General features: G+C 64.4%; 46 protein-coding genes and 4 pseudogenes (1 of these 50 running past the window's edge). 33 read left to right on the top strand and 17 right to left on the bottom strand.

Annotation, left to right across the window (positions count from 1 at the left end):
- The 9 genes from QZ753_RS07755 to QZ753_RS07715 form a co-directional block, all read right to left on the bottom strand.
- Positions 1-710: the 5' portion of an epoxide hydrolase family protein gene (locus tag QZ753_RS07755; protein ID WP_294642506.1), read on the bottom strand. Its footprint begins 415 nt before the window's first position; only the first 710 of its 1,125 coding nucleotides appear in the window; it begins with the start codon at positions 708-710; the stop codon falls past the left edge of the window.
- Positions 711-721: 11 nt separating this feature from the next.
- A complete protein-coding gene (locus tag QZ753_RS07750) occupies positions 722-1,234 on the bottom strand; it encodes a hypothetical protein (protein WP_294642504.1) in 513 nt (170 codons plus the stop codon).
- Positions 1,231-2,325, bottom strand: a complete 1,095-nt coding sequence (locus QZ753_RS07745) for a catalase family protein (protein ID WP_294642502.1) — start codon at positions 2,323-2,325, stop codon at positions 1,231-1,233. The genes QZ753_RS07750 and QZ753_RS07745 overlap by 4 nt, the downstream gene beginning before the upstream one ends.
- 141 nt (positions 2,326-2,466) lie before the next feature.
- Entirely contained in the window at positions 2,467-3,237 is a 771-nt protein-coding gene (locus QZ753_RS07740) for an SDR family NAD(P)-dependent oxidoreductase (protein WP_294642500.1), read from the bottom strand.
- Positions 3,237-3,806 carry a type 1 glutamine amidotransferase domain-containing protein gene (locus QZ753_RS07735; protein ID WP_294642499.1) on the bottom strand — a complete coding sequence of 190 codons (570 nt, stop codon included), beginning with the start codon at positions 3,804-3,806 and terminating at the stop codon, positions 3,237-3,239. The genes QZ753_RS07740 and QZ753_RS07735 overlap by 1 nt, the downstream gene beginning before the upstream one ends.
- 140 nt (positions 3,807-3,946) lie before the next feature.
- Positions 3,947-5,035, bottom strand: a complete 1,089-nt coding sequence (locus QZ753_RS07730) for a catalase family protein (RefSeq protein WP_294642497.1) — start codon at positions 5,033-5,035, stop codon at positions 3,947-3,949.
- Between the two features lie 172 nt (positions 5,036-5,207).
- Positions 5,208-7,583, bottom strand: a complete 2,376-nt coding sequence (locus tag QZ753_RS07725) for a hybrid sensor histidine kinase/response regulator (protein ID WP_294642495.1) — start codon at positions 7,581-7,583, stop codon at positions 5,208-5,210.
- A 195-nt stretch (positions 7,584-7,778) separates the two neighbouring features.
- Entirely contained in the window at positions 7,779-8,171 is a 393-nt protein-coding gene (locus QZ753_RS07720; RefSeq protein WP_294642493.1) for a response regulator, read from the bottom strand.
- On the bottom strand, positions 8,171-9,295 hold the full coding sequence (locus tag QZ753_RS07715; RefSeq protein WP_294642491.1) for a sensor histidine kinase: 1,125 nt from the start codon (positions 9,293-9,295) through the stop codon (positions 8,171-8,173). The genes QZ753_RS07720 and QZ753_RS07715 overlap by 1 nt, the downstream gene beginning before the upstream one ends.
- Positions 9,296-9,572: 277 nt before the next feature.
- Here QZ753_RS07715 and QZ753_RS07710 point away from each other — a divergent pair, with 277 nt between their 5' ends.
- The 14 genes from QZ753_RS07710 to QZ753_RS07645 all read left to right on the top strand — a co-directional run bounded on the left by QZ753_RS07710 (position 9,573) and on the right by QZ753_RS07645 (position 28,550).
- Positions 9,573-10,391, top strand: coding sequence for an alpha/beta hydrolase (locus QZ753_RS07710; RefSeq protein WP_294642488.1), 819 nt, complete (start codon positions 9,573-9,575; stop codon positions 10,389-10,391).
- A gap of 360 nt (positions 10,392-10,751) precedes the next feature.
- Entirely contained in the window at positions 10,752-12,977 is a 2,226-nt protein-coding gene (locus tag QZ753_RS07705) for a PAS domain S-box protein (RefSeq protein ID WP_294642486.1), read from the top strand.
- Between the two features lie 14 nt (positions 12,978-12,991).
- Positions 12,992-13,381: a response regulator gene (locus tag QZ753_RS07700; protein WP_294642484.1), complete on the top strand. Its 390-nt coding sequence runs from the start codon at positions 12,992-12,994 to the stop codon at positions 13,379-13,381.
- Positions 13,382-13,406: 25 nt separating this feature from the next.
- On the top strand, positions 13,407-13,772 hold the full coding sequence (locus QZ753_RS07695; protein WP_294642481.1) for a hypothetical protein: 366 nt from the start codon (positions 13,407-13,409) through the stop codon (positions 13,770-13,772).
- Positions 13,773-13,999: 227 nt separating this feature from the next.
- Positions 14,000-15,031 (top strand): mechanosensitive ion channel family protein, encoded by a 1,032-nt coding sequence (locus QZ753_RS07690; RefSeq protein WP_294642480.1) that lies wholly within the window; start codon positions 14,000-14,002, stop codon positions 15,029-15,031.
- A gap of 52 nt (positions 15,032-15,083) precedes the next feature.
- Positions 15,084-15,329 (top strand): hypothetical protein, encoded by a 246-nt coding sequence (locus QZ753_RS07685; RefSeq protein WP_294642477.1) that lies wholly within the window; start codon positions 15,084-15,086, stop codon positions 15,327-15,329.
- A gap of 146 nt (positions 15,330-15,475) precedes the next feature.
- Positions 15,476-16,846 carry an amidohydrolase family protein gene (locus QZ753_RS07680; RefSeq protein ID WP_294642475.1) on the top strand — a complete coding sequence of 457 codons (1,371 nt, stop codon included), beginning with the start codon at positions 15,476-15,478 and terminating at the stop codon, positions 16,844-16,846.
- Between the two features lie 177 nt (positions 16,847-17,023).
- Positions 17,024-17,701, top strand: a complete 678-nt coding sequence (locus QZ753_RS07675; protein ID WP_294642473.1) for an arylesterase — start codon at positions 17,024-17,026, stop codon at positions 17,699-17,701.
- Between the two features lie 897 nt (positions 17,702-18,598).
- Entirely contained in the window at positions 18,599-19,459 is an 861-nt protein-coding gene (locus tag QZ753_RS07670; protein WP_294642471.1) for a hypothetical protein, read from the top strand.
- Between the two features lie 275 nt (positions 19,460-19,734).
- Entirely contained in the window at positions 19,735-21,657 is a 1,923-nt protein-coding gene (locus QZ753_RS07665; RefSeq protein ID WP_294642469.1) for a TIR domain-containing protein, read from the top strand.
- A complete protein-coding gene (locus QZ753_RS07660; protein ID WP_294642467.1) occupies positions 21,654-23,210 on the top strand; it encodes a hypothetical protein in 1,557 nt (518 codons plus the stop codon). The genes QZ753_RS07665 and QZ753_RS07660 overlap by 4 nt, the downstream gene beginning before the upstream one ends.
- Positions 23,211-23,975: 765 nt before the next feature.
- Positions 23,976-25,046 carry an AAA family ATPase gene (locus tag QZ753_RS07655; RefSeq protein ID WP_294642465.1) on the top strand — a complete coding sequence of 357 codons (1,071 nt, stop codon included), beginning with the start codon at positions 23,976-23,978 and terminating at the stop codon, positions 25,044-25,046.
- Positions 25,047-25,074: 28 nt separating this feature from the next.
- Positions 25,075-27,594 carry a S8 family peptidase gene (locus QZ753_RS07650; protein WP_294642463.1) on the top strand — a complete coding sequence of 840 codons (2,520 nt, stop codon included), beginning with the start codon at positions 25,075-25,077 and terminating at the stop codon, positions 27,592-27,594.
- Positions 27,591-28,550, top strand: a complete 960-nt coding sequence (locus tag QZ753_RS07645; protein ID WP_294642461.1) for a hypothetical protein — start codon at positions 27,591-27,593, stop codon at positions 28,548-28,550. Before QZ753_RS07650 ends, QZ753_RS07645 begins: the two co-directional genes overlap by 4 nt.
- A 449-nt stretch (positions 28,551-28,999) precedes the next feature.
- Here the strand turns inward: QZ753_RS07645 and QZ753_RS07640 are convergent.
- The 3 genes and pseudogenes from QZ753_RS07640 to QZ753_RS07630 form a co-directional block, all read right to left on the bottom strand.
- Positions 29,000-30,574, bottom strand: a pseudogene (locus QZ753_RS07640) (IS66 family transposase).
- A gap of 54 nt (positions 30,575-30,628) precedes the next feature.
- Positions 30,629-30,985, bottom strand: a complete 357-nt coding sequence (gene tnpB / locus QZ753_RS07635) for an IS66 family insertion sequence element accessory protein TnpB (protein WP_294642460.1) — start codon at positions 30,983-30,985, stop codon at positions 30,629-30,631.
- Positions 30,982-31,446, bottom strand: coding sequence for a transposase (locus tag QZ753_RS07630; RefSeq protein ID WP_294642458.1), 465 nt, complete (start codon positions 31,444-31,446; stop codon positions 30,982-30,984). The genes tnpB and QZ753_RS07630 overlap by 4 nt, the downstream gene beginning before the upstream one ends.
- A 482-nt stretch (positions 31,447-31,928) precedes the next feature.
- Here QZ753_RS07630 and QZ753_RS07625 point away from each other — a divergent pair, with 482 nt between their 5' ends.
- From QZ753_RS07625 to QZ753_RS07615, 3 genes are read left to right on the top strand one after another with little or no spacing between them, the layout of a single operon-like run.
- The gene (locus QZ753_RS07625; protein WP_294642456.1) at positions 31,929-32,792 is read left to right on the top strand and encodes a hypothetical protein; all 864 of its coding nucleotides are present in this window, start codon (positions 31,929-31,931) and stop codon (positions 32,790-32,792) included.
- A gap of 22 nt (positions 32,793-32,814) precedes the next feature.
- Complete coding sequence (locus tag QZ753_RS07620) at positions 32,815-33,726, top strand: hypothetical protein (RefSeq protein WP_294642454.1); 912 nt, start codon at positions 32,815-32,817, stop codon at positions 33,724-33,726.
- A gap of 31 nt (positions 33,727-33,757) precedes the next feature.
- Positions 33,758-34,075 (top strand): hypothetical protein, encoded by a 318-nt coding sequence (locus QZ753_RS07615; protein WP_294642452.1) that lies wholly within the window; start codon positions 33,758-33,760, stop codon positions 34,073-34,075.
- Positions 34,076-34,169: 94 nt separating this feature from the next.
- On the opposite strand, the gene QZ753_RS07610 is transcribed toward QZ753_RS07615, so the two are convergent.
- The 3 genes from QZ753_RS07610 to QZ753_RS07600 are packed head-to-tail and all read right to left on the bottom strand — an operon-like array spanning position 34,170 to position 37,506.
- On the bottom strand, positions 34,170-35,060 hold the full coding sequence (locus QZ753_RS07610) for a plasmid partitioning protein RepB C-terminal domain-containing protein (protein ID WP_294642450.1): 891 nt from the start codon (positions 35,058-35,060) through the stop codon (positions 34,170-34,172).
- Positions 35,057-35,947: a plasmid partitioning protein RepB C-terminal domain-containing protein gene (locus QZ753_RS07605; protein ID WP_294642449.1), complete on the bottom strand. Its 891-nt coding sequence runs from the start codon at positions 35,945-35,947 to the stop codon at positions 35,057-35,059. Before QZ753_RS07605 ends, QZ753_RS07610 begins: the two co-directional genes overlap by 4 nt.
- Positions 35,947-37,506, bottom strand: coding sequence for a recombinase family protein (locus tag QZ753_RS07600; RefSeq protein ID WP_294642448.1), 1,560 nt, complete (start codon positions 37,504-37,506; stop codon positions 35,947-35,949). Before QZ753_RS07600 ends, QZ753_RS07605 begins: the two co-directional genes overlap by 1 nt.
- Before the next feature lie 64 nt (positions 37,507-37,570).
- On the opposite strand from QZ753_RS07600, the gene QZ753_RS07595 reads away from it, so the two are divergent.
- The 6 genes from QZ753_RS07595 to QZ753_RS07570 all read left to right on the top strand — a co-directional run bounded on the left by QZ753_RS07595 (position 37,571) and on the right by QZ753_RS07570 (position 44,070).
- Positions 37,571-37,912: a hypothetical protein gene (locus QZ753_RS07595; protein WP_294642447.1), complete on the top strand. Its 342-nt coding sequence runs from the start codon at positions 37,571-37,573 to the stop codon at positions 37,910-37,912.
- Between the two features lie 535 nt (positions 37,913-38,447).
- Positions 38,448-38,738 (top strand): hypothetical protein, encoded by a 291-nt coding sequence (locus tag QZ753_RS07590; RefSeq protein WP_294642445.1) that lies wholly within the window; start codon positions 38,448-38,450, stop codon positions 38,736-38,738.
- 170 nt (positions 38,739-38,908) lie between these two features.
- On the top strand, positions 38,909-41,056 hold the full coding sequence (locus tag QZ753_RS07585; protein ID WP_294642444.1) for an AAA family ATPase: 2,148 nt from the start codon (positions 38,909-38,911) through the stop codon (positions 41,054-41,056).
- A gap of 117 nt (positions 41,057-41,173) precedes the next feature.
- Positions 41,174-41,428: a hypothetical protein gene (locus QZ753_RS07580; protein WP_294642442.1), complete on the top strand. Its 255-nt coding sequence runs from the start codon at positions 41,174-41,176 to the stop codon at positions 41,426-41,428.
- A 212-nt stretch (positions 41,429-41,640) separates the two neighbouring features.
- Positions 41,641-42,582, top strand: a complete 942-nt coding sequence (locus QZ753_RS07575; protein ID WP_294642441.1) for a 3'-5' exonuclease — start codon at positions 41,641-41,643, stop codon at positions 42,580-42,582.
- An 810-nt stretch (positions 42,583-43,392) separates the two neighbouring features.
- Positions 43,393-44,070 carry a hypothetical protein gene (locus QZ753_RS07570; RefSeq protein ID WP_294642439.1) on the top strand — a complete coding sequence of 226 codons (678 nt, stop codon included), beginning with the start codon at positions 43,393-43,395 and terminating at the stop codon, positions 44,068-44,070.
- Between the two features lie 7 nt (positions 44,071-44,077).
- On the opposite strand, the gene QZ753_RS07565 is transcribed toward QZ753_RS07570, so the two are convergent.
- Positions 44,078-44,761: a hypothetical protein gene (locus QZ753_RS07565; protein WP_294642437.1), complete on the bottom strand. Its 684-nt coding sequence runs from the start codon at positions 44,759-44,761 to the stop codon at positions 44,078-44,080.
- Positions 44,762-44,833: 72 nt separating this feature from the next.
- Between QZ753_RS07565 and QZ753_RS07560 the strand changes: the two genes are divergently transcribed.
- The 4 genes and pseudogenes from QZ753_RS07560 to QZ753_RS07545 all read left to right on the top strand — a co-directional run bounded on the left by QZ753_RS07560 (position 44,834) and on the right by QZ753_RS07545 (position 51,391).
- Positions 44,834-46,477, top strand: coding sequence for a Mu transposase C-terminal domain-containing protein (locus tag QZ753_RS07560; protein WP_294642436.1), 1,644 nt, complete (start codon positions 44,834-44,836; stop codon positions 46,475-46,477).
- A gap of 2 nt (positions 46,478-46,479) precedes the next feature.
- A complete protein-coding gene (locus tag QZ753_RS07555) occupies positions 46,480-47,592 on the top strand; it encodes an ATP-binding protein (protein WP_294642435.1) in 1,113 nt (370 codons plus the stop codon).
- Positions 47,589-49,415 (top strand): TniQ family protein, encoded by a 1,827-nt coding sequence (locus tag QZ753_RS07550; protein WP_294642433.1) that lies wholly within the window; start codon positions 47,589-47,591, stop codon positions 49,413-49,415. Before QZ753_RS07555 ends, QZ753_RS07550 begins: the two co-directional genes overlap by 4 nt.
- Before the next feature lie 423 nt (positions 49,416-49,838).
- A pseudogene (locus QZ753_RS07545) lies at positions 49,839-51,391 on the top strand (ISL3 family transposase).
- A 70-nt stretch (positions 51,392-51,461) separates the two neighbouring features.
- Here QZ753_RS07545 and QZ753_RS07540 read toward each other — a convergent pair.
- A pseudogene (locus QZ753_RS07540) lies at positions 51,462-51,602 on the bottom strand (LysR family transcriptional regulator); the annotation flags it as partial.
- A 183-nt stretch (positions 51,603-51,785) separates the two neighbouring features.
- On the opposite strand from QZ753_RS07540, the pseudogene QZ753_RS07535 reads away from it, so the two are divergent.
- The 6 genes and pseudogenes from QZ753_RS07535 to QZ753_RS07510 form a co-directional block, all read left to right on the top strand.
- Positions 51,786-53,039 (top strand): annotated as a pseudogene (locus QZ753_RS07535) (SRPBCC family protein).
- 888 nt (positions 53,040-53,927) lie between these two features.
- Positions 53,928-54,734: a transporter substrate-binding domain-containing protein gene (locus QZ753_RS07530; RefSeq protein ID WP_294642432.1), complete on the top strand. Its 807-nt coding sequence runs from the start codon at positions 53,928-53,930 to the stop codon at positions 54,732-54,734.
- 76 nt (positions 54,735-54,810) lie between these two features.
- Positions 54,811-55,476, top strand: a complete 666-nt coding sequence (locus tag QZ753_RS07525) for an amino acid ABC transporter permease (protein WP_294642430.1) — start codon at positions 54,811-54,813, stop codon at positions 55,474-55,476.
- 12 nt (positions 55,477-55,488) lie between these two features.
- Positions 55,489-56,142, top strand: a complete 654-nt coding sequence (locus tag QZ753_RS07520) for an amino acid ABC transporter permease (protein ID WP_294642428.1) — start codon at positions 55,489-55,491, stop codon at positions 56,140-56,142.
- Positions 56,135-56,857 carry an amino acid ABC transporter ATP-binding protein gene (locus tag QZ753_RS07515; protein ID WP_294642426.1) on the top strand — a complete coding sequence of 241 codons (723 nt, stop codon included), beginning with the start codon at positions 56,135-56,137 and terminating at the stop codon, positions 56,855-56,857. Before QZ753_RS07520 ends, QZ753_RS07515 begins: the two co-directional genes overlap by 8 nt.
- Positions 56,858-56,998: 141 nt before the next feature.
- Positions 56,999-57,671, top strand: a 673-nt coding sequence (locus QZ753_RS07510; protein WP_294642424.1) for a proline racemase family protein, incomplete at its 3' end; no start/stop codon positions are given.

The raw sequence follows: 57,671 nt of genomic DNA, 5'->3' as shown, positions 1-57,671 counted from the left end.
GACAGGCTCTGCGGCTTCGAGCCCTGAAGGTGGCGGTAGCCGCCCTTCTCCCGCTCGATCCCCTCCATCGCCTTCGCCCAGGCCATTTCCTCCGCGCTTTCGGGGGGCGCGGCCGGTGCGGGGAACATCATCGTGAGGTGGATGGCGTGGAGGCTCCCCGGTCGCTCCAGGGCCAGGAGGCCTGTCACCAGCGCGCCCCAGTCGCCGCCATGGGCGTGGTAGCGGGCGTAGCCGAGGACGTTCCGCATCAGCCGATCGAAGAGCAGCGCGGTCTGCCGCTGGTCCACGGTCTTCTCCGGCTTGGCGGAGAAGCCGAAGTTCGGGAGCGAGGGCACCACGACATCGAAGGCGTCCTCCGCCCGGCCGCCGTGGCGGGAGGGGAAGGCCAGCGGCTCGATGACCTTCCAGAACTCGCGGTGCGAGCCCGGCCAGCCGTGCGTCATCAGGAGCGGACGACGCCCCTCGGCTTCGCCGACGACATGGACGAAGTGGAGGTCCACCCCGTCCACCTCGGCCGTGAACTGCGGAAAGCGGTTGAGGCGATCGACGGCGGCACGCCAGTCGTAGCGCTCCGTCCAGGTACGGCAGAAGTCCTGGAGGAAGGCGGCGTCGCAGCCGTAGCGCCAGCCCTCGCCCTTCGGCACGGGCGGGAAACGATAGGCTCGCACGCGTGCCAGCACGTCCTCCACCTCGGCGGCGGACCAATTCATCTGGAAGGGCGTCATCCCTGTAGACCTCGCGCGACCCTGTTGCGGAGCGTCCGGGCGTGGTGCGTGCGGCGGCTCGCCAGCTTCGCCGCGCCCGCAGTGATCAGTCCGAACAGGAGGTGATTCGCTGTGTGCATGGCGATGGTCGCGGCGTTGGACTGCCATTCCGGCTTCTTCACCCCCAGCAGGGGACCCGCGATCCAGTGCATGACGGCGTAGAAGGACAGGCCGAACAGGATGCCCGACCGCAGGACGTCGGTATCCTCGTCGGTGGCAGCGGCGTAGACGGCGCCGGCCGCGGCCGACAGGAGCAGATGCCCGCCCTGGATCACCGCCTGCTCCCCTGTGCCGGGGAGACGGCCGTCCTCAGGTACGTCCAGCCCCAGCCTTGCGGCGCTCGCCCGCTCCAGCGACGCGAGTTCGGAGGGCTGGCCGCTCTTCCTCTCGCCGGACACCAGTATGGCCGTAATGCCGAGGCCTGCGACCACTCCGCCGGCGACGGCGCCGAAGAGGCGTGCGCCACTCATGCGCCGGCCTTCGGTGCGCCCGACGGCTCGTGCATCGGGCAGCCATTGAAGCGCTCGCGGAAATCCGCCGAATGCTGGTAGGGCGCCTTGCGGGCCCGGTTGATGTTGCCGAGCGGCTGATGGGCGGCGAGCCCCGTCCAGATGCTGAACCGCATCTCCTCGTCGACCGCCTGAACCTTGGGCGCTGCCCACGTGTCCTGCGGCGCCGCGGTGATCGTGGCCACCGTCCGGAATGGCGCCTCGTCCTCCTTCCACTCGACGGTCGGATCCTCGACGGGCTGCTTCTCCAGATCCCGGCAGAGCTGAACACGGAGTTCCCAGACGCCCTGGATCGCCTCCATCTCCGACTGCACCGTCTCGCGGATGGCGTTCTCGCGGCCGCTGGCGTCGATCTCGATTCTCGTCAGCGCCGTCAGGCCGGAAGACACGGGGACGACGCTGAACTTGGCGATGTAGTCGCCGTAGCGGAACGGGGTGACGCTGAAATAGGTCTCGCCGAGCGGATCGACGTTGGGCGCGCCGCCCATGGACTGAATCGTCGAGCTCTCGATGCCGACGGCTTCCAACGCCGTGTTGACGGTGCGCAGCACGCTCGACATCACCGTCTTCGTGCCCTCCAGCCGGTCGGTGGTCTTGGCCAGCATCTTGAGGCTGCCGTGGAAGTCCTCGGCGGTCTTGGCCTGGAAGACCGGGCCGTTGACCATGATGAAGTCCTGCGTCGTGCCCTTGGCGCCGGGCAGGCGCTCGCCCTCGACATCCAGCACCTTCAGCGCCAGCCCACGCGGCAGCGAGATCGCGTCGGGCAGGATGTCGCCGGCATTGGTCGACAGGCGCATGTAGACCTTGTGCTCGCCGGGCTTGGCGAAGAGGCCTTGCGCGAGTTCTGGCGGCAGGTTGTCCTCGACCCGCAGCGTCCCCTCGATGATGCCGTGCGCCTTGGCGTGGACGGACCGCACGGCGTGGCCGTAGTCCTTGGCCGTCGTCTCCAGGATCGTGTCGAAGGTCTCGTTCAGCTCGGCGATCGTCTTCTCTTCATCGGGCTGGATCTCCTCGACGGACGGCGAGAAGCGAACGGGGACAGGGAGCGTCATTTCTGGAACCTTTCGAAAAGACCGAAGGCTTAAAGGCCCGGCCTCCAGCGGCGTTCCGACGCAGCGCTAAGATTTACGTGCCCGCCGAGCGGTCCCGACGTTCGGGCAGGAGCGGCGGATGCCGGCCCCTGCCCGCCCGCGTCAGCTCAGCGCCGGCTGGCCGTTCGAGGCCGAGAGGCCGCCATCAACTGGCAGGTTCACGCCGGTGACGTAACGGGCGTCCTCGCTGGCGAGGAAGGCGATCACACCGGAGATGTCGTCGACTTCGGCACCGCGCCCCATGGGGATGCGCTCCTCGAACTTCGCGATCAGCGCCGGCTGGTCCTTCATGCCTGCGGTGAACGGTGTGTAGGTCAGCGACGGGTTCACCGCGTTCACCCGCACGCCGTTCTTGGCCTCGTCCATCGCGAAGGCCCGCGTGAAGTTGGTGACGGCACCCTTGGCCGCGCAGTAGGCGGCGTGGTTCCAGTCGCCACCGAGTCCTGAGGCCGAGGACACGTTGATGACCGCGCCCTTCGTCTTCCGGAGCTCGGCGATGACGGCCCGGCTCATGTGGACGACACCGTAGAGATCCGTCTCGATCACCTTCGTGAAGTCCGTGAACGGCCCCTCGTCGATCCGGCTTAGGTGGTCGACGCCGGCATCGTTGACGAGGACATCGATCCGGCCGAACCGCTCCACCGCGAAGGCGACGAGCGCCTCGCGAGCGGTGCCGTCCGAGACGTCCGTCTCGCGGGGGGCAGCCCGCTCGCCGATCTCGCCGGATACCCGCTTCAGGCCTTCCGCATCCTTGTCGGCGAGCACGACGGACGCACCCTCGGAGGCGAAGCGCTTGGCCGCGGCCTCGCCGATGCCGGACGCGGCGCCCGTCACGACCACGACCTTGCCTTCGAACCTCGACACGGCGGCCATCACGCCCTCCTCGCCTGGGCCGGATGGCGGCCTTCGGCGAACTCCTCGACGATCGTAGCGCAGAAGGCCGGCAGATCGTCCGGGTTGCGGCTCGTGACGAGGCCCTGGTCGGTGACCACCTCCCGGTCGACGAAGGTGCCGCCAGCGTTCTCTATGTCGGTCTTCAGCGTCGGGTAGGCTGTGAGCGTTCGACCCTTGACGACGCCGGCCTCCACCAGAACCCAAGGGCCGTGGCAGATCACGCCGACGGGCTTGGCTTCGGCGAAGAAATCGCGAACGAACGCGACGACCCTGGCATCGGAGCGCAGCGTATCGGCGCCGACGCATCCGCCGGGAACGACGAGCCCGTCGAAGTCGGACGCCGACACTTCGTCGATCGCCTTGTCGACGGCATAGGTCGAGCCGGGGTCGAGGTCGTTGTTGACGGTCTTGGCGTCCGCCTTCTTCAGGCTGATCACGGTAACGGTCGCCCCGGCCGCCTCGACGGCTGCCTTCGGCTTGGCGAACTCGGGGTCCTCGGTGCCGCGCGGCGAGATGAGGATGGCGATCCTACGGTTGGTCAGTGTCATGGACGTCCTTGTGAAACTCGGTCATCGACGCGATGCCGCTGGCGAACGCGCCCGCGGCGTCATTGGGCTTGGCGAACGGGTCCGCGGTGATCGAGTTCCCGGACGACCACCGCGGGAGCTGCGGATCACCGGCTTGGACGTCAGCGCGGGATGTCACCGATGCCGGCCGGATCGACCGCCGGGATGCCGTTCTCGCGGTGACGGAAGTCGGACAGCGCGGCGTAGACCTGCAAGCGTGCTCGCATGACCGATCCGAGCGGGCGATGCTCGGCAAGGCTGTGGGCAGGACGGAACGTCATCTCCTCGTCGAAGAAGCGCTGTCGATCGGCGCTGTAGGCATCCTGTGCCGGAAACCGGATCGTCGCGATCGTCCGGTAAGGGCTTTCCTCCTCCGACCATTCTACCGAGGCATCCTCGATCGGCTGGGTCTGCTCGTCGGTCCAGAGCTGCGCCTTGAGTTCGAAGACGATCTCGTTCGTGCGGAAGAGATCGACGGCGGCATGTCGAAAGCCGTCCTCGTCCGCCTTCGGGTCGAGCCGCCAATCCTTCAGCCCCGCCTGAGCGGCCGAAGCGGGAAAGGCGCCGATCTTGGCGACATAGCCGCCGAAGCGGACGGGAGCTTGGCTGTAATAGGGCTCGGCCAGGGGGTGCGAGAACGGATGGCCGAAGAAGTCGGCCTTGGCACTCTCGGTGCCGAACGCGTGGAGCAGCCGGTTGAAGTTGCGGGCGGCGGACGCGACGGCGCTCTTGGCGACCTCCGGCAGCCCGGCGGACTTGCCGATGACGCTCCCGTCGCGCAGGAACCCTTCCGCCGTGCCGGAGGGAAACGTGGTGCCGCTCGCCAGGACGAAGTCCTGGGTGTCGGTATGGTGCCCGGGCAGCCTTTCGCCCGGCACGTCGAAGACCTTGATCGACATGCCGCGATGCGTCGACACCCGGTCCCCCAGCCGCTCGCCCGGCCCCTGCGCGAAGCGCACGGCGACGGGATGCGTGCCGGGGCTGGCGAAGAGGCCCTGCGCGAGTTCGGGCGGCAGGCTGTCATGGATCTCGAGTGTGCCCGTGACGAGCGCGGTGGATTTGGCATGGCTCGCCCGGACGGCGTGATGCTCGCGCTTCTCGACGGTGCGGCTCTGCTCCGTCATGCCTTGGACGATCCCGTCGATCGTCGTCTGCTCGTCGGCGCTCGGCTGCTCGATGTCCGGCCGGTAGGCTAGCGGCGCTTGTGACATGACTGGTCCCCTCGGCGCCCGGTTTAGAAAGGCGTGGGCGTGGAGCCAAAAGGATCGCGCACGAGGAGAGTTCCGCAGCAGGCCCGACGCATTGTTCAGCCGCCGCGTGGAAATCCACGTGCAAGGGCCCGGCAAACGGACAAAAGACGCCGTTTTACCGGTGTTGGAGCGCCTATTCCGAAACGATCTCCTGGATCCGTTTGGCGAGAACGGCCATGTCGAACGGCTTGGTGACGACCTGCATGCCGGGATCGAGATGGCCATGGTTGAGAACGGCGGTTTCGGCATAGCCCGTGATGAACAGTACCTTCAGGCCTGGCCTCAGTTGCCGAGCCGCGTCCGCAACCTGCCGGCCGTTCATCCCCTTCGGCAATCCGACGTCCGTGACGAGGAGGTCGATGCGAGTATCGGAGCGCAACACCTTCAGCCCCGCCGGGCCGTCGTCCGCCTCGATCGCCCGGTATCCCAGGTCTTCCAGAACATCGACGACGAGCATTCGCACGAGCGGCTCGTCGTCGATCACCAGCACCGTGCCGCCAACCGCCGCCTGCGGTCCGGCATCCTCGGCCGCCGTAAGGTCCACGGCGGCTTCCGCTGTTCCGTGTCTGGGAAGAAGCATCGTCACGGTCGTGCCCCGGCCGACTTCGGAATGAATGCGCACTTGTCCGTTCGACTGCTTGGCGAAGCCGTAGATCATCGACAGGCCAAGCCCCGTCCCCACGCCGATCGGCTTGGTCGTGAAGAACGGCTCGAACACGCGCTCCATGACGTCGGACGACATGCCGACCCCATCGTCGGACACCGACAGCGATACGTAGTCCCCCGGCGGAAGATCGCGTCCGGCGGCCGAGCGCTCGTCCAACGACCGGTTTCCCGTTTCCACAACGATCCGCCCGCCGTCCGGCATCGCATCTCTTGCGTTGATGCACAGGTTGAGGAGCGCGTTCTCCAACTGGTTGGGATCCACGAGCGTCGACCACAGGTCCGGCGTCGCGTGGAATTCGACGGCGATCTCGGGACCGACGGTCCTGCGAACCATGTCCGCCATTCCCGCCACCAGCCTGTCGACATCGGTCGCCTTGGGCTCCAGCGTCTGGCGCCGGGAGAAGGCGAGCAGACGATGCGTCAGGGCCGCCGCCCGCCTGGCCGCGCCCTGCGCGCCCATCATGTAACGATCGAGCTCGCCGAGCCGTCCCTGGTGAATCCGCGTCTGCATCATGTCGAGGCTGCCCGAGATGCCGGCCAGGAGATTGTTAAAGTCGTGCGCGAGACCACCCGTCAACTGCCCGACCGCTTCCATCTTCTGGCTCTGCCGAAGCGCCTCCTCGGTCGCGGCCAGGGCCTCGGCGCGTTCGATATCGAGGGTCACGTCGCGGCCTATGGCGTTGATCACGCCTTCGCCGGGACGGGTCGACCAACTGATCCAGCGATAGGTGCCGTCCTCCCTGCGGTACCTGTTCTGGAAGCGGGCATGACCGGTTCCCTCCGACAGCTCCCTCGCGCCTGTGAGCGTATGGGCGAGGTCGTCGGGATGGATGAAGTCGAAGAGGCTGGCGCCGACCAGCTCGTCCTCGCTCCAGCCAAGCACCTCGGTCCAGGCCGGGTTGACGGCCGTCATGATCCCCTCAAAGGTCGCTCGAAGCATGAGGTCGGACGTCAGTTGCCACAGCGCGTTGCGGTCGGCCGTGCGCTCGCGGACCTGTTCCTCGAGGCTCGCCGCGAACCGCTCGATCTTCTCGGCCTGCCTGCGGCGCTGGTCGATATCGGTGTTGGTGCCGACCCACTGGACGATCGCGCCGTCGTCGCCCCGCACCGGTTCCGCCCGCACGAGAAACCAACGGTAAGTCCCGTCGGCTCGCCGGATGCGGAACTCGATCTCGTAGAGTTGCCCCGTCGCCAGGGAGCGGGACCATGCCTCCCCTGCTGCCGAAAGATCGTCGGGATGCACGATGCGACCCCATTGCGTGGTCCCGTCGAGGCTTCCCCTTTCATCTCCCGTGTAGGCGTAGACCTGCTCGTTGAACCAATACAGGTTGCCGTCGGGGCGCGACGCCCAGACCTGGTTCGGCACGGCCTGGGCAAAGGCGCGGAACTGGGCCTCGCTGTCGCGCAGGGCCTGGTCGCCGCGAACGCGTTCCGTGGTCTCGTTGGTGAAGATGAAGAGACCCGCGACGCGGCCCTGCGAATCGAGTACCCGCGAGTAGGAGAACGTCCACCACGTATCCTGGACCCCGCGATCGGTGTCGAGCTTCCACGGCAGATCGACGAAGCGCCGGCTGCGTCCGGCAAACGCCTCGTCGATGATCGGCTTGGCCTGCTCCCAGCCGTCGGCCCAGACCTTATCGAAGCGTTCGCCCATCGCCCAAGGAAGCCGCGGCCCCAGGAGCGGAAAGTAGGTCTCGTTGAAGAAGAAGCTGAGGTCCGGGCCCCAGGCAAGGATCATCGACTCCGGGGAGTTCAGCATGAGGCTGATCGCCGAGCGCAGTTCCGGCGGCCACCGCTCCGGGGGACCCAGCGGATGGCCCGTCCAGTCGCGTTCGCGGATCATGCGGGACGCCTCCCCGCCCCCGTCGAGAAAGGCGGACGCCGTAGAAGTGACCTCCGCCGCGTGACGGCCTTCGAGGTTGTCGGTGGTCAAGAGGACATCGCCCTCCGAACATGAATGACGGACTGGTAGCGGTCATCCTCGACCAGAACGGCCATGGAAAGTCCCACCTTCTCGCTTTTTTTCGATAGGCGCCCCTCAGACCGCCTGCGCCGCCGTTCCGCTGGACACGACCGAAGCCAGCGCCGCGAGAACGGCGCGCTGGGAGAACGGCTTGCCGACGAAGCCGACCGGCGCCCATTCGAGCGCGAGCGCCTGCATCTTCTCGTCGATGTTGCCGCTGACGAAGAGCGAGGGGATGTTCCACCGCTGCCGCAGCACCTTCGCCGTTTCCACGCCGCTCGTACCACGCGCGAGGTGGACGTCCATGATGGCGATGTCGATGCGCTGCCCATGTTTCTCGCACAGGGCGATGGCCTGGTGCATGTCCACGGCGTTGCCGATGACACGATACCCCGCGTCGGTCAGGATGTCTTCGAGGTCCATGGCAAGGAGCATCTCGTCCTCGACGATCATCACGGTCAGCGGCATCACACCTCCTCCTTCGGAAAGGTGACGGACACGCTGTAGCCGCGCTCGTCGATCTGCCTGTCGATCGTGCCGCCGAGCTGGCCGGCCATGGTATCGATCAGCCGGGTCCCAAGCCCACCCGTGGTCGTCGTGCTCGACATGCCGGTTCCCTCGTCGGATACCGACAATACGATCAGCCCGCCTTCCGAAGCCTTAAGCTTGAGGGTGACCGGACCGGGCCGCCCTGGGGGATACGCGTATTTCAGCACGTTCGTGATCAACTCGTTCACAATCAACGCGATCGGGATCGCGCGCTCGGTCTTCAGTTCGATGTGGTCGCACTCAACCGCGATGCGGTCCTGAAGTTCCGACCCGTCGACGAGGTCGGCGACCAGGCCGTCGAGGTAGCTCGGCATCTCCACGACCAGGGGGCTGGCCGACTTGTAGAGCCTTTCGTGGACGGAGGTGATCGCCTTCACACGCGTGATGGCCTGCTCGAACGCGACCTTCGTGGCCGCGTCCGTGACGCGGCGGCTTTGCAGGTTGAGGGCGCTCACGACGAGCTGCAGGCTGTTCTTGACGCGGTGGTTCACCTCGGCGAGCAGGATGTCCTTCTCGTCCAGAAGGGTTCGCTGGTACGTCACCGCTTCGGCCAGCGTTTCCTCGCGCTGCTTCAGCGTCCGCTCGCTCTCGACGCGGCCCGTCGTCTCCTGGCAGGCGCAGAACATGCCGGCGATCGCGCCGCTGTCGTCGTGGGCGGCGGAATAGGAGAACGTCCAGTAGGTCTGCTCGGGATAGCCGCTCCGGTGCATCACCAGCGGCAGGTCCTCCATCCAGGTCGCACGGCCCGCGAGCGCGCCCTCGACGAGCGGCAGGATGTCGACCCAGATGTCGCTCCAGACCTCGGAGAACGGGCGCCCGAGTGCCGTCGGCTCCTTGGCGCCGAGCATCGGTGCATAGGCGTCGTTGTAGAGGAAGATGAGATCCGGCCCCCAGGCGGCGAACATCGGAAACTTCGAGGACATCATGAGATCGAGGATCGTCCGCAACGCGGGCGGCCAGCCGTCGGGCGCACCGATCGCCGTCCCGCTCCAGTCGTGCGCCACGATCTGCTTGGCCATGCGCTGGTCGCTGTAACGGAACATGGCGGTATCTCTGGCTTGACAGCGGGCGGGGACGGACGATCGGCAGGAACATCCTTGGGCATTCGCCATGACCAAATCGAGGGGTCGTTGCAAGGTCAAAGTGCGGCGTCGGGGGAATGTCCGTCCAAGGAGCCGACAATGCTCGCTTGGGTTACGGCATGACCGCATGAGGCCAGTCGATTTCGCCATCCGTGGAAACGGACACTTCAGCTCTCGTCTTCGGAACAGGAGAAGTCCCGCCTGGGTTTGTCTGCGATCGAACCCAAGGAGTTCCCGCATGGCATACATCGAAGCGAAGGACGGCACCCAGTTGCACGTCAAGGACATGGGACAGGGCCGGCCGGTCGTTCTGATCCACGGCTGGCCGCTGACCGGAGACATGTTCGAGTACCAGACCGTGGCGCTGCTCGAAGCGAACTTCCGCGTGATCACCTATGACCGGCGCGGCTTCGGTCAGTCCGGCCACCCGGCAAGCGGCTACGACTACGACACGTTCGCCGACGATCTGGCAGCGGTGATCGAGGGGCTGGATCTGCAGAGCGTCTCGCTCGTCGGTTTCTCGATGGGTGGGGGCGAGATCGCCCGGTATCTCAGCCGTCACGGCGCCGGGCGTGTCGCCAAGGCCGTACTGGTCGCCTCGGTGGCAGGGTATCTTCTCAAGGACGAAAGCAATCCCGACGGCGTCGACGCGAGCGTCTTCGAGGACATGAAGCTGCAGATTCGCAAGGACCGCTTCGCCTTCCTTCAGAGCTTCGCCAAGACCTTCTACGGCGTCGGCTTCGTGACGAGCCCGGTCAGCCAGGGCGTTCTCGACTGGAGCTTCGTGCTTGGCGTCATGGCGAGCCCGAAGGCCACGATCGAGTGCGTGGATGCCTTCGGTCGCACCGACTTCCGTCCCGATTTCAAGAGCTTCACGATCCCGACGCTTGTCATCCACGGCACCGGCGACAAGACGGTGCCGATCGATGCGTCCGGGCGAGCCGCCGCCAAGGGGATCGCCGGTGCGCGGCTGATCGAATACGAGGGTGAGCCGCATGGCCTGTTCGCGACCGCTCCCGAGCGGTTGAACAGCGACCTCATCGCCTTCCTCAACTGAGACGCAAACGGCCGGCGTGCGGTGCGCGTCGGCTCCTCCCATTGAGGGCAGACCGACCCGCCTGAGCCGATGACGGATGCCTCGGCAGCATGGAGAGCCTTCGACAGCCGCCATGCACAGTGATCGACGGTCAGTCGAAACGTCGTGGCGCTCACTCGGCACCAAGCCTGCCGGCGGGCCGAGAGGATTTCCGCCCGTCCGAAGGCGATCCCGATTCAGGCCATGTTCGGATCGGATGCGAATTCGATCGTGAAGACGCTAGTCGTGCCCGACGGATTATCGCATTTTCCCGCCCGGATGCGTCGGCTTTCGGGTAGAAGCTGTCCAACTGGCAAACCTTCGTCTGGGTGAACTGCAACCATGGAAACGCTTCTACGCGAGGATTTGGAGGCTCGGGTCGAGCACCTGCAGGCGCAGGTCGACGAAGCCGAGCGGACCCGCCTGCGTGAAGCCGTCTTCGAAAGCGCTGTCGATTTCGGGATCGTGGTGACGGATCCGGCGGGCATCATCACCGATTGGAACCGCGGCGCCGAACGCACGATGGGTTGGTCGGCTCGGGAAATGATCGGCGAAACCGCCAACCGCTTCTTCACGCCGGAAGACCGCGCCAACGGCCGTATCGAGACGGAGATGTCGATCGCCTTGAGCGACGGAAGCGCCGCGGACGAGCGCTGGCATCTGCGCAAGGATGGATCCCGTTTCTGGGCCTCGGGCGAGATGATGCCGCTGCGGGACGACGACGGATCCCATAGAGGCTTCGTGAAGATCCTGCGTGACCGTACGGCGCAACGGATCGCGGGTGAGCGGTTGCGCGTCTCGGAGGAGCGGTTCAGGACGCTTCTCGAAACGATCGACACGGCGTTCGCCTTGGTCGAGGTCAAGTTCGACGCCGACGACAGGCCGGTGGACTATCGCTTCCTCGAGGCGAACCCCGCCTTCGAACGGCAGGCTGGCGTCAATCTTCGCGGCAAGTGGGTGACGGAGTTCGCGCCGAACCTGGAGCAGTTTTGGTTCGAGACCTACGGGCGTGTCGCATGGACGGGCGAGCCTGCGACCTTCGAAAGCTATGCCGAGGCCTTTGGTCGTTGGTTCGACGTTCGTGCCATTCGCGTGGGCAACCCGGCCGAGCGGCAGATCGCCATCTTCTTCAACGACGTGACGCCACGCAAGAACGCGGAAGCCGCCCTGCGCGCTAGCGAAGCAATCGCTCGCGAGAACATCGAGCGGGTCCGGTTGGCGCTCGGAGCGGGTGCGATCATCGGTACCTGGCACTGGGATATCCAGGCAGACCGCTTCACGATCGACGAACCCTTCGCGAAGGCGTTCGGCCTGGATCCGGCCCTGGGGCGCGACGGCATTCCGCTCGAGCAGATCGTCGAGACCGTGCATCCCGACGATCAGGACGCCCTTGCTGCTGCGATCAACGAGGCCATCGCTCGAGGTGGGGCCTATATCCACCAGTACCGCACACGGCGTGCGGACGGTCGCTACTACTGGCTCGAGGCGAATGGCCGGGTGGATCTCGCGGACGATGGGACGCCGACGAGCTTTCCAGGCGTCGTGATCGACATCGAGGAGCGCCGTGCCGTCGAAGCCGAGCGTGACCGCGCCGCTGCGATGTTGCGCGACAGCGAGCAGTTCCTGCGAAGCGTCCTTGCTTCTTCCAACGACTGCATCAAGGTCCTGGATATCGACGCCAACCTCGTCTTCATGAGCGAGGGCGGCCAGCGCGTCATGGAAGTGTCCGACTTCAACGCCATCGCCGGATGTCCGTGGCCCGACTTCTGGCAAGAGGAAGGCAACGTCGCCGCGAAGAACGCCGTCGCGGCTGCGCGGATGGGCGTGCCATCGGCCTTCCAGGGCTATGCCGAGACCCTCAAGGGGAACAGGCGATACTGGGATGTTCAGGTGTCCCCGATCCTCGGCGCGGATGGTAGGCCAGAGCGCATCCTCTCCGTCTCGCGAGACATCACGGCCCTCAAGGAGGCGGAGGAGGTTCGGACGGTTCTGGCTCAGGAACTCGCGCATCGAATGAAGAACACGCTCGCCATGGTGCAGGCCATCGCGACGCAGACGCTTCGTCAGGCGACCTCGATGGAAGAGGCGCGCAACGCCCTGTCGCATCGTCTCGGCGCCTTGGCTCGGGCGCAGGATATCCTGACACAGGCCGCGTCGACCGACGCCGACGCCCTTGAAGTGGTGGCTGCGGCGATCGCTCCTCACCAGACGGGAGACGGGCGCATCCACATAGACGGTGAGCGCCTCCTTCTGACGTCCCAGCAGGCCCTGGGCCTTTCGCTCGCCATCCACGAGTTGGCAACCAACGCCGCAAAGTATGGCGCATTGTCGAATGCGACGGGAACGGTGCGCGTGTCCTGGACGATCGTGGACGGTGCGTTCGTGTTCACCTGGATCGAAACGGGCGGACCGACCGTTAGCGCACCGGAACGACGCGGCTTCGGCTCTCGCCTGATCGAGCGGATCGTCGCGTCCTATTTCGACGGAGAGGGTCGCATCGATTTCGACCCGTCCGGCATCCGTTTCAAACTGACAGGCGCGTCCGACCGCCTTGATCTCGCGTCGTAAGGTGGGACGTCAACATGGCACAATCGTTCAACCCTGCACGTTACGCCGTCCTGGTCGTCGAGGACGATGCGCTGGTGCGCGCCGAGGCCGTCGACCTCTGTGAGGAGGCCGGCTTCACGGTCTACGAGGCGAGGAACGCGGATCAGGCGATCCGGCATCTCGAGCGCCACTCCGACATTCGCGTCCTGTTCACCGATGTGGAGATGCCCGGAACCATGGACGGGCTGAAACTCGCCCGTGCCGTTCGGGACCGCTGGCCGCCTGTCACCATCATGGTGACGTCGGGACGTGTGAAGGTGGGCAAGGAAGACCTGCCCGAGAATGGCCTGTTCTTCGCCAAGCCCTATCCGCCGGACGAGATCATTAAGGCGCTGAACGGCATCGCGGCGCAGATCGTCAATTGAGGCAGGGGACGGCGACGCTATAGGCATGAGCAACGCATTCTTCGATGACGCCGAGAACCGCGTCGTTCTCCAGATCTGCCGCACCTCACCTGGCTTCATACCGATCGTAATGGGCGGCATGTTGCATCCGGTTCGTGAAACCAGCAATGCGAATTACCCGGTTTCTGCGAACTTGTCCGCCGGGGACTATGTCCTCGGTCTGGAGGTCCTGGGATGCAAACTCGTCCGCAACGAGGTCGATGTCGTCGTAGTTCGAGAGCCCGCGTCGTTCGTTCGGGAAACTTGGCGTATTCGCGCTCGCCAGATCCAGGTGGTCATGACGGACGACTGGGAGGGCAGGCGCACTGACCTTTCCGACTACCTTCATGCACGACATGGAGAAAGAACATGACATCGGACGCCCCGTCGCGCTTCGAGATTTCCGACTACCTGTCGTCAGTACAGACCGAGGATCTAGCGTTCGATATCGGATAGCGGTCACCGAAGGAAATCCATGACCAGCGCTTGCCGTCAGGCTCGCGGCGCCAGTCCCAAGCGTCGATTTGGCCCATGCAGGAACGATGACGTCCCCTATCTGACGGTGACCGCCCTCCCGGTCCTGCTTTACTCGAGTCCTGCATGAGCCCAGCGTTCGCCCAAGCGACACCTGCCGCCGTCGATCCCGGTACCGCCGCCGATGCCATCGCCGCCAACGCGCCAGAGACCGTCGAACAGGCCGTACGAGTCGATCCCGCCTTCGTCCTCTCGAAGATCGAGACCTGGGTCGTCGGCTTCCAGCAGCTCCTGCCCAACATCGTGGTGGCGCTGGTCGTCTTCGCCATCGCCTTCGGCATCGGCTGGGCCATCGAGCGCTCGTTTCGGGCCTGGGCGGACAAGCACGCGCGGGCCAACCTCGGCGCCGTCCTCGGCTCGTTCCTGAAGTGGCTGGTGCTCCTGTTCGGCACGCTTCTCGCGCTGACCATCGTCATCCCCTCGCTCAACCCCGGCGACCTCCTCGCCGGCCTCGGCATCGGCTCGGTGGCGATCGGCTTCGCCTTCAAGGACATCCTCCAGAACTGGCTTGCAGGGCTCCTGATCCTGATCCAGCGCCCGTTCGAGGTCGGCGATCAGATCATCGTCGACGGGTTCGAGGGCACGGTGGAGTGGATCGAGACCCGTGCGACGATCATCATCCTGTTCGACGGGCGCCGGGTCATCATCCCGAACGCCAGCGTCTATTCGAGTTCCGTCACCGTCAACACGGCGCGTCCCCTGCGGCGCTCGCAGTACGATATCGGGATCGGCTACGGCGACGACATCGCCGAAGCCCGCGCTGCTATTCTGGAGGCGATCGGCAAGGTCGAGGCCGTGGTCTCGGAACCTGCGCCGGAGGTGATCGTGTTCGACCTTGCGGCCTCCAGCGTGAACCTGCGCGTGCGCTGGTGGACGCCGTCCAAGGGCTTCAACCTCGTGAAGGTGCAGGGCGAGGTGCTGGAGGGCGTCAAGCAGGCGCTCGACGCGAAGGGAATCGACATTCCCTATGCCACGCAGGTCATGTTGTTCCACGACCAGACGGAGGACGCGGACGGACATCGCGATGCCCAGCGCGAGGGGTGGCCACCGCGCAGGAGCCGACAGGATCGACCGGACAGTGGACGAAGGGACTGGTAGACCCCGGGACGAGTTAGGGTGCCGAACCAGACGCCAGCCAACGGAGAAGCCCGTGCCCGAAAAGACGCTGTTCATCGTCCAGCAGTACGAACGCAGCGGCAAACGGCTGGTCGCCGGCCGCATGATGGAGTTCAAGACGGCGGCGGAAGCGCAGGGCCGCGCCGAGCGCGACGCCGCCCGCACCGCCGGTGTCGTGGCGCTCCAGCAGACGATCGACACGGACACTGGTGAGGTTGTCGAGAATCCCGTCGTCCTTGCTCGCTACGGCGAACTGCCTGCAGAGTTCGATCAGGGATGATCGGGTGATCTGTAAGGACGGCAGCAGTGACGTTGATCGTATTCCCATTTGACGGATGCCTACGCACGATGCCGTGACGCACGGTCGTCGCGGCTCGATGCATGCTCCAGTTTCAGATGCGGCTTCTCACTGCCCTCGGAGACACGATGCGTCGAGCGATCGCCTGCGTGGCCTATGCCTGGGTTGTGGCTGTCGGCGCCATGCCGTCCGCCGCGCAGGAGCGCGAGGCGGTCGTCCTCAGCGGCGGCTATGTCCTGTCGTTCGATCCCGCCGTCGGGGATCTCCGGCAGGGCGACATCCTGGTGCGGGGCGGCGTGATCGCCGAGATCGCGCCGCGGATCGAAGCGCCTGGCGCGACGCGGGTCGACCTTGCCGGCAAGCTCGTCCTGCCCGGTCTCATCGACACCCATACTCATCTTTGGACCAGTTCCATGAAGGGCCGGTTCCAGAACACGCCGCAGAGCGCCTATTTCGCCGTCAAGGCGCATCTCGGGCGGCATTTCACGCCCGAGGACGTAAGGATCGCCACCTATTACGGCGCCGTCGAAACGCTCGCCTCGGGCGTGACCACGACAGTCGACTTATTCCACAACAACCGGGGCGCCGAGTTCTTCGAGGCGAGCCGGCAGGCCCTCGTCGACAGCGGCCTGCGCGCCCGGCTCCTGTTCGGCGCCCATGACGACACGCCGCCGGACGAGACAGCCGATCTCGAACGCTTGGGAACGTTGGCCGCCGAATGGCGCGACAGCCGTGTGACGCTGGGTTTCGGCTGGCGCGGGACGGGCACCGGTTCGGAGCAGCTTCTGGCGACCGGCCGGACGGAACTGGCAGCGGTGCGAACGCTGGGGCTTCCCATCGCCGTGCATGCGTCGGGCGAAACCGTCGCGCCGCTGGCGGCCAGCGGTCTCCTCGGGCCGGACGTCCAGATCATCCATGCGACCGGCGCCTCGCCGGAAGAACTCCGCATCTTCGCCGAGGCCGGCGCTTCGCTCGCCCTCACCCCCGTCACCGAGCAGCGCGTCGGCTACGGCGTGATCGCGCTCCGTGACTTGGAGCCGATGGAGCGCATCGGGCTGGGCATCGACGGACCGGGCCTTGCGGGCGCTGCCGACCTCTTCGCCAACATCCGCCTTCTCGCCCTGAACGAGGCAGGCGCCAGCGGCGAGGAAGGCGCCGTGTCGCCCCGCCGCATCCTCGAACTCGCCACGCGGGACGCGGCACGCGCGATCGGTATGGACGACGAGATCGGCTCGCTCGCCCCGGGCAAACGGGCCGACATCATTGCCATCGATCTCCAGGCCCTCGGCATGGCGCCTCTACCGGACGGCGACCCGGCCGCACTGGTGGTCTATTCCGCGCAGCCGGCCGACGTCGACCTGGTCATGGTCGACGGCGAGATCCGCAACCGCGACGGGCAGCTTCTGGGCGTCGACGTCCCGCGTATCCTCGGCGACGTGGAGCGCTCGATCCGCGGCGTCGCCGACCGGGCGGGCGGATGGCCGGCAGTACGCGACTGAGCCACCGGCGCGCCGAAGCTGCCTGTCGGAACGCAGCAGGCCCTTGCCGGATCGACGATGGCGTCGTGCGCGTTACCGGGCCGGTCCGCTTGAAAGCGACCAGTCCGACGCTTCCTCGCACCTTCCGGCCGCCCACCGCGACGGCCGGTTGTCTGTTCTCCATCTCCAGGATGTCCCATGCCTGACGGAATTCTCCTGCGGGCCGCCGCCTTGGCCCTGTCCCTCTTCGCCGCCGTCACAACGACCGGCAGTGACGCGTCGGCCCAATCCGCATCGAAGTCGCTTCGAATCGTCGCCTTCGGCGACAGCCTCGTCGCCGGTTACGGCCTGCGACCTGCCGAAGCGTTCCCGGCGCAGTTGCAGGCCACGTTGCGGGCCAAAGGCTACGATGTCACGGTGACCAACGCGGGGGTCTCAGGCGACACCTCCGCTATGGGCCTGGCGCGGGTCAGGCGGGCGGTGCCGGCAGGCACGGATCTCACCATCGTCGAGTTCGGCGCGAACGACATCTTTCGCGGCGTGTCGCCGAGCACCACGGAGCGCAACCTCGACGCCATCCTTTCCCATGTCGGCACGGTGTCGAAGGCCACGGTCCTTGCCGGCATGGTCGCTCCTCCTAACCTCGGCAACGATGCGGCACGGGCGCACGCGCCGATCTACAGGAGGTCGGCGGATCGCCATTCGGCTGCCCTCTATCCGTTCTTCCTGAAGGGCGTCGCCGGCCAGAGAAGCCTGAACCTTGGCGATGGCATCCATCCGAATGCGGCCGGCGTGAAGCGCATCGTCGACCGTATCCTACCGACCGTGGTGTCTGAACTTCGCAGGCTGGAGGACCAACGCTCGGCCGCCGATTGACGGGATCGGCAGGCGTTCCCAACCAGTCGGAACATGTGGCGACCGATGATGCCGTGCGTGCATCTCAGACAGATTGTGGCTATGGCACCGATCGGCGGTATTGCGCGCCCCCGGCACATCCGGCGATGGTGCCGGCTATGACTTCAGACTTCACGTTCTCCGATCTCCGCCGCTACTCGGTGCCGCAGCTCACCTCGGCTTCTTGATGGGGCGGCTTCCGCCTACGAAGCCAGAGCGGCAGGCCGACCTGTACCTGGACTAGGAAGATTCGACATTTCGGAGCGCCTGGCGTGCCGGGTTCAAGGGCAGCGTTGTTCGATGTCGAGCAAGGTGGCGAAGGGCGAACTAACGATGCGACGCACAAGGCCCCAGATCATCGAGCCGGCGACAGAGCGCTGACGCCACGCATACCGCCGTCTTTAAGTTCGGACGCTGAAGTCTGCGGACGTCATAGATGCGCTGCCCGACCTCTTCATCCTGCGCGGCGTGCCCGGCCGCATCCGTTCCGGCAACGGTCGCGGGCTTGTCGGCGTCTCTGCATCCAACTCGGCAACGCATCCCGCCGGCAGCATGTGGGCAAAGGTCGGAAAGACTACGAACAGGAAGCCGGCGCGCAAGAAGCCGTCGTCGTCTCCAACCCAGAAGTCGGCTCTTTCCTCCCGGAGACGACCGGCGTCCGCGCTAAAAAGTAACGTGTCGTCGTCGTTCAGCATCACCGAGGAGGGTGTCTGCGTGCGCACCAGCGATACAGGGTGGGAGCCGAGCCGCTTTCCGGCGGGAGCAGGCGAATGGACATCCTTCGTCCTGGCCAATATTGGATGATGATGTTGGCCGCTGACATTTTGGCGACCGAGCCGTTAACAGCAGCGATGCCAGCACAGGATTCTCTTCCGGATGTTGCCCTGCGTCGTCATCATCGTGATCTGGCTCGCGGTCGCAGTGGCAACGATTGTCGATCGCATGCCACCGCAGTGCGGACCACTTTTCGAACCCCCTTGCCTGTCCGAAGCTTGGCAGAAGATAGGGGACATCGCGACGCTAGCCTGGGTGGACGACTGGGAGGCCCTGGTCGGGTCGTTCGTGGCATTGCTCGCCGCCCTTCTCGGCGCCTCCGCCATCCGTCGTCAGATGCGCCAGACCGAACGCATCGCTTGGGAGCAACGCCAGCAGGTCGACCAGCACGTCGAGGAGGCGCGAAGGCGGAAGCTGCGCGGCCTCCGTGCAGGCCTGCCACTGGCCCTGTCCTCGGCGTCGGCACACCTGACGCGGATCGCCTCGGACCTGCGGGCACTGCACGGCAGGCTTCGCGATCCCGCGGCGGACAAGGACGTCCCGTTCGTCTTCGCGCCGCTGCCGCAGGATATCGTGCCGCCCCTGCAGTCCATCGTGGAGCTTGAGGACGACGACGTAGCGAGAGACAGCCTGATCTCCCTCGCCTCGGAACTCCAGGTGCTCCACGCGAACCTACGCAGCCTTTTCGACGTTCACAGCAGTCATCGGACCCATCCGACACCACTTGACGTCGAGGTCGTCTGCGCACGTGTCGCTATAGTGTCCGGAATGGTGGACATCCTCTACAACTATGCACGCGGCACGAACGAGTTCGGAGGCGATCTCCCTTCCGCGATCTGGAACGCGGCCGGCCGGCTTCGCTTCGGGAGCGACCCGAACATGCAATATGTCCGCGATCTCCTGACGGCGCACTACGGCGCCGACCCATCGAAGGCGGAAAGCATCGTCCCGGGCCTTACCCTTTAAGGCGAGTATCAACCTCATCGCTCTGCAAGCAATTCCGGGCCGGATCCTCAGGCGAACTTGGACGAGGAAATCCGGGACGCAACAAGAGGCGTTCCGCTTCGGACCATGACCGACCTCAACCCATGACTCCGCTCGAAGCATGCGGAACGTGGGAGCCACATTTCGTCGCATCGCCACCGGACGCCGGATCCTCTTCCTGTTGGCAAGGCAGTTCCGTGACGCATTCGTCTCCCGGGATCCTTGACCGCTTTCGGAAGGCATCTCAACCTGGACGAATGGCTTATGATTTCTCGAGTTTATCTCCTACTGATTTCGAGGATTTGGCACGCGACCTCGTCGGTCGCGAGATCGGCAAGCGGTTTGAGGTCTTCCCCGAAGGACCGGATGAAGGGATGGACGGGCGACACGCCCTTGCCGAGGGCGATGTTGTCCTGCAGGCGAAGCACTATCACCGGTCGGGCCTTTCGGCGCTGAAGTCCAAGATGAAGGGCGAGCGCAAGGCCATCGATGCCATGGGATGCTCACGCTACATCCTCGCCACGTCGGTGTCTCTCACGCCAGGGAACAAGGCGGCGCTAGCGGAAATCATCGGACCTGCGCTGCATGGACCGGGTGACATATTCGGTCCAGGCGATCTCAATGCGCTGCTTCGCAAGCATCCGGACATCGAGAAGGCTCACCAGAAGCTATGGGCCCAAAGCACCGCGATCCTCAAGTCGGTGATTAGGGAGGCAATTGAGGAAGCCGACGGAACACCGGTACCCGCAGTTCTCGCAGAGCTTCTGCCACGTCCGCAGAGAGCCGCATCTGGCCCAAGTTTCGCGCCCGTGGAACGCGACATGATCTTTCTGATAAAAGCCACGCCGCTCGACGACGAGTTCACGCTCTGGCTAGGTCCCAAGCTCGAGGCGGAAGGATACCGCGTCTTCTCTGACATACTCACGCTTCAGCCTGGCGACAGGTTGCGACGGCAGGTGAACCAGGCCCTTCAGCATCGTGCGGCGAAGGTCCTGCTTGTCTGTCGAGAGGCGACCCTCGCCGACCGGCACGTGCAGGACGATCTCGACATCGCCCTGGAAGTGGCGACGGAGCTCGGTGATCCGCGCTTCGTCATTCCGCTCCGTCTCGAGCAGGTCAGGAAGGTCAAAGGCCTCGGCGACACGATGCCCGTCGATTTCGTCCGTGGCTGGGGAGAAGGCGTCGCCAGCCTCGTCGATGCCCTTCGGCGACAAAAGGTGCCGCGATCCGCCGGTCCGACCGCTATCCATCCGAACTGGGAAGCCTTCCGGCGACGCGGTGCGATCCCACTCGTCGAGGAGGCCGAGCGGCTGACGTCGAACTGGCTGCGCGTCTCGGAGGCGCCCGACGTCATCCGATACTACGAAGGCGTCGGCGCGATCGAAGGCCGAATGCTGGATCGGGCGATCGAACAGTTCCCATATCCATGTGCCCTCCAGCGCAGCGGCTTCATCACCTTCGCGGATCAGGACGAGATCGACGTCGCGTTCGCATCGGCTGGCCGGTTCCGGCTGAAGCACGAGATCCCCCTGCTGGAATTCGTCGATGGTGGCTTTCCAAAGCTCGGCATCCAGCGACAGGTTGCCTCGAACCTTATCGTCGCGATGATCAAGCAGGCGTGGTCCGCGTTCGGCAAGGAAAAAGGCTTCCTCGAATATCGCTATTCGCACGCAGTCGGCTTCCACGCGTCGGCCGACCAAGTCCGCACCGGTCAACGCGTTCCATGGGGTAGACAGGGGGATCATCGGTCATCAATGCTGCGCAACGTGGCCAAGGGCCACATCTGGCAGTTCGGCGTTACCGCGATGCCTTTCTTGAGGCCTTTCTGGCATCTCAGGCTCAAGGCGCGGGTTTTGTTTTCCGTCGACAACGGCACGCCCAGCGGGCTCGACATCGACGATCCCAAGAAGCTGCATCGGCTGCGTCGCAGCATCTGCAAGGGATGGCGCAACAAGCAGTGGCACGGACGCATGCTTGCCTTCATTGAACTAATGTCCGGTGAGGGTGCAAGCCTGCGCCTTCGTCTCGCGAGGGATGCAGAACTGGTGATCGAGGCAGCGCCGATGCTGTTCACCTCGCCGGTAAGCACGGCACTTCCCGACCTTCTCGATGCTGAGCAGGAGGAAACCGACGACAGCACCCTTGGCCGACCCGACGGCGACGACGGAGTCGAAGAATGAAGTTTCCCGAGAGATCGCTCCAGGTCGAGCACTTCGACGAGCCGCTGCTGGAATTCGCATACGCACAGCGCAGCCCCCACCCAAAGGATGGCCTGTTCCTGTATGGCCCGCATGCGAAGGCGAAGCGGACGCACGAGATCCGCGTCGGCGTCGTCGGCACGGACGAAGGCATCGCGCACTTCCGCACATGGTCGCGCGATCTACAGTCTTCCATCCCGGTTCCGCCGCCGGGAAAGGGCGAGAAGGTCGATCGCCTGCACCTGGCGAACTTCCCCGGCCTCGATGAAGCCTTCGGGATATCGTTCGATCCAGACGAGTTCAGCGCGCTTTCGATCCAGGCGAAGGACATTGAGCGCGCCACGCGCATCTTCAACCTGAACGAAGCGGTCGACACGGTCGCTCGCCTATACATCGATCGCGTGGAGAAGCATCGGCGCAACGACGAGCGGTCGGTCGACGTGTGGGTCCTGGTCCTGCCGGACATCGTCTACGAACGCTGCCGGCCGCAGTCCAAGCGTTCCGGACTTCCCATGGAGCAAGGTGAGTTCAGGAAGCGACAGAAGATGAAGGAAGACCTGCCGCTGCTATCTGCGATGGGCGCCATAGATCAGTCGGGCGAGGCGATCTTCGAGGACGTTCCGGACTTCCATCGCAGGATCAAAGCCGAGTTCCTGAGGATCGCGCCGACCCAGCTGGTGCGTGAGACGACACTCGCGCCCGGCGCCTTCCTCAATAAGGCCAACTATCCCATCCGCAAGACCCAGGATGCGGCGACGGTCGCCTGGAACCTCGCGACCGGCCTCTACTACAAGACGCAGCCGAAACCGCCGTGGCGGCTGGCGGACGTGCGGCCCGGCGTGTGCTACATCGGCATGGTCTACAAGAGCCTGCCGAACGATCCCGACGGACACGCCTGTTGCGCTGCACAGATGTTTCTCGACGAGGGCGACGGCGTCGTGTTCCGCGGCGCCAATGGACCTTGGAAAACGGGCGAGCATGAGTATCATCTAAAGGCTCCGGCCGCGCGGAACCTGCTCGAGCTCGTCCTGAAGACGTATGGCGAACAGCATGGTTCACCACCGAAAGAACTGTTCATTCACGGACAGACATACTTCAACGACGAGGAGTGGGAAGCTTTCGCCGCCGCAGCGCCAAAGGAGACAAACGTCGTCGGGGTAAGGATCCGTCCGACCGGTGGTGAGACCAAGCTCTTCAGGGACGGCGACTATCCCGTCCTGCGCGGCACGGCTTTACTTCTTGATGACAGGTCGGCCTATCTCTGGACAACGGGCTACGTGCCGCAGCTGGACACCTACATCGGGCCTGAAACGCCCAATCCGCTCCACATCACCGTAATGCGGTCTAAGAACGCAAGGCCAAAGATCGCCACCGTACTGCGGGATATAATGGGACTGACGAAGATCAATTACAATTCGTGTAATTTTAACGACGGGCTACCGGTAACAGTCCGCTTCGCCCGGATGGTCGGCGACGTTCTGACGATGGGATCGGCCAAGGGCGAGGAACGCCAGCCGTTCAAGTTCTACGTCTGAATTCGGACGGAGGTCCGGAGGCTGAGAGCGCCTGCGGGTCGATCGTCTTCTCGTTCCGCATAGCTGGGAGGGCCACCTTCGCCTTGAAGGTCAACGGGTGGTCCGCCGCAGTCGTTTAGGAATGGTCTCTCTTGTCGTGACCCTCATGCTACCTTTGAGTTGAAACTGCATATATTTAACCGGTCGAGTTTCCGAGCCTGTTCTCATCAAGATGCCGGACCATCTGTCGAGCGTTCTTGATTCCCGCAAGAGCGAGCCGTCTTCCGGGACGAAGGGCGTCTGCGCCCGCAAGCCGCTATGCTGGAATGGCATCGGGACGTGAGCCGCGACAGCCTCGAGCTATCAGGGCGGGATTTGAGCCCTTCAACATAGATTCCAAGATGCCGCATGCGGATACGGTACCTCGGATGTAGCTTGCGTTGTACGGTTTGTACGTATTATGAACGGGGATGCCCAAATCACCCGAACACCTTGAGCTGTTGATGGTAGCAAGAGCGATTGGGGGAGCCGAACTCGCTCGAAGAACAGGGCTTCATCGTTCCACGGTTTACACGTTTCTCCAGTCCGGGCGGGCGACTGAGCGTATCGCATGTCGGTTGCGGGCGGGCATCCAGAAACCTAGAAACGATACCCTCGCGTCGAAAGACGAACAAAACGTACAGATAAACGAGAGCGACGTTGCCGGTTTCTTAAAAGTCCTGCATCATCTTGCCGACATGGTGCGGCGCGATGCAGATGCAGTGACAGCCCCGAGAAGGCGATCCGATGAGTCGTAGCGATCTGGTCCTCAAGTTGGCGAAAGCTGGCGTCGAGAACGACAGAGGCCTCCTGCAGCGAACGCTGGAGGCCCTGGCCGAGGATGCGCGCTCGAAACAGCAGCACACGCTGGCACGTCGATACGCGAGCGTCTTCGATCCGTCCAAGGGTCCTCGACCATCGGCCGATGTCGGATCTCTGACTTTCCTTCCAGAGAACGTCCGCGACCTTCTTATCGAACGTCCCGCCGTGAGGCAGCTGGACGACCTACTCCTCGACCCTTCGACCAGGAATGATATCGCGGACTTTCTCCAGGAACAGCGGGAGACAGATCTCCTGCGATCTCATTCGCTTGAACCCCGACGATCGCTGCTGCTGACCGGGCCACCGGGAACGGGTAAGACGAGCCTGGCGGAGATCGTATCTGCAGAGGTTGGCGTGCCGTTCCTGACCGTACGATACGAAGCTCTCGTGGGCAGCTATCTCGGCGAAACGGCGGGCAGACTGCGACACGTGTTCGAATACTGTGCCTCGTTGCCCTGCGTCCTATTCTTCGACGAATTCGACGCCATCGGAAAAGAGCGAGCCGATTCACATGAGAGCGGGGAGATGCGACGCATCGTGTCGTCACTCCTGGTCCAGATGGATGCCTTGCCGTCGTCCACGATCGTTATCGCAGCGACCAATCATTCCGAGATGCTCGACAGGGCGGTCTGGCGTCGTTTCGACCTGACCTTGGATCTTCCATTGCCCGATCGGAAGCAGATCGAGCGATGGATTGGCAAGATGTTGCGGAAGGTGGGAGTAGACCATTCCTTCGATATCAGCTTGGTTGCCGAAGGCCTGGAAGGTATCAGCTTCGCGGAAGTCGAAAAAATGTTGGCCGATATCCGACGGAGAGTTGTGCTGACGAAGGATCGGTCCGACATTATACCTATCGTGGAACGAGTCGTGCACCGCTGGCTGGATCGCACCTCAGACAGTCGAGGTGCGATCTCAGATGGCGAAGGATCCTCAGAGCTTCCCGATCATACGCCTCGTAAGAAGGAAGGGCGTCGCCGAAAGGATACCGGGCAGTAGAGTCACGCCGGCTCCAGGCTTTTCACGATTGACTCAGATTCAGAGGCTGGATGGGCCATTCGGAAAAATCCGCCAGAAACTTAACGCCGCCACCGCCTCCCCCGGCATCTCTGATGATCCATCCGAAATCGGGCCGGACCGTGCTATCGTTCTGAAGGTTCTCGGGCCTCTTGCAGATTTCGCAAAATCTGCGGCCGAGGTGGGTTTCGAATACTTGGGCGAAAGTTTGGACGATCTCGATGAGGACGAGACACCAGTAGTCGACCCGGGGTCCAGACAGCCATCCAGTGAAGGTCATCTCTACGTATCGATGCCAAACGAGGCGTCCCTTCGTAAACTTTTGAAGCTGTGGGACGCGTTCAAGAGTTCACCGAACGCTCCCAAGGAAGGTGCTGGAGGTTGGTGGCAGCTTTTCCCGCTGATCGCGTCGTTGCGGACGTGGGATGCCCGGGACAGGATCGAGGCGCCTACGGTCGACTACATCGAGCGACGACTCCGAGAAGCCCCCGATCAGCCTGTCGTTCTCGAGATCGACCTATGGTTTCGAGAGGGAAGACAGGTCCGAAACAGTCGGCGCGAGTCGTTCTTCGAGAGCCTATCCGAGGACGATGCGCAGATCCTCGACGAAGCCGTCATCGAAGCCATCCAGTACCACGGTGTCCTGGTATCCTTATCGCCAGCTACGGCTCGCACCTTGGTCGAACGGCAAGGATCTCTCGCATCAGCGGAAGAGGTCATGTCGATCCGACCTCAGTCGCTTGCTTCCTTCGATCGCGAAGATGACGACGACGCCGCGATACCCATGACACGCCGTCTTGGTGAAGCGGACGAGCGCTCCCCTCTCATCGGGATCCTGGACGGCTTTCCAGTCGCCAACCACGATTACCTGCGAGGTCGTGTAGACGTACATACCGTCGACATCCTCGGAGAAGACGTTCCGCTCCATGGTCGCGTTCACGGCACACAGATGGCCTCGCTCATCCTGCATGGAGATCTTCAGGACCATACCCAGCGAACGCTTCCGAGACGCGTCGCATGCATTCCGGTCCTGAAGCTCGACAAGCTCGGCCGCGAGACCACTCCCCCCGATCGTCTCGCGATCAAGATCGTAGAGCGTGCCGTCAAGGCGATGCTGGTCGGACTTGACGACGGAGAGCCGGCAGCTCCTAGTCTCATCGTATTCAATCATAGCCTTGGCGACGAGAATCGCCAGTTTACGAGGCTTCCATCAGCGTGGGCTCGCCTACTCGATCAGCTGATGTTCGATCATAACGTGTTGTTCGTGACGAGTGCAGGAAACATTCGCTCCGAATTTGAAATAGACGGCTATCCGAGCCCTCAGGCATTCCAGAGAGGCGATAAAGCCAAACGTTCGTCCGATCTCATCGGAGCACTACATCGATCGCGTGAAAGGCGTCGGATCATATCGCCTGCCGAGGCGATCAACGGCCTGACGATCGGCGCCCTCCATTTCGATCATGCGAGCACTTCTTTCCCTCACGATCCCTTCGAGTTGGCGGGTGCTGCCAGTGTCTACTCTTCAATCGGTCCCGGTCTTGGAGGCAGCGTCAAACCAGATTTTGTTGTGCCGGGCGGAAGGCAACTGGTTGCATCCCGGAAGGATGGAAGCAAGCTTCTGGCAAGAGGTCTTTCAAATCCACAGCTGGGGCATCTGACTGCCGTACCCGATGGCACGGGCCTGTTGAGCGACGCTCGACGGAGGTGCAGCGGAACGAGCAATTCAGCCGCATTGACGACGCGCATGCTCGGATGGCTCGCAGAGTCGCTGGACGATGCGATCGAGCATGAGCCCGATGATGAGACCGAATGGTTCGATAAACCTACCCGGGCTGCGGTCCTCAAGGCTCTCGTCGCCCACGGTGCCCGCTGGGGCGAAGCCGGAAGCGTTCTCGAGAGTCTGCGTGACCCATTCGGGACGAACTGGCAAAAGAGGCGAGGGAATGCAGCCGGAGTAATCGGATATGGCGAGTGCTCCGTCGAGCGGGTAATCGACGGATCTCGACGTAGGGTAACGATGCTGGCCGAGGGGCTCATCCGAAACGATGATCGCCACGAGTACGACATACCTTTGCCTGAGGGGTTGCACGGCATCAAAGAGGTGAGAGAGATCGACTTGACGCTGGCATGGATGACGCCCTTGCGTCCTCGGGCCGCCAATCACAGAGCGGTCAAGCTCATGCTGACCGGTGCCACGAAGTCCGAAACCTCATTCTGGTCCGGCGTAGAGAGCGGCCAGGTCGTCCAGCCACCGCCGAAGATGAGCGCAAAAGGGACTCTCCGGCGTGTTCGGCTGAAAGGCGGCAGCATTCAGTCCATCGCGGCGGAAGAGACCATGCGGGTCGGCGTTCAGGCGATGGCTAAATCAGGGTTCGAGGAAACAGAAGTTCCGTACGCTCTGGTTGCGACGATCGAAGTTGGTGAACTCGTTACGCAGAACATCTACGAGCAGGTAAACGAAGCGTTGCGTGAACAGGCGCGTGAACGCGGCAGAAGCAGGACGCCTGTGCGCAGGAGAGTGAGACCATGACCTCGAGAACCAAAGTTCAGGAGCTGGATCTGGACGAGGAATTCGAGCCTTTCCCACCGGGGTCCAGCTTGGGAGAACAGGCTCCTGAGGTCGTCGTCGCCTTCCTGCGAGAAATCGGAAACCATGAAGCGGCTGACAACATTGCTGCGGCAGGCGGCACAGGTCAAGGCTTCCTCGGCTTCGGAAACTCACCGTACACGGCGACCGGTGTGGCCTACGGTCTCATAGACGACGATCGAAGTGGCTCAGTAAGCCGCGTTTTGACCGGCAATCGAATTGCCGCCGATCCGAGCCTTGCAGGCACCCGAATCAAGGTCACCTTGGACCACTTCTATGCAGCTGAATATCCTGGTCGCGGGAAGCAGAGCATACTTTGCGAGTTTCAAGGAAAGAACCAAATTGCGGGCTCTTCTGAGCCTATACATTTCGCTGCCACACTTACAGTGCAAAATCAGGACAGCGCAGGCATCACTGGTCTCCCCTTATTCCTTGGACTTACTGTAGGTAAGAACGGTATACAGCTTTCCGGAAGGACGGTTTACGTCGGATCTACATCAGACGACGCTCTTATGGGTATATTTGATAGTGAAATTTATAAGAAAGGATTATCGTTGCTCAGCACCGCCCAGCCGGCTCTTGCGCCCTTGGCACTTACGGCTGGGGGTGTAATCAAATTTTTGATCAACGGGCCCAAGAACCAAGAAGTTCATCAATTCAAGATGGGCTTTGACTTCACCGGAAGTAAAACATCGCCACGGTTGCGTCTTGGATCTTACATCGTCGCACAAGGTGGTGATCAGTCGACGATTCCTCTTTCCAGTTGCGTCTGGGATAATGAGCGCTCGAGGTTGTACAATCAAAGAACTGGAAAGGAAGTTACCGAGTTCAATTACATGGTTTTCGGGATTTCATCGTTTGATGAAGAAATATTTGGAGAAAACCGACTCGGTAGCTAAGTTCGGTCCTCCATGCCCGTGGCGTACATAACGTCCCATGCATTGTAAAACGGTGTTGGAACGGGGCCCCAGATCTGCGTGTAAAAGTCGATCCACCGCATTTTGGCGACAATCAGGATATTTCTGAGACCTAGGTTTAGCAAAGGTCCACCTTTTCCTGCCCATATATCCGGCGGTCGACGAGGGTCAAACGGTTGATATGTCCTTCCGTTTGATCGCTCGACCAGACCGTCTGTAACTGCAGCGCGCATAGCGTTAAGAACTTAGCGATGTCGCAGGCGAACAAGGCGGCCAAGTCGCGCTAAGCGTCGTAAAATTAGGGATCAAAAGCGGCTTCGGCCTCGCACTGAACGATGAACTCGAAGTGGTCGAGCAAGGTTCGTGCCTCCCCGAAAGCATGCGCCACCTCGTCGGTTCCTGCGATGGTCGAAGGCTTGGGTATCATCAGATCATCGCGCTTCAGCCTCATCAGACAGTAAGCGTCGTCCTCCGGCCACGGCGGCGAGGTTGGCTTCGGCGGCGTTGAACCGCCAAGGCATTAGATCGTCGATGTCGCGGTTGGGATGACCGTTCACGATATGGGTGATGACGGCGCTGAGGTAGGCCTGCGGATCGACGCTGTTGAGCTTGCAGGTCTCGACGAGCGAGGCGATGACGGCCCAGTGCTGGGCAACCGCGTCGGACCCGGCGAAGAGCGCGTTCTTGCGCGTCAAGGCGAGCGGACGGATCGTGCGCTCGACGGTGTTGCTGTCGATCTCGACGCGGCCGTCGTCCAGGAAGCGGGACAGGCCTTCTAAGCGTGAGAGCACGTAGCGGATCGCCTCGGCGAGCGTGGTCTTCCGGCTGATCAGCGTGAGCTTCTCGCGCAGCAGGGCTTCGAGTGCGTCGAGAAGCGGACGGGTGCGGCACTGACGCGCGAGGCGGCGCGCCTCGGCGGACCGTCCGCGGATCGCGGACTCGATCCTGTAGAGCGCGGCGATGCGTTCCAGAGCCTCGGACGCGATCGGCGCGGGACCGGCGGCGGCGAGTTCAAAGAACCTGCGGCGCACGTGCGCCCAGCAGAAGGCGAGCCTGACATCCCCCTACTCGGCGAGCGCCCGGTAGCCGGCATAACCATCGACCTGCAGCGTGCCGGTGAAGCCCTGCAGATGGTCGAGCGGACGCTCGGCCTTGCGATCGGGAGCGTAGATAAAGACCACGGCGGGCGGATCGGCTCCCTGCCAGGGGCGATCGTCGCGGGCATAGGGGAAGAACTGGCCGGTCTTGGTGCGACCGCGGCCAGGATCGAGCACCGGCGCGGTGGTCTCATCGGCGAAGGGCTTGGAAGAGGCCTTTAGATGACCGAGCAGCCGTTCATGGACGGGACGCAGGAGGAAGGCGGCGCGCCCGACCCAGTCGGCAAGCGTCGAGCGATCGAGATGGACACCCTGCCGGGCGTAGATCTGCGCTTGGCGGTAGAGCGGCAGGTGGTCGGCGAACTTGGAAACGAGCACCTGCGCGACGGTGGCCTCGGTCGGCAGACCGCCCTCGATCAACCGCGTCGGCGCCGGGGCCTGGACCACGACGCCCTCACACGCCCGACAACCGTAGCGCGGACGCCGCGTCACCAGCACCCGGAACTGGGCGGGCACGATGTCGAGCCGCTCGGCGACGTCCTCGCCGATCAAGTGCAAGGGATGCCGGCAGCAGGGGCAGGCCTTGTGCTCGATGTCGACGACGGTCTCGATCCGAGGCAGGTGGGCGGGCAGCGAGCCGCGGTTGGCGCGGCGCTTGGTGATACGCTCGACCTTTGCCGCCGGAGCGTTTCTTTCCTCGGCAGCCTCGTCGGCCGCGACGCCCTGTTCGACGTCTTCCAGCCCAAGCAAAAGCTGGTCCTCAGGCAGCGTCTCGGCGCGGCGACCGAAGCGATGGCGCTGCAGCTCCTTGATGATCTGCTCGAGCCGCTCGGCGCGCATCCGTTCGGCGATCAGCATCGCCTTGAGCGTGCCGGGATCGTCGGGAAGCGTGTCGGCCGCCAGGGTCATGGGCCAGTGAATCACCTCTCAATCCCAGCGGCAACAGGCTTTACCGCCCCTTCGTCAGCCCGGCAAAGCCGGCACGCGGGTCTCACGCACGGCATGGACGCGACGCCAGTCGAGACCCTCTAGTAGCGCCGAGAGCTGAGCTGCCGTCAGGTGCAGCACGGCGTCCTGCACCTTCGGCCAGCGGAACTCACCGTCCTCCAGACGTTTGGCCCCGAGCACGACTCCCGTGCCGTCCCAGAACACCAGCTTGATACGGTCAGCCCGCTTGGCACGGAACACGTAGACCGCACTGGAGAAGGGATCGGCCCCCATCGTCTCGCGCACCAGTGCCGCCAGCCCTTCGGCGCCTTTGCGGAAGTCTACCGGTTTCGTCGCCACCATCACCCGGACCACGCCCGACGGGCCGATCACGATGAACCCTTCAGCGCCTGTATCACCGCCGTGATCGTGCGTGGGTCGGTGCCCTTGGGGATCCGCACTGAGACGCAGTCGATCTCCAGTTCGATCGTCGGGCCCGCCTTGCCCGAACAGCGCGGGCGGCGCTTGCGCTGCGGATCCTTACCTTCCACGCTCTGCGCCGCGACCAACACCGGCACAAAGTGCTGCTCCGTCACCGACGACGGCGAGGTCAAAAGCGGCAATGATCCATCGGCATCGTTCATCGGTCCGCGAAGCTGGCGGCGCCAGGTGAAGAGCTGGGAATGGCCAAGGCCATGGCGACGAGCTACCGCGCTCACGCTCTCCAGGCCCGAGTAGCTCTCGGCAACGATCGCAGCCTTCGCCTCGTCGCTCCATTCGCGCCGACGCCCCCCCGTGAACACCTCGAACCGACGAACCGGCTCCGTGCCAGCATCAGCACATGACATCGACATGGCTCCAAGCCCTCCTTCAAAGCGAAGGGCTCAAACTCGACACCTAAACGGCCGTCAGCAAGGTGCGGTCAGGACGACGCTTACATCAGACATGCAACAATCCTGATACCATCTGGACTGCGGAGAGGTATGATCGGCAGTTACCCTCCGTAAACCGTGCTCCGATTAGCGCCTGCAGCGGACTGGTTTGCGCAAGGGTGATCGCGTAGCCTTCGTCCGGGCTGTACGCGCAGCCTGGGGCGTGGAAACCCCGGATTACGTTGGTTTGGCCGCCGACCAGAACGGCGCCGTATCCTTGATCTTTGGGTCGGGGAGCCATGGACGCATGTCCAGGTTCTCACGAACTAAAGGTCCATGGGACCGTACGTAGTCCGGTTTTCCAACTCCCCGATCAGGGTCGAGGCAGCATATCGCGGGGGCGCACCGCGGAAGCTTCCCACGAGAGTTGGACAATGCGGCGGATACCAGCAGCATTTCTCACAGTGACCATACTGGCCTTGATGCCGAGCGTCTCGTTCGCGGCTCAGGGTCTCCTGACCTGTGGCCGATGCATCGGCACGACTCTGACGGCTTCGTCCGGCATCGGCACGGCGAAAGCACGTATCCGGTCGGAGGTCAGGGAAGCGGACGTCGCAGAATACTGCGAACGCGAGGTCGGCGATCCGACACGGCTGCTGGCCTGCCTGGCCGACACGCGGAAGACGGATTTGGGGACCGCCCTCACCGCCTCGGCCGACTGCACGGCCGGCCGCATCAGGAATGTCGACGATGCGGACTATCGCATCGTCGGAATCTGGGGACGCGAAGATCCGACCGGCGTCGCGATCGGCACACCGAAGTTCTCACGTGCCGACGGGAGCATCGTTTCGACCGACCACGCGAGCGGAGGTCGTGAACTCGCGACGAACTGGCTCCTTCTTTGCGGTGACAAGGTGCCAGCCGCAACGAAGGGCGCCGTAAAGGTCAGCGCAGCGGCCGGCGACGTTCTCGGCGAGCCGTTCATGCACAACGGCAGCATGATGACCATCGACGTCCACTCCGGAACCATTGCCTACGCCGAACCCAAATCGGCCATCCGTCGCTCCGTTCCCAAGGGCGCGATCCTCTTTCGGGGTGACATGAGCAACCCAAGGCGCGTCCACGGCACCGCCTTCACGTTCAGGTACGGCTGTGAGCCGGCGGCATACGACGTCACGGGCGCGTTCGCGGACGGCTACGCATCGACGTTGACCCTGCGCGGCAGAGCCCCTGTCCGTGCCGAGTCCGGCTGCGCGATCACCGGATACTCCACTTCTTCGCCGAACAGCCGCCTCATCTTCAAGTACGAGACCCCTCCCGAGCTCTGAGCTCGAAACCTCCGAGAGAAACATGAAGAACCATCTGTCGAGTGCCGCGTTCGCCGCGGCGCTGCTGCTCCCTTGCGTCTACGCTGCGGCGGCCGAACTTCCCTTCTCTGCTCCTGCGGCAGCGGCGTCTGAGGTGTTCGACGGGACCGTGCCAGCCATCGCCGGCTTGTCGCTCGGAACCTCGTACGAGGACGTGGAAAGGACGTTCGCTGCGGCCGTCGGCGACGAGTTCCAACTGAAGCGCGGGAACCGCGAACTGCAGTTCGGAAATTCGAGAGACGGAACCGTCGAGTTCTCCTTTCCCGACACGCTTCAGCTGGCGGGAAAGGCGGACGGCGCCGGGCCGATCCGGGAAGAGCGCACGGCGACCTTCTCCTCGCCGTTGACCGGATCACAGCTGCTCACCCTGGAGCGCAGCATCGTTGGCCGAGGCGGCGAAGAACTATCGATCCCTGCGATCCAGGAAGCCATCGTCGCGGCCCTCGGACAGCCGACCGGCCGCTACGACGAGACGACGCCGAAGTGGTCCTACGTCTGGCTAGACGGGCGGTTGATCGCAGGAGCCGATGTTCCGCACCTGAAGGCGACGGTATCGGCGACAATGGAAGCGACCGGCGTTCGGCCGAGCGAACTCGGAGACCTCGAACGCCGCGTGGATGCGTGCAGCACTCTTGCAGGCTATGTCTCGAACGACCCGTTGATCGACACCGTGAATGCCCTCGCGTCCGGCGAGAAGGTACCGAGGGACTGCACGGCCCTTGCAACGGTCGTCTTTTACCCGGGCAGTCAGGATGACCTGTCGAGCCGGATCGTCGTCGAGCTGGCCTACACCGGCGCTGTCGTCCAGGACGCGGAAGCCGTCGGAACGCACATGCGCGAAGCCCTGACGTCGGGAGCCGGCCGCAAGGGCGGCGTGCGCCTCGACACCTTCTGATCCCCTTTCAAGCATCGACAGTACTATAAAGATGAACAAGCGCTTCGCGTTCGGAATGATGATGGCTCCCCTGCTTCTGGCCGGCTGTTCGGGAGAGCCGTCCGAATCTGAGATACGGACATCGGTATCGGCCTTCATGGTCGAGCTCGGAAAGGTCATCGCGAAGCGTGCGCCGCAGCCGCTCGTCGCGACCGACGTAGCGAAGCATGGGTGCACGCTTCAACAAGGAGCAACCTATGTCTGCGACATCACCGTCACGGCGTCTGGCGGCTACATGCCCGCACCGCAGACCAGAACGGCGCCGATGCGGTTCACGAAGGTCGATGGCGGTTGGGTCGCGAGCGAGTAGTCCGGCAAAGCAAGTATGCCGATCGCGATCGAACTGGAGGAAGAGCCAACACGATCGCATATGCCGCCCTCTGGGTCTGCCTGTAGTCGCGGCTTCAGGCAGCCTTCTGGAGGTCCGCGATCTTCTGGAACTCGCCGAGGATGTCCGGGAAGTGCCGGGCCAGGTATCCGACGACCCTGGCGTTCGTCAGCAGATGGGCGACGTATGCCACGGCGAGGACGAGGTCGAGATGGTCTGATCCGTAGTCCTGCTCGATGGTCTTGAACTCGCGGTCGAGCGCCGCGGACTCCCGCTCCATCATGCCGATCTCGATCTCCCCGAGGCCCTTCGTCGGCTTGCGCCGATCGACGAGCTGCGCTGCAGGTGTCGCCGCGACGAGAGAGGCCGCGTAGCTGATGGTGAAGCGGTTCATCGCAATCATCAGTTCGACGGCTTCGATCTGTCTGACCGATTTCAGCTTCCGGAGATGTCCGATCGTGTTGACCGGCACATGCCTGTCCTTCAGCATCTCGACCACCTCGGGACAGATGCCCTTCAGGAGATTTCTCTTCTGCCTGATGCTGGAGACGTCCACGTTCAGTGCACGAGCCAGCCGGTCTTCCGGCACCCCTTTCTCGATCGCCTTCAGGATCATCAGGTGTTCCTGGATGACTGCGATGCGGTTGACGCGCTTGTTGTAGGTGTACGCCTCGTCGTCCTTCGCGATCAGGCAGACCGTATGCGTCACGCCCTTGCGTTTCAGGATATCGATCCGCAAATGCCCGTCCAGCAGCAGGAACTTGTCGTGGTTCTTCTTGTCGCGGACGACGACAGGGGGCTCGATGATGCCGACCTCCTCGATCGAGGCTGCGATCTGCGCATACTTCGCGGACTTGACGACATCCGCCGAGACCATCCGCAGAGGGAGTATGTCGGTGAGGTCCATCCGCAGGCTGGTATCCTCGAACGCCACCCTCACCGGGCCGACCTGTCTCCGGGCGTTCATCTCGTCGATCCGCCTCTGGCGAGCCTGTTCGCGAGCGGCTCCGGCATCGTGTCGAGCTTCTCCTCGGCCAGAAGCACCAGAAAGGTCCGATCGGACGAGATGCGTCTTACCGCTTCTACGACGAAGGTCAGCCTGTTCTTCGCCGTTTCCGCCCGGCGGATCAGCAGCCTCTTTCTCGCGCTCTCCTTCTCATAGGCCCTCACGAGCATGGCCGAGGACACGGGAACGTCGCCGGACTTCTTCTGCGTCTTCAGCCCCTTCCCCTTCTGGCGCCGAATTTCGACCAGCTTCTTGACGTCCTGGAATTTTCGACCGCGTAACAGGTTCTGGTCGTAGATCTCCTGCAGGGCCGCCTGCTCGCCGGCATCGTCCGTATCGGCGATCTGGAGCGCGACGCTGAAAGGAATCTGCCCGGCTTCGACCGCTCGCAGCAGCCGCTCCTCCCCGTTCTCGATGAGGCGGACGACGGCGTAGACGTACTCGGCGGACAGCCCGGTCTTGCGGGCGATCTCGGGCACGTTGTAACCGCGCTCCTTCATGCCGGCGACGTCCTGGAGGAGATCGATCGACCGGTGGTTGCGTCGGGCACAGTTCTCGACGAGGCTCGCGATGAAGCAGTCCTCCTCCGAGGCGTTCACGACGAGCGCAGGAACCTCCTTCTGCCCGAGCGCACGGAACGCCTCCAGGCGACCTTGCCCACAGACCAGATCGTAGAACGGTCCGTCCGCCTCCATCCGCCGGGAAACCGTGACGGGTCTCTTGAGACCGAGCTCGGCGATGTTGTCGACAATTTCGTCGAAGATGCGTCTGTTGCGCGACCTGGGGTTGACGACGACGATGCGGTCGAGATCGATCATCTCGACGCGTTGGGCAGGTACGGCCGTCATCAGGCCACCTCCTGGATCGAAGTGCGAGCGGTCATGGCGAAGAAGCGGTCGAGCGTGTCGAACCGGTAGGCGTCCAGCGACAGGCCGTTGTACTCGCAGAGGTGGAGAACGGCTTCATGCATGTCGAGCCGGGGCAGCAGGTAGAAGTCCATCGGCTTTCGGTTGGGCGGATCCATGCGCACCACGACGGTAAGATCCGGCGACAGGGAGGCGTCGAGCCTGACCTTCCACCGGAGGGAGCCGGCGGACGTGGTGCAGCACCTGACGAGGGCCAACGAGACGGTGAACTCGTCGTTGATCGTCAGGAGATCTGTGGATGGATCCCTGTCCACCTTGCCGCCAACGGTCGCGACGCCCCGCAGCACCTGTTCGAAGACGTCGGGATGCATCCGACGAATGGCCTTGTTAATCTCGAGGTACCGGTAGTCCCGGTCGGGGACGAAGCCGACCAGTGCGTAGGCACGCAGAAGCGACCCGAACCTCTGGCCGTAGCATCCGCTCGACGGGCAGCCTTCGGTCTCATCGATGATGAGACCGGACAGCTGACCGTGACGTTCGAACGCGGCGGCCAGCAGCTGCAGCATCGTCGCGTCGGACAACCGTTCCGAACGGGCTCGGATGATCGCCTGCGCAGCCTGGAAGGCTGCCGGATCCACGATGGCTTCGAAAGACCCGTCGGACCGGATCCACGCGCTCGACGGCACCTTCGACCGCGACTTCTTGAGCTTGAAGGACGTGCGGCCCCACACGTTGTGGCCGATGTACTTCTCGTTGATCAGGATCTGGTGGATGGTCCCCCGCGTCCAGGCACGTCCGCCTTCGTTCGCAATGCCGCGACGGTTGAACTCGATCGCAATCTCGGTTTCCGACATCCGGTTGGAAACGAACAGGGCATACAGTTCCTTCACCACGGCGACCTCGTCGGCGGGTCCGGGTACGAGGACGACGCGATCCGTCGCAATGCTTTTCTGCTGCCCCGAGCGCAACTCGCCCTTGGACGCACCGGTTTCGTCCACCAGCATGCGGCGCAGACCGAAGCCGGCCGCGCCGCCTTGCCGGAAGCCCTGCCGTATCAGGTTCGCCTGTCCGGCAAAGACCTTGACCGAGAGTTCCCGGACATACTCCCCCGCCATGACCCGCTTCACGGTCTTGACGATCGACGATCCGATGCTGCCGTCGTTCTCGAACTGCTCGGCGCAGTAGTGCACCGCGACACCGGCGCGCCGGCAACGTAGTTCGATCTCCGCTGCCTCGTCGGGATCCTGGAAGCGACCCCACCGGCTGACATCGTAGACCAGGACTGCCGTGAAGTCGGATTTGCGGTTTTCGACGTCGTCGAGGAGGCGGCGGAGCGCGGTCCGTCCTTTCAGGTCGAGGCCGCTTTTGCCTTCGTCCGCATAGGTCCTGACGATCTCGTATCCGCGGGCTTCGGCATAGTTTCGGATCGACGCGGACTGGTTGTCGGTCGAGTAGCGCTGGTGCTCGGTGGACATCCGCACGTATTGAGCGGCTCTAATGAGCGTCCCATCCGGTTCTGCCTGGTTCCAGTCGATCACCATCGTCCGCAAGGGCTCCCCGGACTCGGCCATGGAGAATGCAGCGTAATTTAAAAGGAGACGGACGATGATGCCGAAAAAGGGCACGGATGTTCCACCCTGTTCTGCCTACGCGGTCGCCGTTTCGAAGGCATTGCTGGCCGAGCTGGGACCGAGAAGCGGTGCCACGAAGATCGTCATGCACTGGACCGGTGCCAGCGAGCGATCGGTCAAGTACTGGATCGAAGGCACGCGTGGACCCGACGGACGTCACCTCGTGATGCTGATGAAAAATTCGGACGAAGTGCTGAGGACCGTCCTGTCCATGGCAGGTCGGGAGCAGCTGTCGCTGACCCTGGAGATGTCTGCTGCGAGAGACGCTCTTTCTCGGGCGATCCACGCCATCGATGAGCTGCTGAATCGGAGTTGAAATTCAACGAAGACTGGCGTGGCGTGCTGATCAGATCCCCTGCTCCGGAAGCTCAGCTGCGACGGCCGCACGCCCGCTCCGCTGGCCAGAACGGCACCGATGCGGTTCACGAAATTGGAGACGGCTGGGTCGCGAGTGAATAAAGTACGGTGATCGGTCTTTAGCCGCAGGAGGACCGAAAGATGTAGGATGCTAATGCAAGATGATTTCACCTTGCAACGGACGCGACATCGGATTTTCGCTCTTGTTCGGCACCCGACCCATTGATCAGGATGCAGAAACACGCCAAGGTGGTGCAGTAACGCGCACCGATTGTGGAAAACGGCTATTTGGACAGCAGTATAACGAAGCCGCACCGAGTCCGTTAACCACGATCGACTCGCTTCGATCGATGAACTTGCTTTCAGACCGATCGTGATTAGATCGTCGGCGGTCGGGCGATTCGCATATCCTCCCTGACGTCCCTGATCGGCCGCCGAGCAGCGCCAACTGCATCGACGGCCTGGCCATCACGTAGCTTTTGTGGAGCTCAGCAATGGTTGACGGCAATATCGTCGCGCCGCAGCGCGACGGCAACTGCGCGCACGCGCTTTCCGCATATCTCGTTAACGCCGCCGAGGCCCGCCGGTACCGGAAGGCCCGTCAGGACCTTCTCGACCGTGCTCCCTGCTCGGGAGATACGATCGCGATCGAGGATGCCGCGGCCGTGCTGGACTGGCACGGCCCCACGGCGATCGTCGAGCTCCTCTATCTTCTGGATCGGGGCAAGTTCGTCGCCGACTTCCAGAACGCCGACGATCGGACGATCGTCCTGCGCCGTCTCTAGCTCCGTCGGCTACGTCCGCCGGGCCGAGACGTTCGGCGGACCCGAACCTCCCCAGACATGGAAACCCGCTCGCCGATCGCATCCCGCGCTCGGCGACCGAGCCGCCGCATCCCGCCCGGTATCACCCGTCGGGATGCTTCGCCGCGCCATTCTTCCCACGAGGAGTTCCCATGCACGCCTTGAAAGCACCCAATCGAGACGAGCCCACGCCCGATCCTGCACAGTCCCCGACGCTCGGGCGACGCTTCGTCGATCTGCTGCTCGCCGACACGGCGCGGATCCACTCGGTCATGACGGGCGGCGATCCCGTGCCCGATCTCGACGACCTGCCGGAGTTCGGTACGATGGTCGACGCGTCCGATGCGCCCGTGACGGAAGAGATCGGCCTGTCAGTAGACGTCGCGACGACGGCTGTTCTTCTGGCCGCAGCATTCGAAGCCGAGCCCGGCGTGCTGCGTGCGCTCCGTACGGCCGCGCCCGTCGTCGTCGTCCGTCTGCCCGACGAAGACCTTCTGGCCTCGGTGAAGAGCGTGCTTTCGGTATGCGTCTTCGGCCGGACGACCCCGCTCGTGGAGGACGGGTCGACGATGTACAAGCTGGCCGGCCTACGCGCAGACCGACGGGCTGCCGTCGTCATGCCGTGCGACGCCGTAAGGAAACGCGACGAGCTCGATGACTGGGCCGTTCGTGCGATGTCCCTCGGAGTCCCGATCTGCGCCGTCTCGACGGACCCGCAGCAAGGCGTTCCGAAGCGCATCCGTACCACGGCCGATCATGTCCTCGAGTTCGGTCGGTGGACCGGACAAGCCGTCAGTCTCGTGATCGAGGCCGTCACGGGATCGGTGATCGAGGTTCCGAACGGTCCGTGGATCGGCAGCATTGCGCTGGACGATCTCAGGTCGTCCGTCTCGCGTCGTCGCGGCGGGGCCGGCTCTCTTGAACGGCTCCGGTGGATCGTTGAGAAGAGGCTAGCGACTTCGGCGGGACTGCCTCGGCTCGAAGACCTGTCCGGCTACGGTGAGGCGAAGGGGATCGGGCTCGATCTGATCGCCGATCTTCAGGCATACCGCGACGGACGACTCGGCTGGCGGGACATCGACCGCGGCATGCTCCTCGCCGGCCCGCCGGGCGTCGGCAAGTCGTTCTTCGCGAGGGTCTTCGCACATTCGGCCGGCCTGCCGCTCGTCTCCGCCTCCCTCGCGCAGTGGCAGGCCGCCGGCCACCTCGGCGATCTCCTGAAGTCGATGCGTCGCTCCTTCTCGGATGCGCGGGCGGCCGCGCCGTGCGTCCTCTTCATCGACGAACTGGATTCGCTCGGCGACAGGTCGACGTTCGAACACCGCCACCGTGACTATTCCATCCAGGTCGTGAACGGCCTCTTGGAGCAGCTCGACGGCGTCGGCGATCGCGAGGGCGTCGTCGTCCTGGGCGCGACGAACCACGTCCGGATGATCGATCCGGCCATCGTTCGTCCCGGACGGATAGACCGCGTAGTCTGGATCGACCTGCCCGATCCTGTCGAAATGGTGGGCATCCTGAGGACATGCCTGGGATCGGACCTTAATGGCGCCGATCTGATGCCCGTCGCACGGGCGGGGACCGGAGGAAGCGGAGCGGACGCTGCGTCGTGGTGCCGAAGAGCACGCGGTACCGCGAGGCGCGCCGGACGCAAGCTGCTCGTGGAGGATCTGCTTGAAGCAGTCCGGAGCAGCCGCAGCGACCTTTCTGAGGAGGATCTCCATCGCTGCGCGATCCACGAAGCCGCGCATGCCTGCGCGGCTGCAGCTCTCGGTGTCGGTACGATTGGATCGTTGACGCTCAGCGATGCCGGAGGCTCGATCCAGTTGACACCGCGCACGCAGATCGTAACGGCAGACCGTGCGATCAGGGACATCGTCAGCGTTCTCGCGGGTCGGGCCGGCGAGATGGTCTTCCTCGGCTCTCCGTCCGCTGGCGCCGGCGGGACCAAGGCATCGGATCTCGCGAAGGCGACCGGCATCGCGATGGCGTACGAACTGAGTTGGGGCCTCGGTCACGTCGGCCCGCTCTGGCACGGCGATCCGACCGACGGCCTGTCCGCGCTCGGCAGCCCGCCCGGATCGATGATCGCCGTCCATCGGGTCCTGCGCCATGCCGAAGCGGAGGCGGAGCGTCTCGTCCGCCGCGAACGCTTCGCGATCGAGCGCCTGGCGACACGGTTGCTCGATGCAGGCCACCTCGTCGAAGCGGAGATCGCCCCGCTGCTCGCAGAGATCCCGCCGTTCGAGATCCGTCCGTGCACGTCGCCGCTTCCGCCGCAGTCCTGCTCCTCGGATTGACGGACTGCGTCCGGAAGGTCAGCGGGTCGGCCGAAGATTGGGTCGACCCGTCACGCAGCCCGACAGGAATCCGAATGACGGCAGCGACGCGGCCCATTCGGCACGCGGAGTGAGAACGTGGCCGTCATTCGCTTCACAGGCGCCGTCGTACTGCGCCGTCCCCGAACCAACGTCGTGTCACCCACCACTACCGACATCGGATCGGCGACCATCATCGGCGCGGCGATCCGCTGCCAAAGGCACGGTATCCGCGGCCCGCGCAGACGGTGGCTCACCGTGAAGTTGCGGCAGCTTGCCGCAGAAGGCGACCCCACTGCGAAGCTCGTTCTCGATCATCTGACGCGGAAGCCCGGTTCGCCGACGAACGGGTGAGGCGGACGGCGGTTCGCCGAACAGCGTCCCGGTGGCGGGATGCCCGTGGTTCACGCTCGCTCGGCAGGATGCAACGGCGAACCTTACGCCTCGAACGGGACAATTCCCCAAACCTTACCGACCGCCGCTGCAGCCAGAACCGCCGCCCCGACCGACCTCCGACGAACCGACACCGAACCAGAATTCTCAAACAACCTGAAGGATCTCGTTTCATGCCGATGCAGACCCTCTTCGAACGCCTCGACGAAGCGGCGACGGATACGGATCCGGCCGGCTCCTCAGACGAGGCTGCGGCTCGTCGTCTCGAGTCCACCGGACGCTTCCGCATCCTGCGCCAACTCGAACACAGGCCCGTCCGGGCTAGGATGACGGACGCGGACCACGCCGGACTGCGACTTGGGATCGTCGTCGACGTCGAGACGACCGGGCTCGATAAGGATTGCGCCGAGGTGATCGAGGTCGGCGCGGTGGCCTTCACCTACGCGGCCGACGGCATCCGCGACGTGGTGGGCGAGTACTCGGGTCTCGAACAGCCGACGAGACCGTTATCGCGTGAAATCTCGCGCCTGACCGGCCTGACGGATCCGGAGCTGGCCGGACGCAACATCGACCGAGCCGCCCTTGCCGCCCTCGTCCGCCCAGCGGACATCGTCGTCGCCCACAACTCGGCCTTCGACCGCGGCTTCTGCGAGAAGCTCGATCCGATCTTCGCGACCAAGACGTGGGTCTGTTCAGCAACGGACATCGACTGGAAGGGCCTCGGCGAGCCCGTCGCCAAGCTCGGAAATCTTCTGGCCTCGGCCGGACGCTTTCATGGCGCGCACAGGGCCCTGACGGATTGCCACGCGGTTCTCGAAGTCCTCGCGGCGCCCGCATGGGACGGTCCGGAAGGCGCCTTCGCGCAGCTTCTCGCCGCCGCCGTGACTGAGATGTTCGAGATCCGGGCCGAAGGCGCTCCCTACTCCGCCCGGGGCATGCTGAAGAATGCCGGATATCGTTGGGATGCCGGCGGGCCAGGACGTGCGAAGTCCTGGTACAAGATCGTTCCAAGGGACCGCGCCCCGGACGAGGAGTCCTTCTGCCGCCGCGAGATCTATCGCACCGGCGGTGCGCCGGTCGTCCGCCGGATCCCGTCAGGCGAACGTTTCCGCTAGATTGCCCCGATGGTCGGATTTTCGCCTCCGACGACGCGGACCGCCCCCTCGATCGGGGTGACGTGAACGGCGCACGTTCCTCGGAGCCGTCACCCGAAGGGATTTCGCAACGCGTCCCTGCCCATGATGGCGCAGCGATCGTGCGCCCCCGGGACCGCAGGTCCGTGATTGCGGCAGCGCCTTACCCGGAACACAGGACCATACCTGCAGACCGAATGTTCTCCGATCCGGTCGGGCACCCGAATCGGCCGCGACCGACGATTCGTCTTGACCGACCCGATTCGGGCGTCGACACCCTACTGAAGTCACCAAAGTAACGGAATATTAACGGTTGTAACGAATCGTGATCGATCTGATTTCGGCGATTTATCAACCGAAACAGGCACTTAGCTGTCAGCATTTGAAATGCTAGCGCCTCTCCCGTCGAATGTCACCGGGTTGATCGCCGGTCGATTCCTGCGTTTCTGGACGCAGAATCAGTGCGGCCGGCGATGAGGCGGAGGCGGATATGACGATCACCTAGGAAACGAAAAAACGCGCCGATCCTGGCCGGGATCGACGCGTCGCTTTCAGTACCGTCCACGCGCTCCGTTTCCACAAAGCGACGCGCGGGCGGATTTCAACCACATCGCGACTCGTCGCGCTGCAACCCGACCTTTGCCCAACGCACCCGCGTGGTCAAGTGAAAGTCGGTCTGTCGCGGCACTCGCGTGGAGAAACTCCCGCGTCATGCGCAACAAGCCGAATGTCCCGAAGCATTCCATTTCCATGTCGCATGACGCGGCATCGCAGAAGGTCTCGTCCCACGACGTGTCCAGCAGGCACGCGGAAGACGAGTCGTGGCTCCCGCCCGAGCCCAGTCGCGCCAGCCGTGCGATCGCCCTGCGGTCGACCGCCTCCTACCGCGGCTCGATCGTCGACGCGGCGACGAACCGCGAGCATCTGTTCGAAAGCGATCTGGAGCAGGGTTTCATCCACATCGCTCTCGCATCTCCCGAGGTCGTGGAGCTGCACGAGCAGCCGCCGGCCGTCGCCTTCATCGACGACGACGGCAGACGCGCCGAGCACACCTTCGACGCGCTTCTCGTCACTCGAAGCGGCGAACGCGTCGCGATCGACGTGAAGCCCCGTTCGAAGATCGGACGCAGCCGCATTCTCGATATCCAGCGGCGGATTCGCGAGCAGGTGGGAACACGGTTCGCCGACCGGTATCTCGTGCGCACCGAAGATCACATCCATCCGGACGACGTCGCCGACGCGAGACTCGTCCTGCGCGCCCGCCGCCTCGCGGATCCGGCGGCCGATGCCGCCATCGCGGAAGCGTTGCCGTTCCTCGCCGGATGGTGCCGGCTTGTCGATCTCGTCGACGCGATCGGCGGCGGGTCGGCCGCCTTCAACGCCGCGGTGCGCGCCCTTGGCTCCGGCGTCCTGTCGGCGCGGGGCGACGCACGCATCTCGATCGATGCGTTCGTCAGGCGCGCCGCCTGACCTCCCTTCAGTCAATTTCCAGATCTGAAAGGCTTCCATGTCCGTCTTCAACGGAACCGCCGTCCATCGCTCCGCCCGGACCACCTACGGCTTCCCGGCAGGTCACGTCTTCGCCGTCAGCGATCCCGACGAGATCCTCTACAAGCATGTCGGCCACGATCAGCACTTCCTCGAGGTGGAGCCCGTCGGCCGACCGGGGCTGACGCAGTTCTTCACCCAGAACGAGTTCGGCATCCTGGTCGGGGACGACAAGGTGGACCCGCGCATGGACCGGGAGGGAGACGCCCGTCGCCGGACCGCCGCCCGCAACCCCGACATCGAAACGGGGCGCGATCTGCCCGACGAGGAGCGGGAAGCACTGGTCTTCTATGCGAGGCTCTGCCGACGCATCCAGGAGATGTACGAAGCCGGGCTCACGTCGAAGACGGACAAGGCGCTCCTGCGGGCGATCCCGAAGGTCATGGCGGAGATCGTTTTCGGCATCTACGAGGAGGAGCGGGAATTCCCCGAACGTGGCAGGGGCGTCAAGGGTCGCGGCCGATGCAAGTCGCCGCCTGTGCAGGCGAAGGTCCGCCGCACGGCCGCCCGACAGGTCCACAGGAGCTTCAACGCCCCCTCGCCGTCCACCTTGCGGAGCTGGATCGCCGTCCTGATCGAGCACGACTGGGACGAGTTGTCGCTTCGCGACCATCGCAAGGGGCGTTGCGGCGATCGGGCTCCCAAAATCACCGAACCCCTGTCGCTCGCCGTCATGGGAGGTTGGGTGCGCGCCTATCTCGACCGGACCCGGCCGACGATGGCGATGCTCTACAAGCTGATGCTGGGGGCCGTCGACGTGGAAGACGTCAATGCCAGGCGGGACTCTCAGGGCCGGTCGGCGCTTGCCGTCGAGGACCTCGAGACCTTCGCGGTGGTCAACGCACGGCGCGGGACGGAAGGCCTCCCGCCGCTGCCGATCCCTTCACGATCGACCTTCGAACGCGCCGTCCGCAGACTCGACCCGTTCGAGGTCTGCGCGGCCCGATACGGCATCCAGCAGGCCCGGCGCCGTTTCAAGATCGCCGGCCGTCGAGAGGCCGCGATGGCTGCCGGCGAACGGGTCGCCATCGACTCATGGCGCTTCCAGCTCATGATGACGAAACTGCCGCAGCAGGCCTGGGCCGGGTTGCCGAAGGAGCTGATCGGCAGACTCGCGGCGCTCCGACTGAACGCCTGCGTCGCGGTCTGCGAGGCGACGAAGGTGCCTCTCGGCGTACGCCTCTCGGTCAACGCGGACTCGGACACGGTCCTGCGGACGCTCGAGATGGTATGTCGCGACAAGAGCGATATCGCCGCAGCGGCCGGCTGCCGATCGACGTGGCACCATGCATGCACGCCGGAAAGCGTACCGTTCGACTCCGGACCGGAGAACATCGAAGCGAACGTCCGCTGGGCGATCCGCGACATCGGCGCCGTGAACGTGATCGGCCCGGCCAGGCATCCGGATGCCCGCCCGTGGGTCGAGCGCTTCTTCGCGACCCTGGACGTGCAGTTCGCGCAGTTCTTTCAGGGGCGCACCTTCTCGGGTGTCGGGGAGAAGGGCGACTACGACCCCGGAGCAGCGGCGAACGTCGTCGTGGAGGTGCTCGGCAAGTCTCTCGTGCGGTACCTGGTCGACGTCTACCTGAACAGCCCGCACGCCGGTCTGGGCGGTCAGACACCGAACGATGCATGGGAGGAGAAGACGGCACGCTACGGCCTGATCCCCCCGCCGGCCGCGAAGGTCCTGCGTGCGGTCTTCGGTTTCGCAGACACCCGCCGCATCCAGAACCGCGGCATCCGCTTCCTCGGGTTGCGCTACCGCTCGAAGGAACTCGGCAGGCTCCGCATGGATGTCGGACAGGAGGATGTCAGGATTCGCGTCGATCTCTCGGACCTCGGCGCCATCTCGGTCTGCAGGAACAAGCCGGGCTCGCGGTGGTTCACCGTCCCCTGCGAAACCGACATGACGGGCGTCTGCGTCGAGGAATGGCTCGGGGCAGCCGCCGATCTGCGGCGCCGCCACGCTTCGACGGCCAAGCTGCGCGAGCCGATCGTTCTCGCCGCACTCCGGGATCTCCGCATCGCCGGCAAGGCTTCGGCCAGGGCTGCAGGCATCGGCCCGTCGACGACGTCGCGAGATGAGATCCTGCAGATCGAGAAGGAGCAATTCAAGCACTTCGACATCGTCGTTTCGGACCGGCGCGGTCGAACGTTCGAAGGGCTGGACGACGAGGACGATGCAGCGGAGGCGGCCGCTGCGAAGGACGATCCTTCCGCTTCCGACGATGCTGGGGAGCACGGGGACGTCGAGGAGGATGGCGTGACGCACGCACCCGTCAGGCGTCGTCGCGGTCGGCACGGTGCCGATTTTTTGAAGGAGGACTGATCATGAGCAAAACCGATCCCCTCACCCCGTCCAGGAAGTCCGAGGCGTTCCTCGATCGCATCCGGAGCAACCAGAACGAGAAGCGCCGTTCGGTCGCTCAGATCATGGGAGACGTCCTGTCGGTCCACCTCCCCACGGCTTACGACGCCGACCTGAACGATCAGCTCGACTGGCTGTTGGATTCGATGCTCCTGGAACTCGAATGCCGCAACGGAGCGGCGACGCCCCGGGGAATGATCCGGGGCGGGCGTGTTCTGGTCGTGACCGGCGAGGCGGGCGCCGGCAAGTCGGCGGCGATCGACCATGCGCTCAGGAACCGGCCGGAGTTCGCCGGTTACGGTATCGAGGGTGCATGGAGCCCGGTCGACTCGGTTGTCGCTCCGTCGCCGTTCACGCTCGGGGCTCTGGGCAACGCGATCGTCCGCCGCTCCGGCTACGAGGGACGCCGCGACATTCAGCACAGCAAGGTCTGGCCGGTCGTCCGCGAACTGCTGAAGGAGCGTGGCGTCAGGATCCTGCACATCGACGAGGCCCAGCACGGCGACGAGATCGTGAACCAGGTCGCGTTTCGGGAAGTCGAGAACACCTTGAAGCGGATGCTTCAGGAGGAGGACTGGCTCGTCTGGCTGATCTTGTCGGGACTGCCCGAGTTGGCCCGGTTCTGCCAGGACGACAAGAGCATGAAGCGCCGGGTGCGCGTGCTGCGCTTCGAGCCGTTGCGCTTTCCCGATCATGTGGAGACGATCCGCGACACGGCGCGCCGGATCGGCGAGGCCTGTCCGTCCGTCAACTGCACGACGGTCATGACGGACGAATTTGCGAACAGGCTGCTGCACGCGGCGATGCGCCAGTTCGGGATTCTGGTCGAGTACATCCAGGACGCGATCGGTGAATGCCTGACGGCCGGAGAGAGCGCCCTCTCCGCAGTCCATTTCGCGGACGTCTACTCGCTCCGCACTGGCGAGCTCGATGACGACATGAATGTCTTCCTGTCCCGGAACTGGGCCTCGATTTCCGTCGAGACGTCGCTCTACGAAGAGGTCGTCGACGACGAAGGGAGCGTCCTCGGCGGCCGCAAGCTGAAGGGCCGCCGTACTAGAGGGGTGCATCGATGAGGCTGGCATTCGAACTGCGGCAGGGCGAAAGCGAGATGCCGTCCGACTTCGCCTCCAGACTGGCCCACCGTTGCTGCCGCGACGATCTTCGCGACTTCTGCGGCGACTTCGCGCTGGACTATCAGCGCATCGTTGATGGCGACGCTCTTGCTGTCGACCGTCTGGCGGACCTTGCAGGAGCGGATGCAGCACGCCTTAAGGCGGAGGCGTTCGTCAGGACGACCGTCCCGCACCGGTACGTCCACAAGGACGAGACGCTGGTCCGCCGAAACCTCGCACGCGATCGCGTGCGCGTCTGCCCGGCATGCCTTGCGGAAGACGTGACCCGACACGAGGTCCGCTTGTCCGCCCGGCCCTGGCGGCGAAGCGAATGGATCGTCCTCGCCGTCCGCACGTGCCCTGCGCACGAACTCGCGCTCGTCGACCTCGGCGTCGATTCCCTGCCGGCCCGTTCGCACGACACGTCGCGAGCCCTCGCCGGCGCACTGCCCCACCTCGACAAGCTGATCGCATCGACGACGCGTCGTGGTCCGTCACCCTTCGAGACCTACGTGCGCGGGCGGCTGGCAGGCCGATCGTCCTCCCCATGGCTCGACGCCCTTCCCCTCCATGCGGCACTCCGCCTGACCGGGGTCGTCGGGGCGGTCGACGTTCACGGTCCGGGTGTCGCCCTGACATCGCTCGACGCCGACGCTTATTGGGAGAGCGAGGCCGCGGGCTTCGCGATCCTCGACCGCGGCGAGACGGGACTGCGGGACCTGCTGGAACGCCTGCAGCAGAAGTTCGTGCGAGGACGTACGACCTGGGGTCCGAAGGCGATGTACGGCCGATTGTACGAATGGTTGGCGCACGAGAGCGACGACCCGGCATACGAACCGATGCGTTCGCTGATGGTGACGCATGCTGCTGAGACGCTGCCCGTCGGCCCCGACGACGAGATGTTCGGCCGCGCGTTCCCGACGCGCCGCTTCCATTCGATCCATTCGGTCTCGCTCGAGTCCGGACTGCATCCGAAGCGTCTCCGCAAGCTGCTGCGGGAAAGGGGACTGATCGAAGCGGATGCCGGTCTCTCCGACGACAGGGTGATGATCGACGCGCAGGTTGCCGAGGAGTTCGTCTCGACCATCGCTGGGACGATGTCGCTGAAGCAGGCCGCCGCCTACCTCGGGATCCCGCGTCCCCTGGACCGCGAACTGGTGGCAGCTGGCTACATTCGTCCGATGATCAGGGGCGGAGGAGACGCGCTGGGAAGTCACGCCTTCCGACGCACTGATCTCGACGCCTTCTCCGCTTCGCTTCGGGAGCGTGCAGACCGCGGCATCGTCCCCGACACCCGGATGGCCACCATTCCGAAGGCGGCCCGCATCGCTTGCTGCGACTCGATCCGGATCCTGCGCCTGCTGCTGGACGGCAGGCTCGAACGGGTCGCGGCTGGCGACGACGAGCGCGGCTTCCTGTCGGTCCTCGTCGACGTCGACGAGATCAGGCCGCATGTCGTCCGGCCGGATCACGGCGGCATGACCCTGCGCGAGGTCGAGCGCGAGTTGGTGACGTCGACGAAGGTCGTCGCCAATCTGATCGATCTCGGTCTGATGGCAGCTAGTACCGTTCCAAACCCTGTGACGAACGCCCCGCAGAGGGTCGTCACGCGGGACGAGCTCGCACGTTTCCGGAGGGAGTATGTCCTTCTTCATGGACTGGCGGCGAGCCGAGGCGTCCACTCCCTCCGCGTGAAGAAGGAACTTGCCGCGGCCGGCGTCGAGCCTGTCGTCGAGCGCTCCGTTCTCGACGCGACGCTGTACAGGCGGTCAGATATTCCCTGACGTAGCTGCCCTATCACGTCTTCTCCCGCCCCCGCCCTTATGGTCGGGGGTTTTTTGTTGCCGCTGCATGTCGTTCCGGGCGAGATTCTGAGCGAACTTCGTGCGTCTAACCCATGCGCAGCCATGAATTTCGGATTTGCAAGATATTGTTTCGAATGACGTTTTCGTCGCATGTGAGCGAGTTATAGCGACGCGTCAGGACCACGACGGTTCCCGCCCGCTTCGTTTTGGGCTGAACGAGCAGCGGACGTCATCGACTAGGCATACTCGGTCCGGGCTCATCGATCGCTTCGAACGGTCCGATGTGAATCGGCGTGGAATAAGGCCCCTGTTTCTGAGGTGATCGGCGTCCAAAAGGGGGTCTGACTCATCTTCGGTGCAGTTTGGCGTTGGGATCGGCGATTTCCGATGGGGATCGCTGCCATGTCGTGCCGCCTTTCGCTCTCAGCCGTCATTCCAGCCGGATTCGCCGTCGATCATCAGGAGTTCGTGGACGGCGTCCTGATCGTCACCGCCTCGGCGCGAGCGTCATCCGCAGCGTGCCCGTCCTGCGATCGTCTCTCGCATCGGGTTCATAGCCGCTACCACCGGCGTGTCGCCGACCTGCCCCTGGGCGGACATGCGGTCCAGCTTCGGTTGGCGACGAGGCGCTTCCGATGTGACGAGCGAGGTTGGCGGCGACGGATCTTCGCCGAGCGCTTCGGAGCGAGCGTGTCCGAACGGGCCCGTCGTACCGATCGCATGGAGGGGATCGTCCATCACCTCGGCCTTGCTCTCGGCGGTAGGCCGGGTGCCGTCTTCGCCGAACGGCTGATGCTGCCGGTCAGCAACGACACGCTGCTGCGCGTCGTTCGGCGCCGGGCGGGTTGTCGGACTGATCCCTTGACCGTGGTCGGCGTCGATGACTGGGCGTTCCGCCGCAACCATCGCTACGGCACAATGATCTGCGATCTGGAACGGCGCCGAATCGTGAAGCTGCTGCCCGACCGCGAGATCGGGACCGTCGCCGCGTGGCTCGCTGCCCATCCCGGCATTCGTGTCGTCTCCCACGACCGAGGCGGCGGCTACGGAGAAGCGGCTGCACGGGCATTGCCTGATGCGATCCAGGTTGCCGACCGCTGGCACTCGATGGAGAACGCCAGCAGCAGCTTTCTCGAGGCGGTATCGAAGTCGATGAAGCCGATCCGGGCTGCCCTCGGCGCGACGGCCGTGGATCCCAAGCTGCTCACCTGTGCCGAACGTCTCCAGTACGAAGGCTACCTTCGGCGCGAAGAGACGAACGCCATTGTCGCCGAGCTGGCAGCCAACGGCACCTCAATCAAGGAGATCGTCCGTCGAACGGGCCGCAGCTGCAGGCTGGTCCGCCTGATCGTGCAAGGCCAGCGCACGGATATGTTCCGTACGCGACAGGGCTCGCTCGACCCGCATTTGCCGTTTCTCGACGCGCAGTGGGAGGCAGGCTGTCGTAACGGGGCCGAACTCTGGCGTCGCCTGCGTGCGCTTGGCTTCGCCGGATCAACCCGTGTCGTCTCGGAATGGGCGACGCGACGACCCAGATCGGAACGCATGACGACCGCCCAAGTCCGCAAGCCGCCATCGGCCCGCACCATTGCCCGTATGATGACGCTGAAGCGCGATCACCTGACGAAGGCCGAGACCCTCATCGTCGCCGCGATCGAGCAAGGCGCCCCAGCCTTGGCGGAAGCGCAGACCCTGGTCGACCGCTTCCAGTCCATCGTCCAGCGCAAACCGAAGCCGATCTCGACCCCTGGCTCCAGGACGCCGGCTCCAGTCTCATCGCTTCCTTTGCCCGCGGCATCACCAAAGATCTTGCCGCCGTCCGCGCTGCTGTTGATCAGCCTTGGTCGAACGGCCAGACCGAGGGCCACGTCAATCGCCTGAAGCTCGTCAAGCGCCAGATATACGGCCGTGCCAATCTTGATCTGCTCGAGGCGCGGCTCATCGGAGTGCCTTGATCGTCATCGAGATTGCGTCAGACCCCCTTTTGCGCGCCGATCCGGGGTCCCTTTCCAACGCCGTTTGACAGGCGGTCGGCTCGATCGACCGATGGCCGCGGGGGAACAGCGGAAATCCGAACTCGGCTTCGAGAAGAGCGATCTGCCGGCTCACCGCCGCCTGCGTGACGCCGAGTTCGCCCGCCGCCACGGTGACGCTGCGGTGGCGCACGACGGCCTACAGCGCAACGAGGGTCGTCAGGGACGGCATGCTCTTGCGGAAATGCAATTCAGCGCCTCCGATCGCCGTGGAGGCTTCACATTACATCCGGTCATGCGAACGGCAACTATTTATGCGGTTGAGCGGCCAGGCGATCGGGCGAAGATTGGAGCGCTTCCACCATGAGGTGACGTCATGCTGAACCGCCTCCCATCGTCGATCTCGTCTCTTCTCGATGCCCGCGCCGACGGCCACGGCCTACCGGCCGGCCTCTACACGCGCGACGACGTCTTCGCCGCCGATCTCGACGTGTTCTTCCGCAGCCACTGGATCCAGATCGGCGTGGAGTGCGACGTCCCCGAGCCCGGCGATGCGACCGTGATCGACATCGGCAGCACCAGCCTCATCCTCCGGCGCGACGACGATGGCCAGATCCGCGTCCTGCACAACGTCTGCCGGCACCGGGGCGCACGCCTCCTCGACCCCGGCCCGTCGATCGTGTCCAAGCTCGTCTGCCCCTACCACCAGTGGACCTACGAACTGACCGGCGAGCTCATCGACGCGCCGCACATGGGTCAGGACTTCCGGAAGGAGTGCCGGAGCATCAAGCCGGTGGCCTTCAAGTCGATCGGCGGCCTCGTCTTCGCCTGCCTCTCCGACGATCCGCCGGCCGACGTCGATCGCCTGGAGGCGGTGATGAGCGAACGCCTCGCGCCCTACGGCCTCAAGGATGCGAAGATCGCCTTCGAGAAGGACGTCATCGAGGACGGCAACTGGAAGCTGACCATCGAGAACAACCGCGAGTGCTACCACTGCTCGGCCAACCATCCCGAGCTCTGCGTCTCGTTTATCGACCTCGACTTCGGCTTCGATCCGCAAAGCCTCACGCCCGAGGACCGCGCGCCAGCGGAACAGCACTTCGCCCTCTACGAGGCCCGCACGAAGACCTGGGAAGCCGACGGCTTCCCGTCCGCTACGGTCGAGCAGATTTCGAACTGCGCCACCAACTTCCGCACCTAGCGCCTGATCATCGCCGGAGCCGGCGAGTCGCAGACACCCGACGCCACCGCCGCCTGCGAGAAGCTTCTCGGTTCGATGACCCGCAAGAATCTCGGCGACACACACCTCTGGGGCCACAACGCCTGGAACCACTTTATGGGCGACCACGCGATCGTCGCCCTCGTCATCCCGCTCTCGGCCGTACGCACGCTGGTGCGAACGAAGTGGCTGGTCCACAAGGATGCCGTCGAGGGCTTCGACTACGATCTCGAGAAGCTGACGAGCGTCTGGATCGCGACGACCGAGTAGGATGCCGACCTCGTGGCACGCTCGCACGCAGGCGTCAGCGATCCGGCCTTCGAGCCAAGTCCCTACTCCCGCTTCACGGAAGGACAGCTCGACAGCTTCGCCACCTGGTACGTCGACCGTATGCGGGCCCACGGGTACTGAACTGGCTCGGGGCTCGAAGCCCCGGGAAGCCGTGGCTCGGGTCGAGACTCGTTTCCCTTCGACGGACGCTCCCTACAATCGTTCCGGCCGGCCGCGAGCCTGCCGGTCAGACCGGGGGCCCGGAGGAATGGTTCCCGAATCAAAAGCGGCACGAACGGCAGGCGTCAGGTCGTCGCCGATGCGCACGGCCGCACGCTGGGCTGTCCTCTTGGCGTCCCGCCTACCTGGGCCACGTCACGGCAGCAACGTTCCCGGATGTCTACTCGCGCCGCAGCGAGCGCACGCTGACCCAGGCTGACATGCCCGTGCGTCCCCGAACGCTCTTTCAACGAGGGCAAAAGCTCGGTTTTCCGTACCGCGGATCTCGTGGCGCTCGCGACGCACGGCGAATGTGATTATGAACGCCTCCACCGCATCGGCTTCGTGTTCGCGCAATCGACGGATGGGCGGCGGGTCGCAACCCGATTCTCAACTCTCTTGCTATCCGTCGTCGCCTTCATCCGTCGCTGTTCGTGTCCGGCTTTTGACCAGCCGGATCGATCTTCCATGCGATCGAGGCGCACCCTGCTCAGAATCGGAAAGCCGTCGACGAAGAAGCGATGCAAGCGGTAGATGGGTCGATCGCAGGTTGCATTCAGCCGACACTCTAGATGGATGGCAGTGGCACCTTTTTCCGACCTAATGCAAGAACCCGATTGCCAGCCGCCGCTGAGGGTTGAGGCATCGCAACGCAGCATTTTCGCGCGTCGGTTGCCCAGAATTATTGCATTGCCGCAATCTGCATTTTTTTTGTATGCACGCGCTTGACTGCCTTCGAGGGGCGTATACGATCCCGGTCCACAAGCCGATCGCAATTGTTTCCCCGTCCCTCACTTTGGAATGTCGATCATGAAAATCGCCGCTCTCCTCGCGGGTACCGTCCTGGCCGCCAGCCTCGCTCTGCCGGCCTATGCGGACAAACTCGACGACATCATCGCGTCCGGTACGCTGCGCTGCGCGGTCGTGCTCGACTTCCCGCCGATGGGCTCGCGCGACGCCTCCAACAATCCGGAAGGCTTCGACGTCGACTACTGCAACGACCTCGCCAAGGCGCTCGGCGTCACCGCCGAGATCGTCGAGACCCCCTTCCCCGAGCGCATTCCGGCCCTGATGTCGGGCCGCGTCGACGTCGGCGTCGCCTCGACGTCCGATACGCTGGAGCGCGCCAAGACCGTCGGCTTCTCGGTCCCCTACTTCGCCTTCGAGATCGTCGTCACCGCCAACGAGAAGTCGGGCGTGACGTCTTACGACACGATGAAGGGCAAGACGGTCGGCGCCACCGCCGGCACCTACGAGGCGATCGCCCTCGAGAACCAGGTCAAGGAGTGGGGCTCGGGCGAGTTCCGGCCCTACCAGACCCAGGCCGACGTCTTCCTCGCGCTGAGCCAGGGCCAGATCGACGCGACGGTCTCGACCTCGACGGTCGCGCAGGCCAACGTGAAGACCGGCAACTTCCCGGGCATCAAGGTCGTCGGCCCGACGCCGTTCGACATCGACTACGTCTCGCTGTTCACCAACCGCGAGGAGTACGGGCTGATCAACTACCTCAACCTCTTCGTGAACCACCAGGTTCGCAGCGGCCGCTACAAGGAGCTGTTCGAGAAGTGGGTCGGCGGCGAAGCGCCGAACCTTACGGCGCCGGGCGTCTACCGCTAATCTCGTCGTCACACGACGGCGCGCGGCCCCTCCGGCGGTCGCGCGCCGCCCTCACCCAACCGACGAACGGGCTCGGATGTTCGGCTACACCTTCCGATGGAACCAGGCCTTCCAGGCCCTTCCGCGCATGCTCGACGGGGCGCTGGTCACGCTGGAGATCGCGCTCCTGTCGATGGCGATCGGCGTCGCGGTGGCCGTCGCGCTGACGCTCTTCCGCCGCTCCGAAAGCCGCATCCTGCGCGCCTTCGCGACGTCCTGGGTCGAGATCGCGCGCAACACGCCGGCCCTCTTCCAGATCTACATGGCCCATTTCGGCCTTGGAGCCTTCGGCATCCACCTCAGCCCCTTCACCTCGCTTCTCGCCGGCATCGCCTTCAACAACGCGGGCTATCTCGCCGAGAACTTCCGCGGCGCATTGAAGGGCATTCCCGATACGCAGATCCGCGCCGGCCGGTCGCTCGGCATGACCTCGCTCCAGGCCTTCCGGCTGATCGTCTTGCCGCAGATGCTGCGCATCGCCTTCCTGCCGGCGACCAACCAGATGGTGTGGGCGATCCTCATGACCTCGCTCGGCGTCACCGTCGGCATGAACACCGATCTCGCCGGCGTCACGCAGGAGCTCAACGCCCGCTCCTTCCGCACCTTCGAGTTCTTCTCGATCGCGGCCGTCATCTACTACGTGATCGCCAAGGTCGTGACGCTCGCCGCCCGGCTCCTGGCCTCGCGCCTGTTCCGTTACTGAGGGGCGCGCTCGATGTTCGATACCGCAATGACTGGAGCCGACCTCGTCTTCCTCCTGAAGGGCGCAGGCATGACGCTCGCGGTCACGGCCGTCGCCGTCGCCGCCGGCACCGTGATGGGCATCCTCTTCGGCGTCCTGCGCTTCCAGTTCGGGCCCTACTGGTCGGCGCCGCTCACCTTCGTGCTCGACGTCTTCCGCTCGGTCCCGCTGCTGATCCAGCTCGTCCTCGGCAATTCGCTGCAGGCGATCCTAAAGCTCGGCTGGGCGCCGTTCACGACGTCCTGTGTCGTGCTCTCGCTCTACACGGCGGCCTACTGCACCGAGATCGTGCGCGGCTCGATGGAGGCCGTGCCGACGACCACCCGCCGCGCGGCGCGCTCGCTCGGCATGACCTGGGGCCAGGACATGCGCGAAATCGTGGCACCGCTCGCGACCCGCATCGCGCTTCCGTCCTGGATCGGCCTGACGCTCGGCGTGATGAAGGATTCGGCGCTGGTTCTCTGGCTCGGTCTGATCGAGCTTCTGCGCGCCTCGCAGATCCTCGTGACGCGGCTTCAGGAGCCGCTGTTCATCCTGATCATCTGCGGCGCGATCTACTTCCTCATCAGCTTCCCCATCGCCCGGCTTGGCGGCCACCTCGAAAAACGTTGGTCCCCCCATGATTGAGATCAGACAAGTTCGAAAGTCCTTCGGCCCGCTCGAGGTCCTCAAGGGGATCGACCTCACGGTAGCCAAGGGCGAGGTTCTCACCATCATCGGCGGCTCGGGCTCGGGCAAGTCGACGCTCCTCACCTGCATCAACGGCCTCGAGCCGATCAATGCGGGTCGGATCGTCGTCGACGGCACCGAAGTCCACGCCAAGGGCACGAACCTCGACAAGCTGCGTCGCAAGATCGGGATCGTGTTCCAACAGTGGAACGCCTTCCCGCATCTGACCGTGATCGAGAACGTGATGCTGGCGCCGCGCAAGGTGCTCGGCCAGACCAAGGCCGAGGCCGAGGAAATGGCGGTCAGGCAGTTGACCCATGTCGGTCTCGGCGACAAGCTGAACGTCTATCCGAGCCGCCTGTCGGGCGGCCAGCAGCAGCGCATGGCGATCGCCCGCGCGCTCGCCATGAGCCCGGAATACATGCTGTTCGACGAGGTGACCTCGGCGCTCGATCCGATGCTGGTCGGCGAGGTTCTCGACACGCTCCGCATGCTCGCCTCGGAAGGCATGACGATGATCTGCGTCACGCACGAGATGAAGTTCGCGCGCGAGGTCTCCGATCGCGTTGCCTTCTTCCATCAGGGCGTCATGGCCGAGATCGCGCCGCCCGCCCAGCTCTTCGACGCCCCGCAGCAGGATGAGACGCGCCGGTTCCTGTCGGCGACGCACTGACGCAGCCGGGCGCGCGGGCGGAGCGCCGCCGGACCGCAGAGGCTGGCCCCAATGTGCCCCCGGCATTCCTGCCGCCGCTCGATTGCCTTCAGGGACGACCGCCCGTCGGACGGCCCGACGGCCCCATCCGAGGACGAACCGATGCGCACCTCCAAAGTCATTCATGTCGTGACGTGCCACGCCGAGGGTGAGGTCGGCGACGTGATCGTCGGGGGCGTCGCCCCGCCGCCGGGGGCGACGGTCTGGGAGCAGTCTCGCTTCATCGCGCGCGACGAGACGCTTCGCAACTTCGTCCTCAACGAACCGCGCGGCGGCGTCTTCCGGCACGTGAACCTCCTGGTGCCGCCAAAGGACCCGCGGGCCCAGATGGGCTGGATCATCATGGAGCCGGCCGACACGCCGCCGATGTCGGGCTCCAACTCGATCTGCGTGGCGACCGTGCTTCTCGACACCGGGATCATCCCGATGGAGGAGCCGATCACGCGCATGGTGCTGGAGCCGCCCGGCGGGCTCGTCGAGGTTGAAGCCGAGTGTCGGAACGGCAAGGCCGAGCGCATCCGCGTGCGCAACGTCGCCTCCTTCGCTGACAAGCTCGACGCCAGGCTGGAGGTCGAAGGGATCGGCACGCTCACCGTCGATACGGCCTACGGCGGTGACAGCTTCGTGCTCGTCGACGCCGCCGCGCTCGGGCTCGAGCTGACGCCCGATCAGGCGCGCGACATCGCCCGGATGGGCGTTCGGATCACCGCCGCCGCCAACGAGCAGCTCGGGTTCCGGCATCCCGCGACCGACTGGAACCACATCTCCTTCTGCC

The organism is uncultured Aureimonas sp., from assembly GCF_913775355.1.
Lineage (GTDB): Bacteria > Pseudomonadota > Alphaproteobacteria > Rhizobiales > Rhizobiaceae > Aureimonas.
The sequence above is the reverse complement of the archived record's forward strand: the minus strand, read 5'-3'. Positions and strand labels throughout refer to the sequence as shown.

Coding starts and splice junctions, on each gene's coding strand:
- QZ753_RS07620 (WP_294642454.1), top strand. CDS start 32,815: ATGAAGAACCATCTGTCGAGTGCCGCGTTCGCCGCGGCGCTGCTGCTC.
- QZ753_RS07565 (WP_294642437.1), bottom strand. CDS start 44,761: ATGGTCGCGAAGCGACAACTCGTCCCAGTCGTGCTCGATCAGGACGGC.
- QZ753_RS07605 (WP_294642449.1), bottom strand. CDS start 35,947: ATGACGGCCGTACCTGCCCAACGCGTCGAGATGATCGATCTCGACCGC.
- QZ753_RS07595 (WP_294642447.1), top strand. CDS start 37,571: ATGATGCCGAAAAAGGGCACGGATGTTCCACCCTGTTCTGCCTACGCG.
- QZ753_RS07745 (WP_294642502.1), bottom strand. CDS start 2,325: ATGACGCTCCCTGTCCCCGTTCGCTTCTCGCCGTCCGTCGAGGAGATC.
- QZ753_RS07630 (WP_294642458.1), bottom strand. CDS start 31,446: ATGTCGATGTCATGTGCTGATGCTGGCACGGAGCCGGTTCGTCGGTTC.
- QZ753_RS07555 (WP_294642435.1), top strand. CDS start 46,480: ATGAGCAAAACCGATCCCCTCACCCCGTCCAGGAAGTCCGAGGCGTTC.
- QZ753_RS07530 (WP_294642432.1), top strand. CDS start 53,928: ATGAAAATCGCCGCTCTCCTCGCGGGTACCGTCCTGGCCGCCAGCCTC.
- QZ753_RS07515 (WP_294642426.1), top strand. CDS start 56,135: ATGATTGAGATCAGACAAGTTCGAAAGTCCTTCGGCCCGCTCGAGGTC.
- QZ753_RS07750 (WP_294642504.1), bottom strand. CDS start 1,234: ATGAGTGGCGCACGCCTCTTCGGCGCCGTCGCCGGCGGAGTGGTCGCA.
- QZ753_RS07660 (WP_294642467.1), top strand. CDS start 21,654: ATGAAGTTTCCCGAGAGATCGCTCCAGGTCGAGCACTTCGACGAGCCG.
- QZ753_RS07655 (WP_294642465.1), top strand. CDS start 23,976: ATGAGTCGTAGCGATCTGGTCCTCAAGTTGGCGAAAGCTGGCGTCGAG.
- QZ753_RS07690 (WP_294642480.1), top strand. CDS start 14,000: ATGAGCCCAGCGTTCGCCCAAGCGACACCTGCCGCCGTCGATCCCGGT.
- QZ753_RS07610 (WP_294642450.1), bottom strand. CDS start 35,060: ATGAACGCCCGGAGACAGGTCGGCCCGGTGAGGGTGGCGTTCGAGGAT.
- QZ753_RS07550 (WP_294642433.1), top strand. CDS start 47,589: ATGAGGCTGGCATTCGAACTGCGGCAGGGCGAAAGCGAGATGCCGTCC.
- QZ753_RS07665 (WP_294642469.1), top strand. CDS start 19,735: ATGGCTTATGATTTCTCGAGTTTATCTCCTACTGATTTCGAGGATTTG.
- QZ753_RS07600 (WP_294642448.1), bottom strand. CDS start 37,506: ATGGTGATCGACTGGAACCAGGCAGAACCGGATGGGACGCTCATTAGA.
- QZ753_RS07525 (WP_294642430.1), top strand. CDS start 54,811: ATGTTCGGCTACACCTTCCGATGGAACCAGGCCTTCCAGGCCCTTCCG.
- QZ753_RS07585 (WP_294642444.1), top strand. CDS start 38,909: ATGCACGCCTTGAAAGCACCCAATCGAGACGAGCCCACGCCCGATCCT.
- QZ753_RS07715 (WP_294642491.1), bottom strand. CDS start 9,295: ATGTTCCGTTACAGCGACCAGCGCATGGCCAAGCAGATCGTGGCGCAC.
- QZ753_RS07725 (WP_294642495.1), bottom strand. CDS start 7,583: ATGATCCGCGAACGCGACTGGACGGGCCATCCGCTGGGTCCCCCGGAG.
- QZ753_RS07710 (WP_294642488.1), top strand. CDS start 9,573: ATGGCATACATCGAAGCGAAGGACGGCACCCAGTTGCACGTCAAGGAC.
- QZ753_RS07675 (WP_294642473.1), top strand. CDS start 17,024: ATGCCTGACGGAATTCTCCTGCGGGCCGCCGCCTTGGCCCTGTCCCTC.
- QZ753_RS07730 (WP_294642497.1), bottom strand. CDS start 5,035: ATGTCACAAGCGCCGCTAGCCTACCGGCCGGACATCGAGCAGCCGAGC.
- QZ753_RS07575 (WP_294642441.1), top strand. CDS start 41,641: ATGCCGATGCAGACCCTCTTCGAACGCCTCGACGAAGCGGCGACGGAT.
- QZ753_RS07720 (WP_294642493.1), bottom strand. CDS start 8,171: ATGCCGCTGACCGTGATGATCGTCGAGGACGAGATGCTCCTTGCCATG.
- QZ753_RS07700 (WP_294642484.1), top strand. CDS start 12,992: ATGGCACAATCGTTCAACCCTGCACGTTACGCCGTCCTGGTCGTCGAG.
- QZ753_RS07705 (WP_294642486.1), top strand. CDS start 10,752: ATGGAAACGCTTCTACGCGAGGATTTGGAGGCTCGGGTCGAGCACCTG.
- QZ753_RS07590 (WP_294642445.1), top strand. CDS start 38,448: ATGGTTGACGGCAATATCGTCGCGCCGCAGCGCGACGGCAACTGCGCG.
- QZ753_RS07695 (WP_294642481.1), top strand. CDS start 13,407: ATGAGCAACGCATTCTTCGATGACGCCGAGAACCGCGTCGTTCTCCAG.
- QZ753_RS07615 (WP_294642452.1), top strand. CDS start 33,758: ATGAACAAGCGCTTCGCGTTCGGAATGATGATGGCTCCCCTGCTTCTG.
- QZ753_RS07735 (WP_294642499.1), bottom strand. CDS start 3,806: ATGACACTGACCAACCGTAGGATCGCCATCCTCATCTCGCCGCGCGGC.
- QZ753_RS07645 (WP_294642461.1), top strand. CDS start 27,591: ATGACCTCGAGAACCAAAGTTCAGGAGCTGGATCTGGACGAGGAATTC.
- QZ753_RS07520 (WP_294642428.1), top strand. CDS start 55,489: ATGTTCGATACCGCAATGACTGGAGCCGACCTCGTCTTCCTCCTGAAG.
- QZ753_RS07740 (WP_294642500.1), bottom strand. CDS start 3,237: ATGGCCGCCGTGTCGAGGTTCGAAGGCAAGGTCGTGGTCGTGACGGGC.
- QZ753_RS07680 (WP_294642475.1), top strand. CDS start 15,476: ATGCGTCGAGCGATCGCCTGCGTGGCCTATGCCTGGGTTGTGGCTGTC.